Annotated in this window: 59 protein-coding genes and 2 tRNA genes (2 of these 61 only partly in view); 11 read left to right on the top strand and 50 right to left on the bottom strand. The window is 69.5% G+C overall.

Going from position 1 to position 53,901, the window contains the following annotated elements:
• The 3 genes in view from MRBLMI1x_RS05110 to MRBLMI1x_RS05100 are tightly spaced (each overlapping or abutting the next) and all read right to left on the bottom strand, a layout consistent with a single transcriptional unit that may run on beyond the window.
• Positions 1-1,531, bottom strand: the 5' portion of a protein-coding gene (locus tag MRBLMI1x_RS05110; RefSeq protein ID WP_363456771.1) for an FtsX-like permease family protein. Its footprint begins 1,334 nt before the window's first position; the window shows 1,531 of its 2,865 coding nt (coding positions 1-1,531); it begins with the start codon at positions 1,529-1,531; the stop codon falls past the left edge of the window.
• Positions 1,528-2,247, bottom strand: coding sequence for an ABC transporter ATP-binding protein (locus MRBLMI1x_RS05105; protein WP_018185530.1), 720 nt, complete (start codon positions 2,245-2,247; stop codon positions 1,528-1,530). The genes MRBLMI1x_RS05110 and MRBLMI1x_RS05105 overlap by 4 nt, the downstream gene beginning before the upstream one ends.
• Positions 2,244-2,861 carry a PadR family transcriptional regulator gene (locus tag MRBLMI1x_RS05100; protein WP_018185531.1) on the bottom strand — a complete coding sequence of 206 codons (618 nt, stop codon included), beginning with the start codon at positions 2,859-2,861 and terminating at the stop codon, positions 2,244-2,246. Before MRBLMI1x_RS05100 ends, MRBLMI1x_RS05105 begins: the two co-directional genes overlap by 4 nt.
• Positions 2,862-2,954: 93 nt before the next feature.
• Here MRBLMI1x_RS05100 and MRBLMI1x_RS05095 point away from each other — a divergent pair, with 93 nt between their 5' ends.
• Positions 2,955-3,530 (top strand): DUF1992 domain-containing protein, encoded by a 576-nt coding sequence (locus tag MRBLMI1x_RS05095; RefSeq protein WP_336125956.1) that lies wholly within the window; start codon positions 2,955-2,957, stop codon positions 3,528-3,530.
• Positions 3,531-3,533: 3 nt separating this feature from the next.
• Here MRBLMI1x_RS05095 and MRBLMI1x_RS05090 read toward each other — a convergent pair whose 3' ends face one another.
• From MRBLMI1x_RS05090 to MRBLMI1x_RS05080, 3 genes are all read right to left on the bottom strand, one after another.
• Positions 3,534-4,517, bottom strand: a complete 984-nt coding sequence (locus tag MRBLMI1x_RS05090; RefSeq protein ID WP_363456766.1) for a Gfo/Idh/MocA family protein — start codon at positions 4,515-4,517, stop codon at positions 3,534-3,536.
• A gap of 125 nt (positions 4,518-4,642) precedes the next feature.
• Positions 4,643-5,800, bottom strand: coding sequence for a cystathionine gamma-synthase (locus MRBLMI1x_RS05085; RefSeq protein WP_020097954.1), 1,158 nt, complete (start codon positions 5,798-5,800; stop codon positions 4,643-4,645).
• Positions 5,797-6,786, bottom strand: a complete 990-nt coding sequence (locus MRBLMI1x_RS05080) for a pyridoxal-phosphate dependent enzyme (protein WP_363456759.1) — start codon at positions 6,784-6,786, stop codon at positions 5,797-5,799. Before MRBLMI1x_RS05080 ends, MRBLMI1x_RS05085 begins: the two co-directional genes overlap by 4 nt.
• 222 nt (positions 6,787-7,008) lie before the next feature.
• Here MRBLMI1x_RS05080 and MRBLMI1x_RS05075 point away from each other — a divergent pair, with 222 nt between their 5' ends.
• On the top strand, positions 7,009-7,554 hold the full coding sequence (locus tag MRBLMI1x_RS05075) for a flavin reductase family protein (RefSeq protein ID WP_363456756.1): 546 nt from the start codon (positions 7,009-7,011) through the stop codon (positions 7,552-7,554).
• A gap of 19 nt (positions 7,555-7,573) precedes the next feature.
• On the opposite strand, the gene MRBLMI1x_RS05070 is transcribed toward MRBLMI1x_RS05075, so the two are convergent.
• Entirely contained in the window at positions 7,574-8,080 is a 507-nt protein-coding gene (locus MRBLMI1x_RS05070) for a MarR family winged helix-turn-helix transcriptional regulator (protein ID WP_363456753.1), read from the bottom strand.
• Between the two features lie 33 nt (positions 8,081-8,113).
• On the bottom strand, positions 8,114-8,338 hold the full coding sequence (locus MRBLMI1x_RS05065) for a hypothetical protein (RefSeq protein WP_018185538.1): 225 nt from the start codon (positions 8,336-8,338) through the stop codon (positions 8,114-8,116).
• Positions 8,339-8,636: 298 nt separating this feature from the next.
• On the opposite strand from MRBLMI1x_RS05065, the gene MRBLMI1x_RS05060 reads away from it, so the two are divergent.
• Complete coding sequence (locus tag MRBLMI1x_RS05060) at positions 8,637-8,990, top strand: hypothetical protein (protein ID WP_018185539.1); 354 nt, start codon at positions 8,637-8,639, stop codon at positions 8,988-8,990.
• Between the two features lie 199 nt (positions 8,991-9,189).
• Here MRBLMI1x_RS05060 and MRBLMI1x_RS05055 read toward each other — a convergent pair whose 3' ends face one another.
• Positions 9,190-9,513, bottom strand: coding sequence for a hypothetical protein (locus MRBLMI1x_RS05055; RefSeq protein WP_018185541.1), 324 nt, complete (start codon positions 9,511-9,513; stop codon positions 9,190-9,192).
• 61 nt (positions 9,514-9,574) lie between these two features.
• Between MRBLMI1x_RS05055 and MRBLMI1x_RS05050 the strand changes: the two genes are divergently transcribed.
• Positions 9,575-9,904 (top strand): hypothetical protein, encoded by a 330-nt coding sequence (locus tag MRBLMI1x_RS05050; protein ID WP_363456749.1) that lies wholly within the window; start codon positions 9,575-9,577, stop codon positions 9,902-9,904.
• Here MRBLMI1x_RS05050 and MRBLMI1x_RS05045 read toward each other — a convergent pair.
• The 6 genes from MRBLMI1x_RS05045 to MRBLMI1x_RS05020 all read right to left on the bottom strand — a co-directional run bounded on the left by MRBLMI1x_RS05045 (position 9,894) and on the right by MRBLMI1x_RS05020 (position 12,144).
• Positions 9,894-10,142: a hypothetical protein gene (locus tag MRBLMI1x_RS05045; protein WP_363456746.1), complete on the bottom strand. Its 249-nt coding sequence runs from the start codon at positions 10,140-10,142 to the stop codon at positions 9,894-9,896. The two genes, MRBLMI1x_RS05050 and MRBLMI1x_RS05045, sit on opposite strands and share 11 nt — an antisense overlap.
• Positions 10,136-10,459, bottom strand: a complete 324-nt coding sequence (locus MRBLMI1x_RS05040) for a hypothetical protein (RefSeq protein WP_018185544.1) — start codon at positions 10,457-10,459, stop codon at positions 10,136-10,138. Before MRBLMI1x_RS05040 ends, MRBLMI1x_RS05045 begins: the two co-directional genes overlap by 7 nt.
• 7 nt (positions 10,460-10,466) lie before the next feature.
• On the bottom strand, positions 10,467-11,015 hold the full coding sequence (locus MRBLMI1x_RS05035; protein WP_018185545.1) for a Dps family protein: 549 nt from the start codon (positions 11,013-11,015) through the stop codon (positions 10,467-10,469).
• Between the two features lie 122 nt (positions 11,016-11,137).
• Positions 11,138-11,377 carry a hypothetical protein gene (locus MRBLMI1x_RS05030; RefSeq protein ID WP_363456742.1) on the bottom strand — a complete coding sequence of 80 codons (240 nt, stop codon included), beginning with the start codon at positions 11,375-11,377 and terminating at the stop codon, positions 11,138-11,140.
• Positions 11,378-11,445: 68 nt separating this feature from the next.
• Positions 11,446-11,763 carry a hypothetical protein gene (locus MRBLMI1x_RS05025; RefSeq protein ID WP_018185547.1) on the bottom strand — a complete coding sequence of 106 codons (318 nt, stop codon included), beginning with the start codon at positions 11,761-11,763 and terminating at the stop codon, positions 11,446-11,448.
• 90 nt (positions 11,764-11,853) lie between these two features.
• The gene (locus tag MRBLMI1x_RS05020) at positions 11,854-12,144 is read right to left on the bottom strand and encodes a hypothetical protein (RefSeq protein ID WP_363456738.1); all 291 of its coding nucleotides are present in this window, start codon (positions 12,142-12,144) and stop codon (positions 11,854-11,856) included.
• 380 nt (positions 12,145-12,524) lie between these two features.
• Between MRBLMI1x_RS05020 and MRBLMI1x_RS05015 the strand changes: the two genes are divergently transcribed.
• Entirely contained in the window at positions 12,525-12,716 is a 192-nt protein-coding gene (locus MRBLMI1x_RS05015) for a hypothetical protein (RefSeq protein WP_311858893.1), read from the top strand.
• A 20-nt stretch (positions 12,717-12,736) separates the two neighbouring features.
• Here the strand turns inward: MRBLMI1x_RS05015 and MRBLMI1x_RS05010 are convergent, their stop codons facing one another.
• From MRBLMI1x_RS05010 to MRBLMI1x_RS04925, 18 genes are all read right to left on the bottom strand, one after another.
• On the bottom strand, positions 12,737-13,543 hold the full coding sequence (locus tag MRBLMI1x_RS05010) for a lytic transglycosylase domain-containing protein (RefSeq protein WP_363456735.1): 807 nt from the start codon (positions 13,541-13,543) through the stop codon (positions 12,737-12,739).
• Between the two features lie 114 nt (positions 13,544-13,657).
• A complete protein-coding gene (locus MRBLMI1x_RS05005; protein WP_363456732.1) occupies positions 13,658-14,233 on the bottom strand; it encodes a hypothetical protein in 576 nt (191 codons plus the stop codon).
• 20 nt (positions 14,234-14,253) lie between these two features.
• Positions 14,254-15,399, bottom strand: coding sequence for a zinc-dependent alcohol dehydrogenase (locus tag MRBLMI1x_RS05000; protein ID WP_363456729.1), 1,146 nt, complete (start codon positions 15,397-15,399; stop codon positions 14,254-14,256).
• A gap of 79 nt (positions 15,400-15,478) precedes the next feature.
• Positions 15,479-16,180, bottom strand: coding sequence for a response regulator transcription factor (locus MRBLMI1x_RS04995; RefSeq protein ID WP_363456726.1), 702 nt, complete (start codon positions 16,178-16,180; stop codon positions 15,479-15,481).
• Positions 16,177-18,690, bottom strand: coding sequence for a sensor histidine kinase (locus MRBLMI1x_RS04990; RefSeq protein ID WP_363456723.1), 2,514 nt, complete (start codon positions 18,688-18,690; stop codon positions 16,177-16,179). The genes MRBLMI1x_RS04995 and MRBLMI1x_RS04990 overlap by 4 nt, the downstream gene beginning before the upstream one ends.
• A gap of 2 nt (positions 18,691-18,692) precedes the next feature.
• Positions 18,693-19,307, bottom strand: coding sequence for a K(+)-transporting ATPase subunit C (gene kdpC, locus MRBLMI1x_RS04985; protein ID WP_363456720.1), 615 nt, complete (start codon positions 19,305-19,307; stop codon positions 18,693-18,695).
• A 19-nt stretch (positions 19,308-19,326) separates the two neighbouring features.
• Positions 19,327-21,492 carry a potassium-transporting ATPase subunit KdpB gene (gene kdpB, locus MRBLMI1x_RS04980; RefSeq protein WP_363456717.1) on the bottom strand — a complete coding sequence of 722 codons (2,166 nt, stop codon included), beginning with the start codon at positions 21,490-21,492 and terminating at the stop codon, positions 19,327-19,329.
• Between the two features lie 3 nt (positions 21,493-21,495).
• The gene (kdpA, locus tag MRBLMI1x_RS04975) at positions 21,496-23,169 is read right to left on the bottom strand and encodes a potassium-transporting ATPase subunit KdpA (protein WP_363456714.1); all 1,674 of its coding nucleotides are present in this window, start codon (positions 23,167-23,169) and stop codon (positions 21,496-21,498) included.
• Complete coding sequence (gene kdpF, locus MRBLMI1x_RS04970) at positions 23,169-23,258, bottom strand: K(+)-transporting ATPase subunit F (RefSeq protein WP_018185558.1); 90 nt, start codon at positions 23,256-23,258, stop codon at positions 23,169-23,171. The genes kdpA and kdpF overlap by 1 nt, the downstream gene beginning before the upstream one ends.
• Positions 23,255-23,401 carry a hypothetical protein gene (locus MRBLMI1x_RS04965; protein WP_018185559.1) on the bottom strand — a complete coding sequence of 49 codons (147 nt, stop codon included), beginning with the start codon at positions 23,399-23,401 and terminating at the stop codon, positions 23,255-23,257. The genes kdpF and MRBLMI1x_RS04965 overlap by 4 nt, the downstream gene beginning before the upstream one ends.
• A gap of 116 nt (positions 23,402-23,517) precedes the next feature.
• Positions 23,518-24,117 (bottom strand): DUF1349 domain-containing protein, encoded by a 600-nt coding sequence (locus MRBLMI1x_RS04960; protein WP_363456709.1) that lies wholly within the window; start codon positions 24,115-24,117, stop codon positions 23,518-23,520.
• Between the two features lie 46 nt (positions 24,118-24,163).
• The gene (locus tag MRBLMI1x_RS04955) at positions 24,164-25,165 is read right to left on the bottom strand and encodes an acyltransferase family protein (protein WP_363456706.1); all 1,002 of its coding nucleotides are present in this window, start codon (positions 25,163-25,165) and stop codon (positions 24,164-24,166) included.
• A 200-nt stretch (positions 25,166-25,365) separates the two neighbouring features.
• Entirely contained in the window at positions 25,366-26,343 is a 978-nt protein-coding gene (locus MRBLMI1x_RS04950; RefSeq protein ID WP_363456703.1) for a Gfo/Idh/MocA family protein, read from the bottom strand.
• Position 26,344: 1 nt separating this feature from the next.
• The gene (locus MRBLMI1x_RS04945) at positions 26,345-26,731 is read right to left on the bottom strand and encodes a DUF1304 domain-containing protein (RefSeq protein WP_018185563.1); all 387 of its coding nucleotides are present in this window, start codon (positions 26,729-26,731) and stop codon (positions 26,345-26,347) included.
• Positions 26,732-26,738: 7 nt separating this feature from the next.
• On the bottom strand, positions 26,739-27,662 hold the full coding sequence (locus tag MRBLMI1x_RS04940; protein ID WP_363456699.1) for a glycosyl hydrolase family 32: 924 nt from the start codon (positions 27,660-27,662) through the stop codon (positions 26,739-26,741).
• A 1-nt stretch (position 27,663) separates the two neighbouring features.
• A complete protein-coding gene (locus MRBLMI1x_RS04935) occupies positions 27,664-28,488 on the bottom strand; it encodes a carbohydrate ABC transporter permease (protein WP_020097932.1) in 825 nt (274 codons plus the stop codon).
• A complete protein-coding gene (locus MRBLMI1x_RS04930; protein ID WP_116228090.1) occupies positions 28,485-29,444 on the bottom strand; it encodes a carbohydrate ABC transporter permease in 960 nt (319 codons plus the stop codon). The genes MRBLMI1x_RS04935 and MRBLMI1x_RS04930 overlap by 4 nt, the downstream gene beginning before the upstream one ends.
• 3 nt (positions 29,445-29,447) lie before the next feature.
• Positions 29,448-30,812 (bottom strand): ABC transporter substrate-binding protein, encoded by a 1,365-nt coding sequence (locus tag MRBLMI1x_RS04925; protein WP_018185567.1) that lies wholly within the window; start codon positions 30,810-30,812, stop codon positions 29,448-29,450.
• 248 nt (positions 30,813-31,060) lie between these two features.
• On the opposite strand from MRBLMI1x_RS04925, the gene MRBLMI1x_RS04920 reads away from it, so the two are divergent.
• Positions 31,061-32,095 carry a LacI family DNA-binding transcriptional regulator gene (locus MRBLMI1x_RS04920; protein WP_414685567.1) on the top strand — a complete coding sequence of 345 codons (1,035 nt, stop codon included), beginning with the start codon at positions 31,061-31,063 and terminating at the stop codon, positions 32,093-32,095.
• Positions 32,096-32,179: 84 nt separating this feature from the next.
• The gene (locus tag MRBLMI1x_RS04915; protein WP_363456691.1) at positions 32,180-33,157 is read left to right on the top strand and encodes an alpha/beta hydrolase; all 978 of its coding nucleotides are present in this window, start codon (positions 32,180-32,182) and stop codon (positions 33,155-33,157) included.
• A 75-nt stretch (positions 33,158-33,232) separates the two neighbouring features.
• Here MRBLMI1x_RS04915 and MRBLMI1x_RS04910 read toward each other — a convergent pair whose 3' ends face one another.
• The 8 genes from MRBLMI1x_RS04910 to MRBLMI1x_RS04875 form a co-directional block, all read right to left on the bottom strand.
• The gene (locus tag MRBLMI1x_RS04910) at positions 33,233-33,826 is read right to left on the bottom strand and encodes a fasciclin domain-containing protein (RefSeq protein WP_363456688.1); all 594 of its coding nucleotides are present in this window, start codon (positions 33,824-33,826) and stop codon (positions 33,233-33,235) included.
• A gap of 116 nt (positions 33,827-33,942) precedes the next feature.
• Complete coding sequence (locus MRBLMI1x_RS04905; RefSeq protein WP_363456685.1) at positions 33,943-35,331, bottom strand: NtaA/DmoA family FMN-dependent monooxygenase; 1,389 nt, start codon at positions 35,329-35,331, stop codon at positions 33,943-33,945.
• A 37-nt stretch (positions 35,332-35,368) separates the two neighbouring features.
• Complete coding sequence (locus tag MRBLMI1x_RS04900; RefSeq protein WP_363456682.1) at positions 35,369-36,562, bottom strand: acyl-CoA dehydrogenase family protein; 1,194 nt, start codon at positions 36,560-36,562, stop codon at positions 35,369-35,371.
• Positions 36,559-37,740: a hypothetical protein gene (locus MRBLMI1x_RS04895; protein ID WP_363456679.1), complete on the bottom strand. Its 1,182-nt coding sequence runs from the start codon at positions 37,738-37,740 to the stop codon at positions 36,559-36,561. The genes MRBLMI1x_RS04900 and MRBLMI1x_RS04895 overlap by 4 nt, the downstream gene beginning before the upstream one ends.
• Positions 37,737-38,402, bottom strand: coding sequence for a methionine ABC transporter permease (locus tag MRBLMI1x_RS04890; RefSeq protein WP_018185574.1), 666 nt, complete (start codon positions 38,400-38,402; stop codon positions 37,737-37,739). The genes MRBLMI1x_RS04895 and MRBLMI1x_RS04890 overlap by 4 nt, the downstream gene beginning before the upstream one ends.
• Positions 38,395-39,459 (bottom strand): methionine ABC transporter ATP-binding protein, encoded by a 1,065-nt coding sequence (locus tag MRBLMI1x_RS04885; protein ID WP_336125902.1) that lies wholly within the window; start codon positions 39,457-39,459, stop codon positions 38,395-38,397. Before MRBLMI1x_RS04885 ends, MRBLMI1x_RS04890 begins: the two co-directional genes overlap by 8 nt.
• Positions 39,460-39,501: 42 nt before the next feature.
• Positions 39,502-40,488, bottom strand: a complete 987-nt coding sequence (locus tag MRBLMI1x_RS04880; protein ID WP_018185576.1) for a MetQ/NlpA family ABC transporter substrate-binding protein — start codon at positions 40,486-40,488, stop codon at positions 39,502-39,504.
• Positions 40,489-40,679: 191 nt separating this feature from the next.
• Positions 40,680-41,384 carry a TetR/AcrR family transcriptional regulator C-terminal domain-containing protein gene (locus MRBLMI1x_RS04875; RefSeq protein ID WP_363456674.1) on the bottom strand — a complete coding sequence of 235 codons (705 nt, stop codon included), beginning with the start codon at positions 41,382-41,384 and terminating at the stop codon, positions 40,680-40,682.
• Positions 41,385-41,452: 68 nt separating this feature from the next.
• Here MRBLMI1x_RS04875 and MRBLMI1x_RS04870 point away from each other — a divergent pair, with 68 nt between their 5' ends.
• Positions 41,453-41,767 (top strand): hypothetical protein, encoded by a 315-nt coding sequence (locus tag MRBLMI1x_RS04870; protein ID WP_018185578.1) that lies wholly within the window; start codon positions 41,453-41,455, stop codon positions 41,765-41,767.
• A gap of 18 nt (positions 41,768-41,785) precedes the next feature.
• Here the strand turns inward: MRBLMI1x_RS04870 and MRBLMI1x_RS04865 are convergent, their stop codons facing one another.
• On the bottom strand, positions 41,786-42,520 hold the full coding sequence (locus MRBLMI1x_RS04865) for a TetR/AcrR family transcriptional regulator (RefSeq protein ID WP_018185579.1): 735 nt from the start codon (positions 42,518-42,520) through the stop codon (positions 41,786-41,788).
• A gap of 100 nt (positions 42,521-42,620) precedes the next feature.
• Between MRBLMI1x_RS04865 and MRBLMI1x_RS04860 the strand changes: the two genes are divergently transcribed.
• Complete coding sequence (locus tag MRBLMI1x_RS04860; protein WP_363456670.1) at positions 42,621-44,084, top strand: MFS transporter; 1,464 nt, start codon at positions 42,621-42,623, stop codon at positions 44,082-44,084.
• 50 nt (positions 44,085-44,134) lie between these two features.
• Here MRBLMI1x_RS04860 and MRBLMI1x_RS04855 read toward each other — a convergent pair.
• The 5 genes from MRBLMI1x_RS04855 to serS all read right to left on the bottom strand — a co-directional run bounded on the left by MRBLMI1x_RS04855 (position 44,135) and on the right by serS (position 47,948).
• Positions 44,135-44,223, bottom strand: a tRNA-Ser gene (locus MRBLMI1x_RS04855).
• Positions 44,224-44,297: 74 nt separating this feature from the next.
• Positions 44,298-45,563, bottom strand: a complete 1,266-nt coding sequence (locus MRBLMI1x_RS04850) for an LCP family protein (RefSeq protein WP_363457821.1) — start codon at positions 45,561-45,563, stop codon at positions 44,298-44,300.
• Between the two features lie 68 nt (positions 45,564-45,631).
• A tRNA-Ser gene (locus tag MRBLMI1x_RS04845) sits at positions 45,632-45,716 on the bottom strand.
• Positions 45,717-45,816: 100 nt separating this feature from the next.
• Entirely contained in the window at positions 45,817-46,686 is an 870-nt protein-coding gene (locus MRBLMI1x_RS04840) for an HAD-IIB family hydrolase (protein ID WP_363456667.1), read from the bottom strand.
• On the bottom strand, positions 46,683-47,948 hold the full coding sequence (serS, locus tag MRBLMI1x_RS04835) for a serine--tRNA ligase (RefSeq protein ID WP_363456664.1): 1,266 nt from the start codon (positions 47,946-47,948) through the stop codon (positions 46,683-46,685). Before serS ends, MRBLMI1x_RS04840 begins: the two co-directional genes overlap by 4 nt.
• 103 nt (positions 47,949-48,051) lie before the next feature.
• Here serS and MRBLMI1x_RS04830 point away from each other — a divergent pair, with 103 nt between their 5' ends.
• Together MRBLMI1x_RS04830 and MRBLMI1x_RS04825 are read left to right on the top strand one after the other, a co-directional pair.
• Positions 48,052-49,221, top strand: a complete 1,170-nt coding sequence (locus MRBLMI1x_RS04830) for a diacylglycerol/lipid kinase family protein (RefSeq protein WP_018185584.1) — start codon at positions 48,052-48,054, stop codon at positions 49,219-49,221.
• Between the two features lie 74 nt (positions 49,222-49,295).
• The gene (locus MRBLMI1x_RS04825) at positions 49,296-50,660 is read left to right on the top strand and encodes a cryptochrome/photolyase family protein (protein ID WP_363456659.1); all 1,365 of its coding nucleotides are present in this window, start codon (positions 49,296-49,298) and stop codon (positions 50,658-50,660) included.
• Positions 50,661-50,757: 97 nt separating this feature from the next.
• On the opposite strand, the gene MRBLMI1x_RS04820 is transcribed toward MRBLMI1x_RS04825, so the two are convergent.
• From MRBLMI1x_RS04820 to MRBLMI1x_RS04810, 3 genes are all read right to left on the bottom strand, one after another.
• Positions 50,758-52,095 (bottom strand): ABC transporter substrate-binding protein, encoded by a 1,338-nt coding sequence (locus tag MRBLMI1x_RS04820; protein WP_311868985.1) that lies wholly within the window; start codon positions 52,093-52,095, stop codon positions 50,758-50,760.
• An 80-nt stretch (positions 52,096-52,175) separates the two neighbouring features.
• Positions 52,176-53,075: a carbohydrate ABC transporter permease gene (locus tag MRBLMI1x_RS04815; RefSeq protein ID WP_018185587.1), complete on the bottom strand. Its 900-nt coding sequence runs from the start codon at positions 53,073-53,075 to the stop codon at positions 52,176-52,178.
• Positions 53,072-53,901, bottom strand: the 3' portion of a protein-coding gene (locus MRBLMI1x_RS04810) for a carbohydrate ABC transporter permease (RefSeq protein ID WP_018185588.1). Its footprint extends 106 nt past the window's final position; 830 of the gene's 936 nt are visible here — the last part of the coding sequence; its start codon lies beyond the right edge, outside the window; it ends in the stop codon at positions 53,072-53,074. Before MRBLMI1x_RS04810 ends, MRBLMI1x_RS04815 begins: the two co-directional genes overlap by 4 nt.

Raw genomic sequence — 53,901 nt, 5'->3', positions numbered from 1 at the left:
ATCGACCCGAGATGATGATGCCGATCTGCGCGAGCACCGGGCCGCCGATGATCCCCACGATGGGGATCCAGCGGAGCGGCGAGTCCCAGGCGACGACCGTACTGGCGGCCACGGCGCCCGCGGCGATGCCTGAGACGACGGTCACCGCCACACCGACGACGATCAACAGCGACCCCCACAGAGGCCGCGCGGCGGTGACCGTCATGGGCCGGCGTGCTCCACGCAAGGCGGAGATGGTGTCCGATTTCCCGACCGCGCGTGCAGGCGCCCACGCCGACGCCGAGCCGACCGCGACGGCGAACAAGAGGACGCCCCCGAGAAGTACCCACGGCACGTGGAATCCCCAGAACCTGATGGCGGATCCGTCGTCGAAGAGGGGCATCAACGCTGCAGCCAGACCGACCCCCATCGCGAGGCCCGCGCCCCCGGCGACGACCCCCAGGACCGCCCCCTGGAGGAGCACGACTCGACGGAGATCGCGCGGCTCGGCGCCGACGCTCGCCGCGATCGCGAGAGCCCGCTGCTGACGCCGCGCACTGACGGCGAAAGCCGCACCGGCGAGGAGGACGACCATGTACCCCGCGGCGAGCCCGCCGGCCCCGATCGCTCCCGCAAGAGCGAAAGCCTGTTGCTGATCCCGCTCTGCCGTGGTCGGGTTGCCGAAGTCGTCTCCCACCGGCGACGTGACGGGCGGCGGGTCCAGGACGAGCTGCCGCGAGTACACGCCGAATCCCGCGGCGTTCAGCGCCTCGAGCTGCGAGATACCGATGTCGGCGTCGGGCAGGTAGGAACGCACGGGGGCGTAGCGATCGGAGTCGGCGAACGCGAGGACGACCTCATCGGCGGCGACCTCGGCATCGCGGAACGTCCCCGTGATCGTGAACTTCTGACCATCGACGAGTGACAGCGTCTCCCCGATGCCGAGGCCGGTGCGGGTCAGCGTGGCGGGCGTGACGAGCACCTGTCGGTCATCAGCCGGCGCTCGTCCCTCGACGAGAGCGAAATGCCCGGCGAAGCGTGGGTCCGTGACGTTCCCCGCCCACGCCTTCACCCGGGCGATCCCCGCGATGGTCTCGACCCGTTCCTCACCTGAGGAGACGGGCACGATCTCCGTCCCGGCAGGCAGCGCGTTCGTGGGGTCCGTCGGCAACTCCGCCGTCTCGTCATCGATCGTCCCGGAACCCCAGGTGGACTCGTTGCCGTGCGTGTACGGATCGTCCGGCACCTGCTGGAACCCGGATGCTGCCGGCCACATCGGCTCGACCCACGCCGACATGCGCCCGAGTTCGACGTTCACCCGCTCTGCAGGCGTGGAGAACGTGCTCGAGATGAACACCGCCACCCCCGCCATCCCGGCGATCGGCAGGGCGATGAGCGACATGATCAGCAGCGACGACACCCACGCGCGGCGCACCTGGCGCCGCGCGATACGCACGGCGACCCGCATCCGCGCCGTGCGCGAGGGCTTCGGCCGCTCGGCGCGACGCCGCGCCCCGGCATCCGCGCGGGGCCGGTCCCGCAAGGTCGTCATCGCGCGTCCGACAACAGCGCGTCGGCGCCGTGACGCTGGGTCTCGTCGATGATGCGGCCGTCACGGAGGAACACGATGCGGTCGGCCCACGCCGCGTGGCGCGGCTCATGCGTGACGAGGATGCCGGCGGCCCCCTGGTCGACGCGGTGGCGAATCATCTTCATCACCGCTTCACCGGTCACCGAGTCGAGCGCGCCCGTCGGTTCGTCGGCGAGGATCAGCCGGCGCCCGCCGACGACGGCACGGGCGATCGCGACGCGCTGCTGCTGACCTCCTGAGAGGTCGTCGGGGTAGGAGTCGAGCTTGTCCTCGAGTCCGACCGAGGCGAGTGCATCCCGACCCGCACGGCGCGCCACCCGGGCCCGGAAGCCGTCGAGCTCGAGCGGCAGCGTCACGTTCTCGACGGCCGTGAGGGTCGGGATGAGATTGAAGTCCTGGAAGACGAACCCCAGGGAGCGCCGCCGGAGCTGCGCGAGATCGCGACGTGTCGCCGTCGAGAGGTAGGTCCCCTCGACGACGACTTCGCCGCTGGTGGGCTTCTGCAACCCGCCCGCGATCGACAGGAGCGTGGATTTGCCCGAACCGGACGCTCCCATGATCGCGACGAGCTCACCCTTGTCGACCGTCAGATCGACGCCCGACAGTGCTGAGACGCTCGTCTCGCCCTCGCCGTACTGCTGCGTGACCCCCACCAGCTGCAGGACGGCGGCGCTCATCCGACGACCGCCTCGGTGTCGCTCGCCTCGGATTTGGCGGGCCTCCCCCGTTTGGGAGTCTCTGTGGACAGCTCGAGCCCCATCGTGCGGTGCGGATGCCGCGCGAGGCGCTGCTCGGTGTGATCGAGCCATCGGGTCTCGGCCTCTGCCGCGAAGATCATCGAATCCACGACGAGAGACCACGCGAGTTCTTCGGGACCGTCCGGGTTCGAACCGGCGTACTTCGCTCGGTTGAGCTCCTGGAGCTGGCGCAGCGACGCGGAACGCTGTCGCTGGATGACGGCGCCGAGGTCGACGCCCGGCAGGGTCGCGGCGACGGCGAGCTTGATGGCCAGCTCGTCGCGCGTCCCCTGCGTGCGCTCGACGGGAGCGTCGAGCCAGGCCTGCACCTCGGCGGATCCGGCATCCGTGATCTGCCAGTAGACGTGACCCTGCTCGTCGACGTCGCCCTTCTCGACGAGCCCGTCGCGCTCGAGCCTGTCGAGCGTGTTGTAGATCTGACCCACGTTGAGTGGCCAGGTCGATCCGGTGCGGCGGTCGAACTCCGCGCGCAGCTGATAGCCGTAGCAGGGACCCTGATCCAGGATCGCCAGCAGGCTCTGTCGTACCGACATCGGGACTCCTCGCTGCATACCGGGTATGTGTTTTCTGAGTATATGCATACCGGGCAACATCCACACAACGCCCGCCCGTCTTACGCTGGAGGAATGGCCGACGACCGAGCCGCGAACGACGACCCCCGCCTCATTGCGGCGCGCTATCGCGTCGAAAAGGCGGCGCAGGAGAACGGCGAGGAGCCGCCGGCCGAACCGGAGCGTCACGCCGGGACGCCCACCGGCACGGAGCGCGCGATGTACGTCGAGACCGCGATCCAGCAGGCCATCCGGCGCGGCGACTTCGACGACCTCCCCGGCGCCGGCAAGCCCCTCGAAGGCCTGGGTGGCTCGCACGATCCGGACTGGTGGATCAAGCGGAAGATCCGCACCGAGCAGCTCTCCGGCCTCGGCCCGCCCGCTCTGCGACTGCGGATCGAGCACGCCGAGTTCGAAGACCGCGTCGACGCCTTCCACCGCGAGGAGGACGTCCGCGAGTACACCGCCGACTTCTCGCGCCGCGTCGTCGAGGCGCGCAGGCAGCTGCAGGGCGGACCGCCCGTCGTCACCCCGACCCGCGACCCCGACGCCGAGGTCGCGGCCTGGCGGGAACGGCGCGCGGCGCGGGCCGCGGCATCCGCCCCTCCCGAAGCTCCCGCGAAGCCGCGCCGTCGCTGGTGGCGGCGGTAAGGCTCAGCCGATGGCGGCGCGCCACTCGGCCAGGAGCCGCGCGATGGTGCGGGTCTCGTCCCACGGCACCTCGGGCGCCTCGGTGCGCCCGTCGCGGAGCGCACGGATCGTGGCATCCGCCTCGGCCGCCATCGGCTGCACCGTCGGCACCTCGATCTCCTCACGCGTGCCGTCGGTGCGGATGAGGGTCGCCGCCTCGGTGCTGTCCGTCCGACTCCCCCACACGTTCGGGATCTCGAGCGTCGCATCCCGCCCGACGATGCGCGTCAGCCGAGGCAGGTCGTGCACGATCGCGGTGCGGATGTTCGCCGACGCACCGCCCAGATCGATGGATGCCGCCGCGCTCACATCGACGCCGGTCTCGCCGATCGTGCCCGCCGCCGCCTGCACGGCCAGCCCCGACAGGTCGTGGCCGGCCCAGGCCGCGACACCGACGACGAGCGACAGCGGGTAGCAGCCGACGTCGAGGATCGCGCCGCCGGCCGTCGCGGGATCGAACAGCCTGCCCGTGTGGGAGCCGGCGGCGAAGCCGAGCGACGACTCGATCTCGACGAGGTCGCCCAGCGCGCCGCCGCCGACGATCTCCCGCAGGCGGTCGGCGAAGGGACCGAAGCGGTACTTGAAGGCCTCGACGAGCGGGAGTCCCGCCTCGCGCGCGGCGCGGATCGCGGCATCCGTCTCGGCGGGAGACACCCCGAGGGGCTTCTCGCAGAGCACGGCCTTGCCGGCAGCGAGCGCCTGTTGCACGAGCTCGGTGTGCGTCGTGTGGACCGTGCCGATGTAGACCGCGTCGATGTCGTCGCGGTCGAGGATCTCGTCGTACGTGCCGACAACGGCTGCGCCGTGGGCCGCGGCGAACTCCTCCGCACGCGACACGTCGCGCGCGCCGACCGCGTGGAGGCGTCCGAGCTCCGAGTCGGGGAGCGCGTGGGCGAAGTCGCCGCTGATCGCTCCGGCACCGAGGATGGCCCAACGTGCGTGTGTCATCCGGCCACGCTATCGCCCGCGCCGCGGCCCGGATGCAGGTTCAGCAGCGCATCGGATGCCGGATGGGGCCCGATCGCACGGTTCTCCCTGCACTCGGCACGCGCAGCGCCGCGGCGCCGCCGGCGTCAGGCGTCGAGCGCCTGCTGGATGTCGGCGAGCAGGTCGTCGATGTCCTCGATGCCGACCGACAGCCGGACGACCTCGACCGGCACGGCCGCCTCGGTGCCGCGCACCGAGGCGTGCGTCATCGCGTCGGGGTAGTTCACGAGCGACTCGACGCCGCCGAGCGACTCGGCCAGCGTGAACAACCGCAGCGACTCGGCGAAGCGCCGCGCCGCCTCGCCCGATTCGAGGGCGAGCGACACGATGCCGCCGAAGCCGGACATCTGCCGCGCCGCGAGCTCGTGCCCGGGGTGCGACGCGAGTCCCGGGTAGTAGACCCGGGCGACGCGGTCGTGTCCGTCGAGGAAGGATGCCACGGCCATGCCGTTCTCACTGTGCCGCTGCATGCGCACCGCGAGCGTCTTGATCCCGCGCGTCGTGAGCCACGCGTCGAGCGGGCCCGACACGGCGCCGACGGCGAACTGGATGAAGCCGACCTTCTCGGCCAGCGCGTCGTCGTTCATGACGAGCGCACCGCCGACGACGTCGGAGTGCCCGCCGAGGTACTTGGTGGTCGAGTGCACGACGACATCGGCGCCGTGCGAGAGGGGGCGCTGCAGTGCGGGCGTCGCGAAGGTGTTGTCGACGACGACCAGCGCATCGACGGAGTGTCCGACCTCGGCGAGGCCGGCGATGTCGGTGATGCGCAGCAGCGGGTTGGACGGCGTCTCGACCCAGAGGATGCGGGGCGCCTTCTCGGCGACGGCGGCGCGGACGGCGTCGAGGTCGCTCATGTCGACGACGCGAAGGGTCACGCCCCAGTCGCCGAGCACACGGGAGATGAGGCGGAAGGTCCCGCCGTACACGTCGTTGCCGAGGAGCACCTCGTCGCCGGGGCGCAGCACCGCGCGGAGCAGCGCGTCCTCGGCCGCGAGGCCCGAGGCGAACGACAGCGCGTGCGCGCCGCCCTCGATCGCGGCGAGCTGCGTCTGCAGCGCGGTGCGGGTCGGGTTGCCGCTGCGGCCGTACTCGTACCCGCCGCGGAGCCCGCCGATGCCGTCCTGGGCGTAGGTGGTCGAGAAGTGGACGGGAGGGATGACGGCGCCGGTCGCCTCGTCGGGCTCCTGACCGGCGTGGACGGCGAGGCTCGCGAAGCCGCGAGCGGAGGACTGTGCACTCATGCGAGGCTCCCGGTGGTCTCGGTGTCGGTGACGACGGAGAAGCCGTGGGCGGTCATCCAGTCGTCGTCGTAGATCTTGCTGAGGTAGCCGCGGCCGTGGTCGGGCAGGAGCACGACCAGGACGGCGTCGGCGGGCAGGTCGCGGGCGACGCGGAGGGCCGCCACCACCGCCATGCCCGACGAACCGCCGACCATGAGCCCTTCTTCGCGGGCCAGCCGACGCGTCATCGCGAACGCCTCGGCATCGCTCACCCGCTCGTAGCCGTCGACGACGGTCGGGTCGAAGGTCGCGGGCATGAAGTCCTCGCCGACGCCTTCGACGAGATAGCCGTGGATGTCGCCGCCGGAGTAGATCGATCCCTCCGGATCGGCGCCCACGACGGTGACACGTCCCGACGACGCCTCTTTGAGGAACCGTCCGGTGCCGCTGATCGTCCCGCCCGTGCCGACACCCGCGACGAAGTGGGTGACGGTTCCGTCGGTGTCGCGCCAGATCTCGGGCCCGGTCGTCTCGTAGTGTCCGCGCGGTCCGTTGAGGTTGGCGAACTGGTTCGGCTTGAACGCGCCGGGGATGGATGCCGCGAGCCGATCCGACACGCTGTAGTAAGAGTCGGGGTGCTCGGGCGGCACGCTCGTCGCGGTCATGACGACCTCGGCGCCATAGGCCTTGAGGACCGCGACCTTCTCACCCGCGAACTTGTCGGGGACGACGAAGATCATCCGGTACCCGCGCTGCTGGGCGATGAGGGCCAGGCCGACCCCGGTGTTGCCACTGGTCGGCTCGACGATCGTGGCGCCGGGCTTGAGGTGGCCGTCGCGCTCCGCCGCGTCGATGATGTTCCGCGCGATGCGGTCCTTGGCGGAGCTGCCCGGATTGAAGTACTCGACCTTGGCGAGGACCGTGGCTTCGATGCCTTCGGTGACCTTGTTCAAGCGGACGAGCGGGGTGTTGCCGACCAGATTGGCGATGGAGGTGGCGTAACGCACGTGTTCTTCCTGACGGGATGCCGCACTCGCAGAGGTGCGGTCGCTGTGTGGGGTCGCGGATGTCGCCGGGGAACCGGCGGTCAGAGACGACAACAGCGAAGGGTCAGCACCCGACCAGAGTAGCGGACGCCCGGCATCCGCGGCGGGCGTCATCTGACGCAACAGAACGAAAGCTTCGGACACACGACCCTCGTCCCGCCCGCGCGAACGTAGGTTCGTTGTATGACGTCTCCCGCACACGCCGCATCGGACGACCGGGCCGCCTCCGGATTCACGGAATCCCTCTCGCCCGAGGAGTTCAAGGCCGTCTTCCGCGGGCATCCCGGCGGCGTCGCCGTCATCACGGCTGATGCGGGGGACGGACCGGTCGCTCTCACGGCGACCTCGGTGTCGTCCGTCAGCGCAGACCCGCCGCTGCTGATCTTCTCGGTGTCGGCGCAGTCGTCGGCGGCTCCCGTCCTGGCCGCCGCCGAGACCATCGTCGTCCACCTGCTGGACGCCGACGACCTGCGGGTCGCCGAAGTGGGTGCGACGAGTGGGATCGACCGCTTCGCGGAACTGCCCTGGTCACGCCTGGTCACCGGTGAGCCCGTGTATCACGGGGTTCGCGCGTGGGTCCGGTGCGCCGTCATCGACCGGATGGATGCCGGGGGCTCCACGATCATCGCCGCGCACGCCGTTCAGGCGAACATCGCCCGCGAATCCGAGGCGCCGCTCGTCTATCACAACCGGACCTGGCACCGGTTGGGTCCCGACACCGCTCTCTGAGAGAACGGCTCGCGCGCGATCAGGAACGTCGCGCGAGGTCGTCAAGTGCCGCAGCGATCCGGCGGATCGTCTCGGCGGTGGTCTTCGCTTCGCCTTCATCCAGGTTGTCGATGACCGACACCACGGCCGCATGGTGCGCACCGTAGACCTCGTCGACGAGGTCGTTGGCCGACTCCGTCGGCATCAGATAGTGGGCACGTCGGTCCGTGGGGTGCTGCTCGCGCGTCACATACCCTTTGCCCACCAGGCGCTCGATCACGTTCGTGACGGTCGCACTGGAGGTACCGAGCATGACGATCAGGTCCTTGGGACTGATCTCCCGCTCTTCCCGCCGCGCCTGGACGAGGTAGCGGAGTGCGGCGAGGTCTATCCCGCCGAGTCCGGAGATCCGCTGCGAGCGGTCCGCCTGAACCTGCTCGGCATGGCGGAGCTCGAGGATGGCGCTACTGAGTAGGCGTCCGGCCTCGGTGTGGGGCTGCGAGGCATACAGATGCGTGTGCTCATGTCGAACGATGGACTGAGGCATGTCAACTCCTCGGCTCGTGACGGGTGTCGAACATCATCCGATCGCCGCCCGAGCCTCAGCCGCATCCGGATACTTCCCGACGAACCCTCCGGCGTGATCTCGGGTGATCCAGCCTGCGGGGCTCTGCTCGACGGTTCCGAGGAACCGCCCGTCGGTGTTGCCGACCCAGAAGCCCGCCTCGACCTCGTGCCACGTCGCGATCTTCTCGCTGACGTCCACGGAGCCGTACGAGTCGAGCACCTCCATCGACTTCACCACCTTACATGTCTGAATCTGTGACAGTTCTTGTCCTTCTCGAAATCAATGATAGACATGAGTTGTGAAATCCACTAGATCTATTGTTTAGCTAGTAATTCAGGAACGGACAGATGACACCCTCACCCGCACACCCCATCCCGGCGCCCTTCGCCTTGATCGGTGTCGCTCTCATCCCCGAGCAGCGCACGGGCTGGTGGGTCCCTCTCATCACCTCCCTTTCACGCCCGCGAGCGCACCGCACAACGGCGCAGCCCGCACACCACTGACCGCAGCACCCCGAACCCACCAGGAGAACGTCATGGGAAGCCTCTACTACGGGAACGTCGAATCCCCCATCGTCATGCCCGACCGCATCCTCGCCCACCTCGCCGCGATCGCGACGACCAAGCTGCGGCGGAGCGAGAGCTTCGTCGTGTCCTGGAAGGGAACCGGCGACAACGGCGAGGGCCGCACGACCCTCTGGTTCCAGCCGGCGATCCCGCTGCGCTTCGTCTACGACCAGTCGGCTGCTGTCGCGCTGAACCCCGCCACGCTGCGGGAGATGGCCGACCAGGCCACGTCGAACGGCGGCCTCGTCCTCGACGCAGATCTGGACATCCCCGAGATCGGTGCCGCACGCACCGAGGCGCGTCGACCGGTGGTCGCCGCGTGAGTCACCCCGATCTCAGCGACGAGGCCGACGCCTACGAGGACGCCCTCGCCGCCGATTTCACCGAGCGCTTCGGAACCCCTCCGCTGTTGGTCTGACCGTTCTCCGAGCACACGAACTCGTGCCGCCCCTCCGCCGTTCCCCCCACGGCGTCGACGGGGCGGCATGTTTCGTTACGGGCGGCGACGCGGGGACCCTCGCGTCACGCGCTGGGGTCGCCCTCGCCCGCATCTGCAGGCTCCGGAACCAGGTGCAGACCCGCCGGCGAGTTCGCCGCGTACATGAGGGCCTCCGACCACGCGCGGTTGATGCGCGACTGTCGGCTTCCGTAGTACTTGAAGACCAGGGATGCGTGCGGGTGAAGCCACACGGAGGTCCGTCCCTCGCCGATGCTCTTGTCGTCGCGCCACGTGAAGTGGAAGGACTCGCCACGACGCAGCTTGTTGCCGATCACCTGCTGCAGGTGTGCCAGCGTGCGGTCCTCGAAGTCCACCTTGATGGAGTCCTCATAGATGAACTTGCCCACGGCAGCCCCCTCGTCGTGTCATCTCGGTATCGAAACGACGTCTCCCCATTATGGTGTCCCCATGGGCCTGATCTACTACGGCGGCTCGGCGATGCCCATCCGCATCGAGGACCGCGCACTCGCTCACCTCAAGGTGGTGGTCGCGACCAAGCTCCGCCGTTCGGAGAGCTTCACCGTGTCGTGGCAGCATCCGGACGATACCCCGCGGGGGCGGACGACGATCTGGTTGCATCCCGCGATCCCGCTCAGGTTCGTCTTCGACCACGCGGAACCGCCGACGCTGAATCGCGAATGGATCGAGGAGCTCGCGGCATCCGCCAATTCCTCGGGCGGGATTCAGCTGCCGGCGCGGATGTTCGATGAGGACAGCGGGCCCGACGTCACGGAGTGAGGTGCCCCTCGGCGGCGGCCTCGGGCTCGGACTCGTCCGGGATCGGGATGAGAGCGATGGGGACGCCGGGCGAGATGAGCAGGTGAGCCGGACGAGGAGCGCCCTCGCCGTCGTTCACCACGATCCATCCGTGGCCCGCGTCGAGCGCCGCAGCCACCTGCGCCGAGAAGGTCTCGAAGGACTCCTCGCCGATGCTGTACAGCGTCCCCCCGTAGTGCACGTCGATGCGCTTCACCATGCCACGCTCTCCTGTTCCGCCTCTGCGGGTTCCGGGACGATGTACAGACCGGACGGGGAGTTCGCGACGGCGGCGAGCGCGTCCACCCAAGCGAGGTTCAGCGGCGCACGCTGACCTCTGTAGAACTTGAAGACGAGCGTGCACCGCGGGTGCAGCCAGATGCTGGTGCGGCCGTCGCCGATCGCGGCGTCGTCCTTCCACGTGAAGTGGAAGGACTCGCCGCGACGGAGCTTCGACATGATGACCACCTGGAGGTGGGCAAGCGCACGGTCGTCGAAGTCGACCTTCAGCGTGCCGTCGTAGATGAACTTCCCCACCGGGAGGTCACCGGGGCGAACGGTTCTCGGCGCTGATCATCCACGCGAACTGCTCGAGGCTCTCGAGGATGCTGTGGAGGATGTCGGCGCTGGTCGGGTCCTCGTCGTCGACGTCGTCGTGGACGTCGCGGCAGGTGCCGATGACGGCCTCGAGACGCTCGGTGACGAGGTCGATGACGTCGGAGGTCAGGACCTCGCCGTGCGGGAACTCGGGCAGCGTCGTGGTCTCGGCCACCGTGTCGCTCCGGCCGTCGGGAACGGCGTGCAGGGCGCGCATGCGCTCCGCGATCGTGTCGCTGAACTCCCGCGCGGCGTCGATGATCTCGTCGAGCTGAAGGTGCGTGTCGCGGAAGTTCTTCCCGACGACGTTCCAGTGCGCCTGCTTGCCCTGGATCGACAGCTCGAGGAGGTCGACGAGAACGGCCTGCAGGTTGTCGCTGAGCTTTTGAGAGGCGGTGAATCCGCGCTCGGCGTTCTGCTCTTCGGTCAGCTGCGCGCCCGACTTGCCGGGGCGGCGCTTGTTGCGGGTGGCGGGCTTCGTCTGAGTGGTCGTCATGGGACGGCTCCCCTTCTGTCGCGGAACGTGGATGCCTCCCACGCTAGGACGAAGGCGATCCCGAGGTCATCGGGTTGCGCGGCCCGGGAGGCGGTGATATCCCCGGAGCTCACGCTCCCGGCTCACTCCTCGATGCGAGCGAGAGCAGCGGCCATCTCGTCGTCGGACAGTGACAGACCCGCGTCCGTGAGCCGCTGTGCGAGGACGTTCCGCGGATCGACGCTGTCGTGCCCCTGCAGATCGGCTCGGGTCTGGGCGATGATGCCGTCGAGCTTCTGCCCGGCATCCGCGGGGTTCACCGACATGGCGGGCTCTGCCTGTACGGCGTCGCCGGCGCGGCCGGCATCCTGTGCATCACTCATGGCGTCAGTGTGCTCGTCTTCGCGGGCGCGGTCATCCCCTTGACCGGGCGCGACGACCCGGATAGGTCTCAGGAATGCGGTGAGCGCTCCGGATGGATCGTGGGCCCGCGCCACTTCGGGGAGAACCCCTCGACCTCGAAATCGTCATACGCCGCCGCGACGGCTTCGGTGGGAGGGTCCCGTGGTTCGGGCACCGGGATCAGCGCGATAGGGACACCCGGCGTGATGAAGAGGTAGGCGGGGCTCGCGCTTCCGACGCCGTCATTGACGGCCAGCCAGTGCTGGCCGTCGCGGGCGCCCTCTTGGATCTCGCGATGGACGTCGTCGAGCGTCCGGTTCGCGACGCTGTACCACTGCCCGCCGTACGAGATGTCGATGCGTCCCATCGGTTCTCCTCGGCTGCGATCGGTCTCGACATCCACCATCTGTCGTGGCGTCGCGCGTGTCACGTCCTTGACATGTTCGGGTGCCGCCGTTTAGAGCGCCGCCAGGGGCGGGCGGTGCGCGATCGGCTTCGGCTTGGCGCGGCGCGGAGCGCAGGCCGCGACGTGTCGGGCTGCACCGATCAGAATCTGGTCCATGTCCGCGAACCACGCGCTCCCCGAGCCGCCGTGGACCCAGGTCACGTCGAACCCGGCGGGGTCCGCCGCCTCGACGTAGGCGATGACGCTGGCGGCGTCGGAGCTGTCGACGCGGGAGTCGCAGAGGCGCCATGCCGTCGGCGACAGCGGCTGCAGGGTCAGCTGATGGACGGGATCGGCACTCATGGCGCACCTCCGAGGTGTGGTGTCCGCGATCGTCGCTGATCGCCGGGGGGGTGAGGTCTTCACTCGCCCCCTCACCCTCACTCGCGCTCGTCGGACCGGTGAGGGGCTTGACACCGAGAGGGCCCCAAGTTAGCTGCAGCGAGTAGCAGAACGACGCCTCGCGAGTCAATGCCCCCCTTCCGGAACCGGCACCCCGATTACCGTGATCACCGCAAGGTAAGTAGGCGGATGGTCGAGACGAGAGGTGTTCGGGTCACCGATCCTTTCCCACGCTTATGAGGGGCCCCGGCGATCGGGCTTATCGCCGGGGCCCGACCTTTGCAAGGCCCCCGGTTCGATGGCATCCGCGCCCTACGTTGACACGAACGAGAGGAGCACCCATGACCGAGCACGAGGCCGCCCCCGAGTCCGATTCCTCGCTCCCCGGCGGGAGTCTGCCGGACGAGGACCCCATCGAGGCCGTATCCAAGGCTGCCCGCAACGACGAGCCGGTTCCCATCGAACAGATCGAGCCCGGGGTGGACCCCGACTCGGCCGATTCCAGTCGATCGCTCAACCGCACCGGCGACTGAGTTCGCCAGCGCCCGACGCGTCAGCCCAGCTCGACGCGTTGCGCGTACTCGTTGGCGCGGGTGGCGACGTCGTTGATATATCGCGTCAGCGGGTTGTAGGTGAAGACGGCATCCCGCCAGGCCCTCTCGGTGCCGAGCGGGCCGGACCGGCACAGATACCGGGCAGCGGCAAGAGCCGCGTCGTCGATGTTGTTGGGGTCGCGGACGCCGTCCGCGTCGCCGTCCGCGCCCCAGCGCCGCCACGTCTCGGGGATGAACTGCAGCGGGCCGACGGCACGGTCCCACTGGTCGTCGCCGTCGAGAGCGCCGCCGTCGGTGTCCTCGATCGCAGCGACGCCGTCACCAGTGAGCCGCGGCCCGAGAATACGAGGCGCGACGAGGCCGCGCTTGGTCAGCGTCGCCCCGCCGTAGGAACCGTGCCGGGACTCCACCCAGCCGATCCCCGCGAGGGTGTTCCAGGCGATGTCGCACGATGGCTGCTCGTGCGCGACGGTCAGGTCGGCCGCCGCGTAGGCGATGACCGCACGACGCGGGATGCCGGTGGCCGCCGCCACCTCGTCGGCCCACGCTCCGTCGACGAGATCGACGGCGGCAGCCCGTGAGGGGTTCGCCCCGGCCACAGCGACAGCAGGAGGGGGTGCCACCGCCCAGCGGGACGAAACGGGCGGCAGGGGCGGCTCAGCGGGCTCGGCGGCCTGCGGGGGCGTGGAGGGCAGGCAAGCGGCGAGGAGCACCACGACCGCCGCAGGGGCGACGCCCAGCCCGACGGCGAGCGCTGCGGAACGTCGTCGCGCGCGCGCAGCCGGAGCCTTGCGACGTGCCGCCATCTGCGTCCTCCCCCGGTCGACTGCCCGCACCACGCTAACCCGCGCCGGTGGAGATCCGCTGGGGCCGAAGCCGCACCCGACCCGGTGAGGGATGCCGAGGAGCGAGGCGTCGCGTCAGCGACGGCATGCCGGGACGGCCGCCGCGCGCGCGATCCGGAACACGACCACGGCCGCCGCGACCCACGGCCCCACGATCAGGACGGGGTCGAGCCAGGCGTGCTTCACGTCGACGCGGCCTCGTCCGAACCTCGACGCGATCGGATGCCGTCCGCGTTCGCCGAACACCCCCGACTGTGTCACCGGATCGTCGGGGCGCCGCGAGAACAGCGACCTCACGTGCGCGCCGGCCGACTCGACGCGGTCGCCCAGGATCAGCAGCATCCAGTGCGGAGTCTGCCCCTCGCTGTAGCGCGTATAGGCGACCCGCCGGATGAGGCCCGAGAGCCCGTGGAGGGGCTGCGCGGTACCGAACACGGGCGTGAGGCGTTCGTGCTCGAGCGATCGCTCGCGACCGGCGCCGTGCGGCTGTTGCTCGGGGACGCGCCAGTGCGCACCGGTGTCGATCCCGGGTTGCTCGCGGGGGAAAGCGGGACGATCCGCCGGGTCGAGATCTGCACCCCACCCCGGGATGCGGCGACGCAGGTCGTCGGGATCGGGGGTCTGGCCGGGCTTGTCTGCGGTGTACGGCATGATTCCTCCTCGGATGCGGGTCAGGCGCCGAACGTGATGACGGGCTTGACGATGCCGTCGAGCTTGGATGAGAACACGTGGTAGCCCTCGGCGATGTCGTCGAGGTCGAAGCGGTGGGTGATCAACTCGCGAGGAGCGATGTGTCCCGCTCGGATGTGTTCGAGCAACCGCGGCCACTGACGCTTGACCGGCGCCTGGTTGGCACGGATGGTGAGCCCCTTGTTCATGGCGTCGCCGACCTTGACGGCGCTGAACAGCGGGCCGTACGCACCCATCACCGAGATGGTGCCGCCCTTGCGGACGGCGTCGATCGCCCAGTTGAGGGCGATGGGAGAACCGCCCTGCAGTTTCAGCTTGGCGGCGGTCACGTGCTGCACGACGTGCCCGTCGGCCTCGGCGCCCACGGCATCGATGACCGAGTCGGCGCCGAGTCCGTCGGTCATCTTCTTGAGGGTCAGGACGATGTCATCGACCTGACCGAAGTGCACGGTCTCGGCGAACGCGAAGGCGCGCGCCTTCTCGAGGCGGTAGTCGAGGTGGTCGACGACGATGACGCGTCCGGCACCCATCAGCCAGCACGAGCGAGCGGCGGCGAGGCCGACGGGTCCCGCACCCAGCACCACGACGGTGTCGCCCTCGACGATGTCGGCGAGCTGCGAACCGAAGTAGCCGGTCGAGAAGGCGTCGGTCAGCAGGAGCGCATCCTCGGAGGCGATGTCGTCGGGGATCACCTGAGGGCCGACGTCGGCGAAGGGCACCCGGACGAGCTCGGCTTGACCGCCGTCGAATCCGCCGGTCGAGTGGGAGTAGCCGTAGATGCCACCGATCGCCGTGGCGTTCGCGTTGACGTTGTGGCAGTTCGAATACAGCCCGCGCGCACAGAAGAAGCACGAGCCGCAGTAGATGTTGAAAGGAACCATGACCCGGTCGCCCGGCTTCAGGTTGTGTACCGACGACCCGACCTCCTCCACCCGGCCGATGAACTCGTGCCCGAAGGTGTGCCCGATCCGCGTGTCGGGCATCATGCCGTGGTACAGGTGCAGGTCGGAACCACAGATCGACGCCAGTTCGACGCGCACGATGGCGTCGTTCGGGTGCGCGATCACGGGATCGGGCTTGCGGTCGACGCGGATCTTGTACGGTCCGCGATAGGTCATCGCCTTCATCGGTCCTCCTCAGGTTCCGGGCGAGCCTGGTCGCCGGGGACGCGAGGAGGGAGGGGGTTGCGCCGCCCGCGCCGACGTGTCAGCCCTCGGCGGACCCGCCGAGCTCGAAGCGATACCCCATGCCCGCCTCGGTGAGGATGTGACGCGGATGCGCCGGATCCTCCTCGAGCTTGCGGCGCAGCTGCGACACGTACAGGCGCAGGTACCCCGTGTCGCTCACGTGCTCGCTCCCCCAGATCGAGGTCAGGATCGTCTGGCGGGTGACGAGCTTGCCGGGGTTGCGCAGCAGGATTTCGAGCAGCTGCCATTCGGTCGGGGTGAGCCGCACGCGCTCGGTCTGACCACCGGTGGTCTTCATGACGCTGCGCGCCGCCAGGTCGACGGAGATCGATCCGAACTCCGTCACCGGATCGGGCTCCTGCTGGGGGGCGCGACGGGTCAGGGCCCGGATGCGCGCCAGGAGCTCGTCGATCGAGAACGGCTTCGTGACGTAGTCGTCCGCACCGGCGTCGAGCGCGTCGACCTTGTCGGCCGCGCCCGTGCGTCCCGACACGACGAGGATGGGCGCATCGGACCAGCCGCGGATCGCGTGGATCACCTCGATGCCGTCGAGCTGCGGCATCCCGAGGTCGAGCAGGAAGATGTCGGGGTGGTGATCGACGGCCGCCGAGATGGCCTGCGCGCCGTCGGCGGCGGTGAACACCTCGTATCCGCGCGCCGACAGGGTGATGCGGAGCGCTCGGACGATCTGCGGATCGTCATCGGCGATGAGGATCTTCATGCGGATGCCTCCTCGTCGGCGACCGGCAGCGACACGACCATCGTCAGCCCGCCGCCGGGGGTGTCCTCGGGGGTGAGAGCACCGCCCATGCCTTCGACGAATCCCTTCGACAGCGCGAGGCCGAGACCGAGACCGGTGCTGTTGTCGGTGTCGCCGAGCCGCTGGAACGGCACGAACACGTCGTCGCGGCGCTCGGCGGGGATCCCCGGTCCGTGGTCGATGATCCGGATCTCGGCGACCGCACCGAAACTGCTCGTCGCGACGCGCACCTTGCGCCCCTCGGGCGAATGGCGCAGCGCGTTCGCGAGCAGGTTGACCACCACGCGCTGCAGCAGGACGGGGTCGGCTCGGAGCTCCACATCCGGCTCGAGGTGGATGTCGACGGATGCCGGTCCGGCACCGAGCTCTTCGAGGGCAGGAAGGATGACGTCCGCCGGGTCGATCGTGAGGAGCGAGACCGCGAGGGCCCCGGCCTGCAGCCGGCTGACGTCGAGGAGGTCGGTGACGAGCGCGGCCAGCATGCCGAGCGACTCGTCGGCCGTCTGCAGCAGCTCGTTCCGATCGCCCTCGCTGTAGGTGCCGTTGCGGAGCCCGCCCACGGCCGCCGTCGCCGCGGCGAGCGGGCGGCGGAGGTCGTGACTGAGGGCCGACAGGAGTGCGCTGCGGACCCGATCGGATGCCTCGAGGGGAGCGAGCCCGCTCGCGACCTCGGCGAGGTCCTGCTGCTGCAGGGCGGCATCCATCTGGGCGACGATGGCCGACAGGAGGCGGCGCTCCGACGCCCGCAGGTCGTGACCGTGGAGCTCGAGGACGGCGCGCTCCCCCACCGGCACGGCGGTGAACCGGCCGCCGCGGAGGGGCTCACCGCTCGCCGCCAGGATCGTCTCGTCACCGGACGTCCCCCCGCTCGAGGTCGTGCCCGCGACGAGACGCACGCCCGCGAGACGGAACGCCTCACGGGTGCGTTCGACGAGGGCCTCGACGGCGCCTGCACCGCGGAGCACGCTTCCTGCCACGGTCTGGAGGAGCTCGGACTCCGCCGCCGCCCGTCGGGCCGCACGCGTCTGGCGGGCGGCGCGGTCGACGACGACGCTGACGAGGATCGCGATGACGACGTAGAGGGAGAGGGCCAACAGATGCTGCGGCTCGTGCACATGAACGGTGAACAGCGGCTCGACGAAGAAGAAGTCCAGCGTGATCCCGCTGAGCAGCGCCGCCCAGAGGGCCGGCCAGATGCCGCCGACGAGCGCGACGACGACGACCAGCAGCTGGTAGCTCAGCACGTCGCTCGTGATCGACTCGTCCGTGCGGGTGACGAACAGCAGCCACGTGAGGAGCGGCCCCCCGAGGAAGGCGACCGCGAACCCCGCGAGCCGGCGCTTCATCGAGAGCGCACCGCCCAGCCGCGGCAGCGCGAACCTGCCGCCTGCGGCGGAGTGGGTGACGATGTGGACGTCGATGTCGCCGGATTCGCGGATGACGGTGGCGCCGATGCCGGGGCCGGCGAAGACCGCGGCGAGCCTGCTGCGACGACTCACGCCGAGGACGAGCTGCGTCGCGTTCACCGACCGGGCGAACTCGACGAGCGCCGTCGGCACGTCGTCGCCGACGACCTGGTGGAACGTGCCGCCGAGCTTCTCGACGAGCGTCCGCTGCTCCGCGAGCGCTCCGGGATCTCCGCCGCGCAATCCGTCGTTGCTCGTGACGTGGACGGCGAGGAGCTGACCACCGGCCGAGCGGGCGGCGATACGGGCCCCGCGCCGCAGCAGGGTCTCACCCTCGGGCCCACCCGTCAGGGTGACGACGACCCGCTCGCGCGCCTCCCACCTGCTGTCGATGCCGTGCTCGGCGCGGTAGGACGTGAGGGCCTGATCGACCTCGTCCGCCAGCCACAGGAGGGCGAGTTCGCGCAGCGCCGTGAGGTTGCCGAGCCGGAAATAGTTCGACAGGGCGGCATCCACCCGTTCGGCCGGGTACACGAGCCCGCCGGCGAGACGGTCCCGGAGGGCCTGCGGTGCCAGGTCGATGACCTCGACCTGGTCCGCCGTGCGCAGGACCTCATCGGGGACCGTCTCGCGCTGGGGCGCCCCGGTGATCTGGTGGACGACGTCGTTGAGGGACTCGATGTGCTGGATGTTGACGGTCGAGATGACGGAGATCCCGGCATCCAGCAGCTGCCGCACATCCTGCCAGCGCTTCTCGTTCGCCGAACCCGGCGCGTTGGTGTGGGCGAGTTCATCGACGAGGGCGACACCCGGATGCCGCGCGATCACGGCCTCGAGGTCCATCTCGGTGAGCGTGACACCCCGATGGGTGATCTCTCGGCGCGGCACTTCCTCGAGCCCGTCGGTCATACGCAGGGTCGCGGCCCGGCCGTGGGTCTCTACGACCGCGATGACGACGTCCGAGCCCTCGCCTGCCAGGCGCCGGCCCTCCTCGAGCATCGCGTACGTCTTGCCCACGCCGGGAGCCGCGCCCAGCAGGACGCGCAACCGTCCGCGTCCCGCCACTGTCAGCCTCCTAGCCGGTCGAGCGCCAGATTGAGTTCCACCACGTTGACGGTCGACCCGCCGAGGTACCCGAGGTCGGGACCCTGGGTGTGCTCGGCGACGAGCGTGCGCACCTCGTCGACCGGGAGGTTCCGGGCCCGGGCGACGCGGTCGACCTGGATCGAAGCGTACGCGGGGCTGATGTGCGGGTCGAGTCCGGAGCCGGAGGCGGTCACCGCATCGGCGGGCACCTCCGACTCGGCGACGCCCTCACGCTCGGCGATCGCGGTCTTCCGCTCGGTGATCGACGAGATGAGGTCGGTGTTCTCGGGGCCGAGGTTCGAGCCCGACGAGGCGCCGCCGTCGTAGCCGTCGCCTGCGGCGGACGGGCGGGATTGGAAGTACTCGGGGAGTGCGGCACCGTCGGCACCCGTGAAGGACTGGCCGATGAGGGACGAACCGACGACCTCACCCGACGCGTCCCGGACGAGGGAGCCGTTCGCCTGGGCGGGCAGGGCGACCTGTCCGACCAGGGTGATGAGGGCGGTGTACCCGAGGCCGAGGATGAGGGTGAGGACCACCATCGCGCGGATCGAGACGAGGACGGTGCGCCCGGTGGCGCGGGACGAGCTGTTCATGACGGGGATGTCCTTCGGATCAGAAGCCGGGGATGAGGCGGACGAGCAGGTCGATCAGCCAGATCCCGATGAAGGGGGCGACGACACCGCCCAGGCCGTAGACGGCGAGGTTGCGGCCGAGGATCGTCGACGCGCCGCCGGGTCGGTAGCTCACGCCGCGGAGGGCGAGCGGGATGAGGAAAACGATGACGAGCGCATTGAACACGATGGCCGACAGGACAGCGGATGCCGGCGAGTGCAGCCCCATGATGTTCAGGGCCCCCAGCTGCGGGAACACGCCCATGAACATCGCCGGGATGATGGCGAAGTACTTGGCGATGTCGTTCGCGATCGAGAACGTCGTGAGCGCGCCGCGCGTGATGAGCAGCTGCTTGCCGATGCGGACGATGTCGATGAGCTTCGTCGGGTCGGAATCGAGGTCGACCATGTTGCCGGCCTCCTTCGCGGCCGACGTTCCCGAGTTCATCGCGACACCCACGTCGGCCTGCGCGAGGGCGGGCGCGTCGTTGGTGCCGTCACCGGTCATCGCGACGAGGTTGCCGCCCTCCTGCTCCTTGCGGATGTAGGCGAGCTTGTCCTCGGGGGTCGCCTCGGCGAGGAAGTCGTCGACGCCCGCTTCCTTGGCGATGGCGGCCGCCGTCAGCGGGTTGTCGCCCGTGATCATGACCGTCCGGATGCCCATCGAGCGGAGCTCGGCGAAGCGTTCGCTGAGGCCGTCCTTCACGACGTCCTTCAGGTGGACGACGCCGAGCACGCGACCGGTGCCGGCGGCATCCTTCGTCGCGACCACCAGCGGAGTCCCGCCGGACTGCGAGATCTCCTCGGTGCGCGCCGTGAGGTCGGTCCGTACATCAGCAGGCAGCGGCGAGCCGTCCTGCTCGAGCCACCCGATGATCGCCGAACCGGCGCCCTTGCGGATGGACGAGCCGTCGGGCAGGTCGAGACCGCTCATGCGGGTCTGCGCCGTGAAGGGCACGATGACGCCCTGGGATTCACCCGTCACGTCGACGCCGCGGCGGACCGCGAGGTCGACGATCGAGCTGCCCTCGGGGGTGGGGTCGGCCAGCGACGACAGCGCGGCGGCGCGGGTGAGCTCGGCTTGCGCCATCCCATCGAGCGGGACGAACTCGGATGCCTGGCGGTTGCCGTACGTGATGGTGCCGGTCTTGTCGAGCAGCAGCGTCGTCACGTCGCCGGCTGCCTCGACGGCACGACCCGACATCGCGAGGACGTTCCGCTGCACGAGGCGGTCCATGCCGGCGATGCCGATGGCCGACAGGAGCGCGCCGATCGTCGTCGGGATGAGGCAGACGAGGAGGGCGACGAGGACGGGGATGCTGACCGGTGCCGCCGCGTACGAGGCGACGGGGTTCAGGATGAGGGCCACCACCACGAAGATGATCGACAGGCTCGCGAGCAGGATGTTGAGCGCGATCTCGTTCGGGGTCTTCTGCCGGGCGGCGCCCTCGACGAGGGCGATCATCCGGTCGACGAAGGTCTCGCCGGGCTTGGACGTGATCCGTACGACGATCCGGTCCGACAGCACGCGGGTACCGCCCGTGACCGCGCTGCGATCACCACCGGACTCACGGATGACGGGGGCCGATTCGCCCGTGATGGCCGACTCGTCGACCGAGGCGATGCCGTGGACCACGTCGCCGTCGCCGGGGATCAGGTTGCCGGCCGCGACGACGACGACATCGCCGAGTGTGAGGTCGGCCGACGAGAGGTCATCGATCGTGACGCGCTCAGCGGCGACATCCGACTGCGCGTCGTAGCCGGCCACGCGGTGCGCCACCGTGCTCGTGCGGGTCTTGCGGAGCGTCTCGGCCTGCGCCTTGCCACGGCCTTCGGCGACCGATTCGGCGACGTTCGCGAAGAGCACCGTCAGCCACAGCCACACCGCGATGACCGCCGTGAACGGGACGGGGACGGGGGTGCCGCCGGAATCCGACGGCCCGCCCGTGAACGGCTCGGCGATGGCGAGGGCGGTGGTCAGCGCGGCGCCGAGCCACACGATGAACATGACGGGGTTGCGCCACTGGGCACGCGGGTCGAGCTTGCGGAACGCGCCGGGGAGGGCGGCCGCGATCGCGGCGCCGTCGATGCCGCGCCGGGTCGCCGACGCGGACGCGGCGGCAGGAGCGGAGGAAGCCGGGGCTTCGGAGCGGAGAGGTGTGGACATGGGTCAGATCAGTCCTTCTGCCAGGGGACCCAGCGCGAGTACGGGGAAGTAGGTGAGAGCGGTCACGATGAGGATCACGCCGACGAGGAGACCGACGAACAGCGGTCGGTGCGTCGGGAGCGTGCCGGCCGTCGCGGGGATCCTGTCCTGCGCGGCGAACGAGCCCGCGAGGGCGAGGACCAGCACGATCGGGACGAAGCGCCCGAGCAGCATCGCGACGGCGAGCGCCGTGTTGAGCCACGGTGTGTTGGCCGTGATACCCGCGAACGCGGAACCGTTGTTGTTGGCGGCCGAGGTGAACGCGTAGAGCACTTCGCTGAAGCCGTGGATGCCGGGGTTCCAGATCGACGTCGTCGTGACGTCATCGCGGACAGCCGGGATGGCGAAGCTGAGCGCCGTGCCGACGAGCACGAGGATCGGGGTCACCAGGATGTAGATGCTCGCGAGCTTGATCTCGCGGGGACCGATCTTCTTACCCAGGTACTCGGGCGTCCGCCCGACGAGCAGGCCCGCGATGAACACCGCGATGACCGCCATCACGAGGATGCCGTAGAGGCCCGATCCGACGCCGCCGGGGGCGAGCTCGCCGAGCATCATGTTGACCATCGGCATCATCCCGCCGAGCGCGGTGAACGAGTCGTGCATCGAGTCGACCGCACCGGTCGAGGTGAGCGTGCTCGTCGACCCGAAGATCGTCGAGCCGACGATGCCGAAGCGCATCTCCTTGCCCTCCATCGCCGCGCCGGCGAGAGCGGGGGCGGTGCCGCGACCGGCGAGCTCGAACGCCGTCAGGGCGAGCGTCGAGGCGAGGAACAGGACGCCCATCGCGCCGAGGATCGCATAGCCCTGTCGCTTGTCGCCGAGCATGGTGCCGAAGGTGCGCGGCAGCGAGAACGGGATGATCAGCATGAGGACGACCTCGAACAGGTTCGTCCAGCCGGTCGGGTTCTCGAAGGGGTGCGCGGAGTTGGCGTTGAAGAATCCGCCGCCGTTGGTGCCCAGGAGCTTGATCGCCTCCTGGGAGGCGACGGGGCCGCCGGGGATGTTCTGCGCCCCGCCGACGACGGTCGCGACGTCGCTGAATCCGGTGACGTTCTGGATGACGCCGCCGGCCAGCAGCACGATCGCCGCGATGACCGCGAGAGGCAGCAGGAGGCGGAACGTCCCGCGGGTCAGGTCGACCCAGAAGTTGCCGATCGTGCCGCTGCGGCGGAAGGCGAGGCCGCGGACGAGGGCGACGGCGACGGCGAGGCCGACGGCCCCCGAGACGAAGTTCTGCACGGCGAGGCCGGCGAACTGCACCGTGTAGCCGAGGGTCAGCTCGGGAGAGTACGACTGCCAGTTGGTGTTCGTCACGAACGAGACGGCCGTGTTGAACGACAGGTGCTCACTGGGCGCGGGGAGACCGAGGGACCAGGGCAGCCACTGCTGGGTGCGCTGCAGCGCGTAGACGATGAGGACGCCGACCGCCGAGAAGGCGAGGACGCTGCGGGCGTACGCCTGCCAGGTCTGGGCGGATGCCGGGTCGACGCCGATCAGCCGGTACAGACCGCGTTCGGCCCGGGCATCCTTCGGCGACGAGTAGACCCAGGCCATGTAGTCGCCGAGGGGCCGGTAGGCGACCCCGAGGATGAGGGCGAGCGTGGCGAGGGTGAGGACAGCGGGAAGCCACTCCATCAGAACTTCTCCGGCTTCACGAGTGCGACGAACAGGTAGACGACGACGGCGACGCCGAGGACGGCGGCGATCAGATCGAAGACGATCACAGTCGGTCCACCGCCTTCGCGAACAGACCGATGATCACGAACAGAGCGAGGACGCCCAGGACGTAGACGATGTCGAGCACGAGTGAGGCTCCGATTTCGAGGGATGCGGGCCCTGATCGGGCCGGCACGCCGGTGGGGCGCATCCCTGATGGAACACCTCCGCGCGGGCGCCGCCGGGCCTCCTCACGGAATCCATACGCCCGGTGGCGGCGTCCTCACGGGATCCTCACGGGGGCCCTCGTTCCCCCTGCCGACGGGCTCAGTGCAGGTCGGCGTCGGCGGCGCCGCGGCGCCAGGCCGTGAACGGCACGGTGAGCCCGGCGCGACTCGGCGCGCAGACGAACGGCCCCGCCGCGGCATCCAGGTCGGCCGCGAACGGGATGACCCGCACGAGCCGCAGCGGCTCGCCGTCGGCCGCCGCCCGGACGGTCAGCGCGGTGCCCTGTCGACTGATGCGCACGGTGATCCGCCTTGACCGCCAGTGCGGGACGGGGGCGAGGGACCAGTCCGACATGCCGTCCGTGACGACGGCGCCGAGGTTCAGCTCCCCGTCTGCGAACTCGATGCCGGCTTTGACCCACCGCGTCGCGTCGACGCGGACGAAGAGCCCCGCCTGGTCGAACTGCGCCTCGAACGGGATGTCGAACTCGACCTCCATCGCGGCGTCGTCGGGCAGCGGAGCGAGGAGCGCGTGCTCGGTGTCGTGCACGAACCCGTAGGAGGTGAGCCGCCAGGCGTCGCTGCCCTCCTCGGCGGTGACCAGCAGCATCCCCTCACGTTCTTCCGTGGCTCGCGGAGGCGTGGTCCAGGTGCCCTCGGACCAGTCGATGGATGCCACGGCTCGGACGGGTTCGCTCATGCCGCCAGGCTAGCGGCCGTCGTCAGCCCAGGCGGATGCCGGCGGATCAGCGCGTCCGCGCCGGGCCCTTCCGGGGCTCCAGCACTCGGACGAGCCACGCCGGTCGAGCGTAGACGCCCGGAATCCAGCGGGTGACACGGTGCACGGCGAGGCACCCGGCGATGGTCACCGCTGTCATCACGGGGGCAAGGAGGTCCGTCAGGGCGCCCGCTCCGTCGGCGAAGGCGAGGTTGACGACGGCATACACGACCAGCAGGACGTACCAGTGCAGCAGGTAGATCGGCAGCGTGTTCCTCCCCAGCACGGACATCCACGCGAAGACACGCAGTCCCGACATCGCTCGCGCGGCGAGGCACCCCGCCGCCACGGCCAAGACTCCCAGGGCGAGCCTGACCCCCACGACCTCCAGGAGAGCGAACTTCGCCACAAAGGCGGCAGCGGCGGCGAATGCGGCGACAGCGACCGCCGCCCACCAGATGCTCACGGACGCGATCATCGGCCGAAGCCGCGTCGATGTCTGCACCGCGAGCAGGAAGAAGATGAGGTTGTAGAGGGTCTTGTCGATCTCGATGGATCCGGTGGTCAGGAGCCCCATCCCGAACACGACACTCACCGCCACGGCGATGGCGAGCGCGGCCGCTGCCGGGATGCGGACGGCGAACCACGCGACGACGAAGTGGACGATCAGTGCCCAGATGAACCAGGTCGCCGGCGTCGGAATGACCGGGATCAGCAGGAGCGAGAACACCACCGGCCTGTCCGTGGCACCGGTCAGCGGCAGGACCAGCACGGCGACGACCGCGACGATCGACCAGAGGACGTAGACCCAGGCGAGGTGCGAGATCCGGGTACGCAAGAGGTCAACGAGAGGCAAGCGGATGGCTCTGCCGGCGAACAGGCCGGCGGTGAAGAAGAAGAGCGGCAGGCGGAACGTGTCGAGCAATCCGACGAATTGACCCCAGTGGCCGGAGACCCCGCTTCCCGCGTGGTTGAACACCGTGTGCAGGAACACGACCATGATGATCGCGATCGCCTTCGCGGCGTCCACCCAGTCGACCCGACCCTGAGGCGCGTCGACTGAGCGTGATCCGTCCACCGAAAGTCCCCGTGTCGTGCGCATCGCTCGGCTCCCCAGCCCGGTCCGCCGATCCCATTCGGCTGTGACGACTGGCGTCACTCTACCGATCACGGCGCTCGCGCGCTCGTCCGATCCGATGAGCGTACGGGCGCGGGACTGCGCGGCCGCCGTCAGCCCAGGCGGATGCCGGCGGACTCGAGCGCACGCACCGCGGTGTCGAGCACGGCGGCGCTGTGGTCGAGGCGGCGATCGCGCTCGGCGAGGTCCGCCTCGGCGATCATGCGGACGAACGCCCGGAACTCGGCCGTCATTCGGTGCGGGTCGTGGTCGAGGGCGATCCGCTCGTGAGTTCCGTCGCGCAGATGCAGCTCGACGACGGGGATCTCGTTCGGCGGGCCGTCGAACACCATCGCGCCCTCTGTTCCCTGGATCTTCGTCCGGGAGGGCCCGGGCGAGTCCTTCGCGCACACGCAGACCGCCGTGACGTCGCCGTAGCCGAGGACGGCGACACCTGACGTGTCGACACCCCGCTCCATCCGCGGCGTGTACGACACCGTCTCGGGGGCGCCCAGCAGACCGACGACGAGATGCAGGGCGTACACGCCGAGGTCCATCAGTGCCCCGCCGCCCGCGGCGGGGTCGAACGCGGGCGGGACCTCGCCGGAGCGGAAGGCGTCGTAGCGGGACGAGTACTGCGAGTACTCGCACTGCACGAGCCGCAGCTCGCCGAGGCGGTGGAGGTTGTCCCGCATCCACGCGACGTTCGCGAGGTACTGGTTGCTGATGGCCTCGACGAGGATCAGGCCTCGATCTTCCGCGAGGACGCGCAGCTCGGCGAGTTCGGCCGTGCGCAGCACGAACGGCTTCTCGCAGACGACGTGCTTTCCGGCGAGAAGGGCGCGGCGGGCGACATCCGCGTGCAGCACGTTCGGCACGGCGACCCACACGGTGTCGACGCGTGGGTCCGCGAGACAGGCGTCGAGATCGGTGTAGACGAACGGGATGCCGTGGGCCGCCGCCAGGGCGTCGGCCTTGTCACGGCTGGCCGCCCGTCCGACGATGGCCGCGATGGTGAGCCCGGGGACCTCGTGGGCGTGCGGGAGGAACTCGGCGACGATCTTGCCCGCGCCGACGACGGCGAGCTTCACCTCAGAGGGCCAGCCCGATCGCGAGCAGGATCACGCCGACGAGCGGAGCGGCGAGCTGGATGAGCGCCGCGCGCGCCTTCGAGCGGTCCGAGAGCAGCAGCACGAGCCCTGCCGCGACCATCGACCCGGCTCCGACGAACACGAGCGTCGCACCGATCGCCGTGGAGCCCGTGGCGACGAAGACGATGCCGAGGAAGACCGCGATCGCGAGGAAGAGGTTGTAGAAGCCCTGGTTGTAGGCGAAGGGCTTGGTGATCTCGACGGTCGCGTCGGTCGTCCCGAAAGTGCGCCGCGCGGCGGCCCCGGTCCACGCGATGGACTCGAGATAGAAGATGTAGACGTGGATGAGGGCGCCGAGCGCCGCGAACACCAAACCGGCGATGATCATGCCGCCATCATCCCAGACTGCGCGACGCGCGCCAGAGGGGATCGGCGGCGACCGGGTCGGTGATGCCGACGGGCGCTCCGGTCTCGTCGCGCGCGAAGGCGAGGAGGACGGGGATGCCCGCCCGGTCGGTGACGATCCTCCCCGCGTAGGCGGGCGCCGGCAGGATCAGCCGTGCGTCATCGATCCGGATGCCGGTGGGCACGGCCGCGGCGGGCACCGCCCACACGCCGTCGGCCCCGTCGGAGCGCGTGGCGCAGAAGAGGAGCACGGGGGTGCCGTCGAGCTCAGCGAGCTGCAGCACCTCGAGGTGCGGGAACGCCGGCGCCGGATCGGTGAGGGGCGGCTGCACCGTCCACGTGTCGAGATCAGGCGACCAGGCGTGCCCGACGACGCCCCCGCCGGTGGTCGACCCGCCCGCGCCGCGGGCGGTGATCAGCATGTGCCAGCCGTCGCCGGCGGGATCGCGGAACACCCACGGATCGCGCCACGCCTCGTCGGGCCACGAGGTGTCGCCGAGCTTCTCGTAGTACTCCCCCGCGGCGCGGAGGACGAACCCGTTGCGCTTGTCCCACGTGTGCAGGTCGACCGAGGTCGCCATGCCGATCGCCTCGACGTTGCGAGGCGACGATCCGTCGACGAAGGATGCCCCCGTGTAGAACATGCGCCACAGCCCGTCGTCGCCGTGGACGACGCATCCGGTCCAGGTCGCCGTCTCGTCGAACGCGCCGGCGATCCCCGGGCCGAGCACCTCGCCGTGATCGGCCCAGTCGGTCAGATCCGTTGAGGTCGCATGCCCGATCCGCGCATTCCGGTGGCGGAGGTCCGGGTCGCCGAGCGAGGTCGGCGCGTGCAGGTAGTACAGGTGGAACGTCTCGCCGTCGTCAGCGACCCAGAAGTCCCACACCCAGTGCCCGTCGAGAGCGAACGCCACGTCAGCCCTTCAGCGACCCCTGCATCAGGGCGGAGACGAAGTGACGCTGGAAGATCAGGAAGATGATCAGCGTCGGGGTGAGGATGAGCAGCGACCCGGCGCACAGCAGCGGGATGTCCGTGCCGTATTGCCCCTGGAAGGCGCCGAGAGCGCCGGCCATCGTGCGCTTCTCGGGATCGTTCACGAGCACGATCGCGAGCAGGAACTGGTTCCAGGTCCACAGGAACAGCAGGATCGCCAGAGACGACAGCGCGGGAACCGACAGCGGGATGTGGATGCGCCAGAAGAGCTGCCACGTCGTCGCGCCGTCCATGCGAGCCGCCTCCGAGAGGTCGGCCGGCATCGTGATGAAATGCGCCCGCATCCACATCACGGCGAACGGCATGAACAGCCCGATGAGCGGCAGGATGATCGCCCATCGGGTGTTCAGCAGGCCCATCTCGCGGATCTGGAAGTACAGCGGCGTGATGATCCCCTCGAACGGCAGCGTCAGACCGAGGATGAACGCGACGAACACGATGCGACCGCCGGCGGGCCGCAGGTGGCCGAGCGCGAAGCCGGCGAGGGTCGCGAACAGCACGGCCGCCGGGACGACGGCGATCTCGATGAGGAAGCTCGATCCGAGCAGCGCTGCCATGTTGGCGGATTGGAACGCCGTGACGAAGTTGTCCCACCGCGGCTCGGGCGGCCATTCCAGACCACTGGGGTAGGTGCCCGGAGCGTGGAGCGCGGTCACGAACAGGCTGATGAACGGCATGATCGTGACGAGCATCAGGACGATCAGGAGGACGCGGCCGAGCCACTTCTCGCGTGCGCGGACGATCACGATTCTTTCCCTCGGAGGATGCGCTGGAGCGGCAGGACGATGAGGAGGACGAGGGCCATGAGGACGATGGCGAAAGCTGAGGCCGTTCCGACCTCGCGCTGGTAGAACGCGAGGTAGAAGATCTGGAGGCCGGGGACGAGCGTGCTGTCGCCGGGGCCGCCCTGCGTGGCGATGTAGATGATGTCGAAGCTCGCGAGCGCGGCGATCACGGTGACCGTGACGCACACCGCGACTTCCTGGCGAACGCCCGGGAGCGTGATGCTGAAGAACTCGCGGACGGGGCCGGCGCCGTCGATGCGGGCGGCCTCGTACAGCGCGGGGTCGATCTTGGTCATGCCCGCGAGGATGAGCACGAGGCAGAGCCCGACCTGAACCCAGGCGCCGATGACGCCCACGGCCGGCAGGGCGGTCGAGAAGTCGCCGAGCCAGGCTCGGGTCACTCCGCCGAGGCCGAACAGACCGAGGAGCTGGTTGACCAGCCCGTTGGTCGACAGCTGCCAGCTCCACATGATGCCGGCGGCGACGAGCGGGATCACCTGCGGCAGGAAGAGGACGGTCCGCGAGATGGCGGCCAGTCGGCTCGCGGCGATCGCGCGGATCATGTTCGCGGCGACGAGGGCGATGCCGACGGGGATGATGCTGAAGTAGATGATCAGCTCGAACGCGTTGCCGATCGCGCCCGTCAACTTCGGGTTGCTGAAGACCTCGACGTAGTTGGCGAAGCCCACCCACGTCGCCGGACCGATGCCGTTCCACTCGTAGAACGAGTACTGCGCCGACAGGGCGATGGGACGGAGCACGAAGAAGACGTAGAAGCCCGCGGCGGGGAGTACCAGCAGGTACGCCGCGAGGCTGGCGCGGAACTTCCGCCGGCGACGGCGCTGTGCCGCCGCCGAGTCGAGCGCTGCTGCGCCGGTGGAGACCACCGGCGCAGCAGCGGGAGGAGCAGAGACCATCACTCAGTTCCCGATTTGGCTTTCGTAGTCGGACTGCACGGACGACAGCAGGCCCTCGGGGGTCTGCTCGCCGGCGACGAGTTTCTGCAGGTTGGGCGTCCAGCTCTGGGCGTAGATCGCGCCGGTCGCGTTGGCGATGAAGTCCATCGCACCGTTCGCCTCGGACAGCTGAGCACCGGCGGCGAGCGTCGCAGCCGTGGTCGAGCCCTCCTTGACGGGAGGCATGAACGCGTCCGCAGGGCCCATCGGGTGCGAGCCGCCGACCTCGACGCCGATCGTGCGGGCCTTCTCGTTCGTCGCGGTCCAGTTCAGGAAGAACGCGGCGCAGTCGGGGTGCTTCGCCGTGGCTGCGACACCGTAGGTCAGCGGAGCGGACATCGCACCGATCTGGCCGCCCTCTTCACGCGGGGGCATGAGGAAGAAGCCGGCCTCGCCGGGCATCTGGGTGTCGAGGTTGCCCGACTCCCAGTCGCCGTCGAACATGAAGAGCGAGTCGCCACCGATGAAGCGGCTCATCATCTGCGCGTAGTCGAGCGAGTTGATGTCGTCGGCGAAGAAGCCCTCGTCGATCCACTTCTTGAGGTGCTTTGCCGCCTCGAGGTTCTCGGGGGTGTCGATGGAGGCGCCGGGCTGCTGGAAGATCCAGTCGTTGATCTTGGCCGGGTCGCCATAGGACGCCATGAGCGCCTGCAGCGGGAAGGCCAGACCACCGGTCGCGCCGCCGTTGAACTGTGTGATCGGCGTGATGCCGGCATCCTTCGCCGCCTTCAAAGCGGCGTCGAACTCGTCGAGAGTCTTCGGAGCCTCGGTCATGCCGATCTTCTCGGCGAGGCTCTTGTTGTAGAAGACGCCGGTCATCGAGTAGTTGAGGCCGAGCGCGTAGAGCGGGCCGCTGCCGCGACGACCGTTCTCGTCGACCCGCAACTGCTGGAGCTGCGACTCGGGCCACGTCGTCCAGCCGAATGCTTCGGCGTAGGGGTCGAGGTCGAGGAGGAGCCCGTCGGTGGCGAGCTCGGACATCTGCGGCAGGCGCATGAGGTCCGGCGGCGAGTCCTGCAGGACGCGCGGTGCGTTCTGCGTGATGACGGCGAACTGGTCCTCACGGATGTCGAAGGTCACGTTCGGGTACTGCTTCGTGAACTCGTCGGTGAGGTCCTTCGGCAGCGGGAAGCCGGTCTCGAAGTAGCCGCTGAGGACGACGTCCTCGTCACCGCACGTGGGGCCGTTCGCCCCGAAGTCGGCGGTCGAGGATGCCTGCGGTGCCGCGGTCCCTCCGGGAGGGGCGCACGCGGTGACGGCCACGGCGAGCGAGGTGAGGACACCGGCGAGGATGAGCGGGCGGAGGGGGCGCTGTGTGAGTCGAGACATCACTGTCTCCTTTCAGAGAACCACGGTGTTCGGGAGGAAAAGCGTCGACGTGAGTCGGTGCTAAATCGCGTTAGCAAGGTCATGATGCGCCACCGATCCCCGACGTGTCAATGGGCAGGAGCCGTGTCGTGACCGAGACGTGTCCGCGCAATCCGCCGGCGGGATCCGCTTGCGGCCCCGCGCCGCGGCGCCTCCCCCACCGCCGTTAGGATCGCGGGAGACAGGAGGACTCCGTGACGAGGAATCGGGTGACACTCGCCGACGTCGCCCGCGCAGCGGGCATGTCGCGCACGACCGCGTCACTCGTCCTGTCGGGCCGAGGCGATGAGATGCGGATCGCCGAGGCGTCGCAGGAACGCGTGCGCCTCGTGGCCGCCGAACTCGGCTACCGGCCGAACATGATCTCTGCGGGACTGCGCAGCGGCACGAGCCGGACGCTCGGGTTCATCTCGGACTCCGTCGCGACGTCGCAGCTGGCCGGCGACATGATCAAGGGCGCCCTTGAGGGTGCCCGTCGCCACGGGCACATGCTGTTCATCGGCGAGTACGAGGGCGACGACACCGAACGCGAACGCCTGATCGACGCGATGCTCGACCGTCAGGTCGACGGCGTCATCCTCGCCTCGATGTTCACCCGGGAGCGTCCGGTCCCCGCCGCCCTCGCCGGACGGAACGTCGTCCTGCTCAACACGTTGCCCGAGGGGCCGGCGAAGAACGCGCACGCGATCCTCCCGGATGAGCTGGATGCCGGGCGTCGCGCCGCGCGGCTGCTGCTCGAGCGCGGACACCGGGACATCCACCTCATCGGAGCGGGGCCGACGCCGGCGGATGTGCCCCGCAGCACCATCGCCGGGCGGGAACGCCTCGAGGGGATCCTCGACGAACTGACGGGCGCGGGACTCTCCCCCGCCTCCGGCCGCAAGCTGAGCATCTGGCTGCCCGCCGACGGCTGGAAGGCGACCGCGGACCTCATCGCGTCCGGCGTGCGCTCTGGCGCCATCATCGCCTTCAACGACCGCATCGCATTCGGCGCGTACCAGGCCGTGTCCGAGGCGGGGTTGACCGTGCCCGGCGACTTCTCGATCGTCTCGTTCGACGACCACCAGCTCGCGAGCTGGGTGCACCCCGGCCTGACGACCTTCGCGATCCCGCACTTCGATCTCGGGCTGCGCGCCGTCGAGATGCTGCTCACCACGCCCGCGGAGTCCCCAGCGTCGGTCGAGCGCCTCCCGATGCCGCTCCGCAGCCGCGGCTCGGTGCGCGCGGTCGCCGACGCGCACTGAACGAGAACCGGTGCGAGGCATCCGCTACTCTCTGAGCTAACGCGATTTAGCACGTGGCTCACCCGCCGCGTGGAGAGGATCAGCATGGAGCAACGGAGCCCCAGCGCACACGGCATCCCGCACCCCCCGTTCGATCCCGACGTCCGCCGGGCGCTCGAGGAGGGCGACGACGTCGTCGTCGGTCTCGCCGCGAGCGAGATCACCGCGCTCCGCGCCGGAGCCGTCCCGCCGACGCGCGAGGCCTACACGCTCGGCGGACGCTTCGCGGACCGCGCGGCCCGGACGGTCGCCGCCGACGGCACCGAGGTGCGCCTGACCGTCCTCACCCCTCGCGACGAGCCGGGGCCCTTCCCCGTGGTGTTCCACATCCACGGCGGCGGGATGGTCGTCGGCGGTGCGCACGACGTCCTCCCCGACCTGGGACCGACGGCGCTCGACCTCGGCTGTGCGATCGTCTCGGTCGAGTACCGGCTCGCGCCCGAGAACCCTTACCCCGCCCCGCTCGACGACGTCTACGCCGGCTGGGAGTGGGTCGCACGGGAGGGGTCCGCGTGGGGGCTCGACCCCACGCGCGTCATCGTGCACGGGGTGAGCGCGGGCGGCGGGCTGGCTGCCGGCGCGGTGCTCCGCGCACGCGACCACGGGGGCCCGGCCGCCCTCGGCCAGATGCTCGTGTATCCGATGCTCGATCACCGCAACGACTCGGCATCCGCTCGTCAGATGGAGGGTCTCGGCGCATGGGACCGCCGCGCCAACGCGACCGGCTGGGCGGCATATCTCGGCGCGCTCGACGCCGACGCGGTGCCCGCCTACGCCTCCCCCGCCCTCGCCGCCGACCTGGGCGGCCTGCCCGCGACCTTCATCGAGGTCGGGTCGGCCGAGACCTTCCGCGACGAGGACGTCGACTACGCGCGCCGCATCTGGGCCGCCGGCGGTGATGCCGAACTCCACGTCTGGCCGGGCGGCGCCCACGCCTTCGACGCGCTCGCCCCCGACGCCGCGCTCTCCCGCGACGCGCGCGACGCGCGGGTGCGGTGGCTGCGGCGCGTGCTCGGGCGCTGACCCCCGGCATCCGTCGCACGCGAACGGCCCGCCACCGGTGGGTGCCACCGAGGACGGGCCGTTCGAGGAAAGCGGTCAGGCGCCGGGGACGAGGACCCGGTCGATCGTGTGGATGACGCCGTTCGACGCCTGGATGTTGATGGCGCGGAGGACGAGCTTGGGGTTCTTCAGCTCGGGCGTCTCGTCGCGCAGGATGATGCCGCGCGGCTCGATCGTGCCGCCGTTCGCCATCTCGATCGAGCGCGAGAAGAGGACCTTGAGGGGCGAGAGCTTCTTGCCCGCGACCACGTGGTACAGCAGGATGTCGCTGATCTCGTCGGTCGTGAACGTCGAGGTGATCGCCGTGAGCGCCGCCTTCTCGGAGGTGGGCGCCGTTCCCGTCAGGTCGGTCACGAGACGCTCGAACGCACGGTCGTTCGGAGCGAACACGGTGAAGGTGGCGTTCGGGTCGTCGAGGGTCTTGTCGAGACCGGTCGCGACGAGCGCCTGGACGAGGATGTCGTAGTCCGATCCGTTCGCGTCCGGGGTGCCGCCGCCGGAGGCGGCGACCGCGACGTCGACGATGGTCCCCTTCGGCGCGGTCGCCTGATGGGCCGAGGCAGGGGATGCGGTCAGGGCGAGCGCGCCCGCGACCACCGTGGCGAGGGCGATTCCGAGCTTCTTGTTCATCATGGTGCTCCTTCGATGAGAAGAGTCACGCCCGGCGGACATGTCGGGCGCTACTAGGTGTTCCGCCGGACAGGCCGCCTCGGATGCAGCACGAGAGAAGTTTTTTCAGCCGGCGCTCACCCGAACAGCGGCGCCACCGGGACGTCGAGGTTCGCGCCGCCCCGGTAGCGCGCCGCGATGTGGTTCTCGGGCAGGCGCGGTCCGCGCCCGAACAGACGCTCGCGCAGGGTCGGACCGCCCTCGAGGAGGCGACCGCGCTTGCGCAGCTCGGGCACGACGAGCTCGGCGAAATCGCGGGCGGTGTCGAAGGAGTGGTACTGCCGCAGATTGATGCCGTCGATGCCGTCCTCGTCGAGCCACCGTTCGATCTCATCGGCGACGACGGTGGGAGTCCCCGCAACGAAGAAGCGGCCCTCACGACCCGTGGCGATCCCGTCGAGGAGTTCCCCGATCGTCGCGTCGGGGCCGGTCGGCGGCGCCGCATCCGCTGCGACTCCCGCCTGCGCGAGGGCGTCGCGGACGAGGGTCTCGCGGGGGAAGGCCGTCGGGTCGAAGGGGAACCCGGCGTGGGCGAGGATGCCGTCGACGCTCGTGTTCTCGCGGTACGTCCGCCACTTGTCGGCCGCTTCGTCCTCGGTGCGACCGACGACGACGCCCGCCTGCACGATGAAGCGGAGGTCGTCTGCGCCGCGGCCGTGGCGGGCGGCCGCCGCCCGCATCTGCTCGACGTTGCGGATGAAGTCCGCCGTCGAGCGCCCTCCCGTGAAGACGAGCTCCGCGTGGCGTCCGGCGAACTCGATGCCGGCGGGCGATCCGGTCGCCTGGTAGAGGACGGGCGTGCGCTGCGGCGAGGGCTGGCTCAGGTGGGGACCCGCGACGCGGAAGTTCTCCCCCACGTGATCGACGTAGCGGACCTTGGACGGGTCCGTGTAGGTCCGGGTCGCGGCATCCGCGATGACCGCATCGTCGTCCCACGAGCCCTCCCACAGCTTGTAGACGACGTCGAGGAACTCGTCCGCGATCGTGTAGCGGCGATCATGCGGGATCTCATCGGCCAGCCCGAAGTTCCGGGCCGCGTTCGGCAGGTACGAGGTGACGATGTTCCACCCCACCCGTCCCCGGGTGAGGTGATCGAGAGTCGACATGCGGCGGGCGAACGAGAACGGCGGCTCGTAGCTGGTCGAGAACGTGACGCCGAAGCCCAGGCGCTCGGTCACGGCCGCCATGGCGGGGATGACGAGCAGCGGATCGTTCGAGGGGATCTGCAGCCCCTCGCGGATCGCGGTCTCGGGGCCGCCCCGGAACACGTCGTACGCACCGACGACGTCAGCGAGGAAGACCCCGTCGAATCCGCCGTGCTCGAGGATCTGCGCGAGCTCGATCCAGTACGAGATGTCGTTGATCCGGTGCCGGTTGTTCCCCGGCAACGACCACAGCCCGTGGGTGATGTGACTGACCGTGTTCATCTCGAACAGGTTCAGGATGAGCTTCTTGCGCTCCGCCATGCGGGTCCTTTCTGGAGGTTTCGGGCGTCGCTGCGGATCAGGCTTCGCCGGTGCTCCACCACCCGGGCACGGGGGTGTCGTTGAGCAGCAGGTCGCCGAGTGCGCGCGCCTTGAAGGCGAGGGGATTGTGGGATGCCAGGGTTCGGGCGTTACGCCAGTGTCGGTCCAGGGCGAGGTCGGTGTCGACCGCACTGGCCCCACCGACCTCGAAGAGCAGAGTGGCCGCCTCGAGCACGGCGGGGAGGACGACGAGCTGCGCGCGGGCCGTCGCCGCCTCGACGGGGGCGATCACGTCGCGCAGCGCATCACCCGAGACGCCGGCGGACTGGGCGGCGACCGACGCGTCGAGTCCCGCGACCGCGGCCGTGAGCGCGGCATCCGCCGTGAACGACAGCGCCGACAGCCGACCGACGGTCTCCTGCACGAGTGGGTCCTCACGGGCCGTCGCGGCCGAGGCATGACTGTAGGTCCGCGTGCGCTTCTGCACGAACGCGACCGCGTCGTCGACGATCGCGCGCCCGATCCCCGCGGCGGCGGCCAGGAGGACGAGCTGGACGAAGGCCCCGCCGTGCGACGGGCCGCCGACGACGCGGCGGGCGACGGCGTCCTCGTCGACGACGACCGAGCGGAAGACGGTCGTCCCGCTCCCGGTGAGACGCTGACCGAAGCCGCGCCAGTCGTCGACGACGTCGACCCCGGCCGCCGCCGTCGACACGAGTGCCGCGACGAGAGCCCCGTCGTCGTCCTGCGCGGCGACGGAGACGAGATCGGCGAACAGCGTCCCGGTGCTGTAGTACTTCGTGCCGTCGAGGCGGAGCCCGTCGGGCGACCCCGTCAACGTCGTCGACAGCGCGCCGACCTTCGCCGACGATCGCTCGTGGGTCGCGTTGCCGATGATGGCGCCGCCTGCCACCAGGGCGAGCCTGCGGGAGCGCTCCTCGGAATCGGGCGACAGGATCGTCCGATCGACGAAGGAGAAATGCGAACGGAGCAGCTGCGCGAGATTCGGATCACGACGGCCGAGCTCGGCGAGGAGGGCGAACAGCACCGATGGCGGCTCACCGCCGCCGCCGAACTCCTCGGGCACCGTCACCCGGGTGAACCCGGCGCGCCGGAGAAGAGCGACCTCGTCGTGCGGCAGTCTCCGCGCGAGTTCGCGGGCGACGGCATCCCGCCCCACCTCGTCGAAGACGGGGGCGAAGCGTTCCACCGCATCGGCGACCCGAGTCATGCGAGCGCGACCTCCGCAGGACGGGGCGCCTGCGCTCCCGGCGCCTGCCACGCCGGCAGCGTGCCGGTGAGGGCGACCTGACCGAGCGCACGCGTGCGCTGGATGACCGGATTGTGCGAGGCGATCGTGCGGACATTGCGCCAATGACGGTCGAGCGCTCGACCCGTGCCGACCGCCGATGCGCCGCCCACCTCGAACAAGCGCGTCGTCGCGTCGAGGACCAGACGAGGCACGAGCTCCTGGAGTCGGAAGACCTCGAACTGGATCTCGCGCATCTCCGTCGCGCTCGCTCCCCGATCGGATGCTGCGCCCAGGTCAGCGGCGACCGACAGCACGAGCCGACGGGTCGTCGCCGCGACGACGTCGAGCTCCCCCACCACGAGCTGCACGAGCGGGTCCTCGCGCGGAAGCGTCTCGCCCGCGAACCCGAAGGTCCGCCGCCGCGGGGTCACGAACTCGACGGTGTCGTCGAGGGCGCGCTGGGCGATGCCGGCGATGACGGCGAGGAGGGTGAGCTGGAGGATCGCCCCCAGGTGGTGTCCGCGCGCCTCAGCGCCTTCGGCGGGCGCCACGAGGATGCCGTCCTCCGCCACCGGCGCGCGATCGAACACCGTCGTCCCGCTTCCCGTGAGCAGCTGCCCGAACCCGTCCCAGTCGTCGGTCGACCGGACACCCGAGTGGTGGGCCGACACCGTGACCGCGACCCGCTCGTCCCCGTCCAGGGCCGCGAGGTGAATCCAGTCCGCGTAGATGCTGCCGGTCGTGTAGTACTTCGTCCCCGACAGCAGCGGCTCGCCGCTCGTGCGGTCGATCCGCGTCTCGAGGTGCGCCGTGTCGTGCCGTTCGGACTGCGCGTTGCCCACGAAATCCCCCGCGAGGATCCGCTCGAACCACGGCTGCGCCAGCTCGATCGGCTGCTGCCGGAGCGACTCGACGAACGCGAGGTGACCGCGCCAGACGTGGCCGAGGCTGGCATCCGCGGCGGACAGCCGGATGAGGCGGGCGAACTGCTCTTCCAGCGAGATCGGCGAACCCCCGGATACCGCAGGCACCCGCCACGTGCCGAAGCCGATCTCGCGCAGCTCGGCGAGCTCCGCGGTCAGCAGGCGCCGCTCGCGCTCGCGCTGCGGCGCGTCGACCGCGACGCGGGCGAGGAGGTCCTCGAATCGCCCGGTCACCGGTGCATCACCTTCCGCGCCACGGCGTTGCCGAGGAACTGGGCGAGCTGGACGAGCACGATGAGGGCGAGGACGACGATGCCGACCGAGATCCAGTCGAAGCGCTGGTACCCGTAGTTCATGGCGAGCGACCCGAGTCCGCCGCCGCCGAGCACTCCCGCGACCGCCGTCGCGTCGACGAGCGCGACCAGGATGTAGGTCAGCCCCAGGGTGAGCGGGCCGAGGGCCTCGGGGACGACGATGGTGAACAGCACCCGGGCGGGACTCGCGCCCATCGCAGCCCCCGCCTCGATCGACCCGGGGCTCACCGCGACGAGGTTCGATTCCGAGACGCGGGCGATGGCGACGCACGCGACGATGATGAGCGGGATCGTCTGCGGCAGAGGGCCGAGCCCGGTGCCGAAGAGGGACCTCGTGAGCGGGATGAGGGCGATCGCCACGATCAGGAACGGGATCGGACGGACCACGTTGATGACGAGGTTGAGCACCGCGAAGATCGCCCGGTTCTGCAGGAGGTTGCCGGGGCGGCTCGCGTAGAGCAGCAGCCCGAGCAGTACGCCGATGACGGCGGCTCCCGCGAAGGCGACGACCACCATGAGCCCGGTCTCGCCGACGGCGACCCAGAAGCGGGGGAAGAAGGCGTTCGGGTCGAAGTCACGCATGAACGGCCTCCTTCGCGATCACCCGGGCGTCCGGTTCCGGCAGCTCGGAGACGGTGGTCGTCTCGCGGAGACCCTCGATGGCGGCATCCACGGCGGCATCCGTTCCGAGGAGCTCCACCGTCAAGCTGCCGAACAACCGCCCCTGCAGCTCGTCGACGCCCCCGAAGACGACGTTGACGTCGACGTCGTGCGCGCGGGAGACCTGCGAGAGGAACGGGTGGTTGGTGTCACGGTCCTCGACGTGCAGCTGGACGAGGCGTCCGCGATGGACGGCGCGGATCTTCGCGAGCGCCTCGGCGGACGGGATGTGGTGCAGCACCGACGACACGAATCGTCGGGTGGTCGGATGCCGCGGCGAGGAGAAGACGTCGTAGATGCTGCCGTGCTCGACGACCGCGCCGTCCTCCATGACCGCGACCTTGTGAGCGAGCTCGCGGACCACGTCGATCTCGTGGGTGACGAGCAGGATGGTGACGCCGTACTCCTCATTCACCCGCCGGAGGAGGGCCAGGACCTCACCCGTCGTCTGCGGGTCGAGTGCGCTCGTCGCCTCATCCGAGATGAGGACGTCGGGCCGGGTGGCCAGCGCGCGAGCGATGCCCACGCGTTGCTTCTGGCCGCCCGACAGCTGCGACGGGTACGCGAGCGCCTTGTCGGTGAGCCCGACGAACCGCAGCAGCTCCTCGACGCGGTCGAGGGTCTCGGCCTCGGACAGGCCCGCCAGCCGCAGCGGGTAGGCGATGTTCTTGTAGACGTTCCGCGACTCGAGCAGATTGAACTGCTGGAACACCATGCCGATGCGCTGCCGCGCGGCGTACAGGGCACGGCCCTGGAGGGCTGAGATCTCGCGACCGTCGACGACGACCCTTCCGCTCGTCGGCCGCTCGAGCGCATTGACCGTGCGCAGCAGGGTCGATTTGCCGGCGCCCGAGAAGCCGACGATCCCGAAGATCTCGCCCTTCTCGACCGTCAGGCTGACGTCGCGGAGGGCGTCGACCGTGCGTCCCTTCGACGTGAAGGATTTGGAGACGTTCTCGAAGGCGATGGCGGTGCTCATGGATTCCTCATCTCAGCCGGGTGCGGTCGCGAGCGGCAGCCGTCAGTTCTTCGCGGCCTGCTTCTCGAGGTCGGCGAGCTTGGTCCGGAGCTGCTCGACCGGGACGTCGACGAGCACCACGGAGCCCTGGTTCTCCTTCTCGTTGGCCGCCGCGACGCGCTTGTCGGCGTAGACGTCCTTCAGGATCTTCCACGCGGGGTTGTCCTTGTTGTCCTCACGGGTGGCGATGACGTTGACGTACGGCAGGTTCTGCTCGGAGAGCGCCTTGTCGAGGAAGAGCGCATCGTCGGAGCCGATGTTCTGGCTCGGGTCGAAGTACGACGTGCCCACGACGACCGCAGCCAGGCTCGGGTCGGTGAACTGCTGAGCGATCGACGTCGCGGGGATCTCGGTGAACTGGAGCTTCTTCGGGTTCGCCGTGATGTCCTCGACGGCGGGGAAGTCGCCCTTGTCGGCCGAGAGGGTGATGAGGCCGGCGGCCTCGAGGATGTTGAGCGCGCGACCTCCGTTGGAGGGGTCGTCGGGGATGGCGATCTTCGCGCCGTCCCCGATGTCGTCGAGGGATTTCGCGGTCGCGGAGAAGATCCCCCACTGCGTGATGAGCGTCGAGAAGACGGGGGTGAGGTCTGAACCGTTCTCGGTGTTGAAGGCGCTGAGGTACAGGATGTGCTGGAAGGCGTTGGCGTCGACCGTGCCGGCGGCGAGCTCGGTGTTGGGCAGGACCCAGTCCTGGACGTTGACCCACTCGATGTTCAGGCCCTTCTCGGCGGCGACCTCCTTGACCGCATCTTGGAACGGGCTGTCCTCCGACACGGCGATCTTGACGCTGATCGGCTCAGCTGGGCTTGCACCGCCGGCCGCGGCGGCATCGGCGGGCCGGAGCGCCGGGAGCGCAAGGGCGACTCCGCCGACGATCGCGCCGACCGCGACGACGGCGATCGCGATCGCGATGCCGATCCGGGTGCGCTTCTTGTCTCCCGCGACGGCGGCGCGGAGGTCGCTCTGCGGGGTCTGGTTCTGGTCTGACATGGGATGGTCTCCTCGTGGTGCGCCGGGCGTGGATGTTCGCTGTGACTGCGACATTCCTAGCCCGCCGCGACCTCGAGGACGACTTGCGAGACGCTCCGTGACCGGTCGTTACCGTCCTTGACGTTCGCGCGCATCGCGGATCGACATCTGCCCGCAGATCGTGCTAATCGCGCGTGCGCGCACCATCGCTGCTACAGCGAGAGGTCGACCTCGAGCCGGTCGAGGAGGATCTCGAGGGCGGTGTCGAACTCCTCTTTGCTGTGGTCCTCGCTCAGCAGCGGCCGCAGGCGCCGCACTTCGGGGGCATCATCCAGGGAGGCGATCTGCGCCTCGCCGGTGGAACCCGGCCCGGTCTCCCCCTGGCCGGCGAGCGTCCCCCCGACGTCGGCACCGCGCACGGCTGCCTCCAGCAGCAGCTGACCGATGAGGAAGCTGCTGAACCCCCGGTACGCCCCGACGGCCTGCTCGTCCGTGAAGCCGTGCTGGAGCAGCACCCGGAGGAAGATGTCCACCGCCTCGATGCTCCGCAGCGGTGGCCTGAGCCAGGGCGCGGCGGGATGCCGGGTCGCGATCAGCGGGAATGCGCGGGGGTGCGCGACGGCGATGTCCCGCACCGCGTGCGCGACGTTCTGGAGGAAGGTCTGCCAATGACCCGCGGCCTCGCGCTCCATGACCACGACGAGTTCGGCCGTCAGCTCGTCGACGACGCCTTCGAGAAGATCCTCTTTGCCGTGCACATGACGGTAGAGCGACATCGCCTCGACGCCCAGCTCCGCCCCCAGAGCGCGCATCGAGAGGCCCGCAGGACCCTTGAGGTCGACGAGGCTCAGCGCTGCATCGATGATGGCGGCGCGACTCAACCTCGCACCGGACGACCGCTCGGACTGATTGCTCATGGGAGCCTCCTTCCCGATCCTCTCTCTTCTCGCACTCGTTTGTCTGCTTACGCCGTAAGCTTGGTGAAATGGGACGCTTGGCCTTCGGCAGCGAAACGGTCACATTCGATGACCGTCTCCTCGGTCATCTCGAGGTCGTGATGGTGGCGAAGCTCCGACGCCGCGAGCCGTTCATCCTCACGTGGACCGTCGACCCCAGCCTGGGCAGCGGGCGAGTCTCTCGCTGGGTCGGGGTGTCGACGAGCTGGGACATCCGCTACCACTCGCGCGCCATCGGGCCGATCAACCCGGCCTGGATCGACGCGCTGATGTCGACGGCGAACTCGCCCGGCGGGCTGCGGGTCGTCCCCGAGCCCGATCAGGACGAAGCGGTCGCCGGCTGACACCGACGCCGCCTCCGATCAGCGACCTGCGCTGAGGTGGAGTCCGTCGAGGAGAAGATCGAGCCCTGCCCGGAACTGGTCACGATCGTCGTGACCGGCGAATTCGTCCACGATGTGGTGGATGAACGGGTACTCCTCGGGATCGAGCGCCCGCCACTGGTGGACGGCTCCGGCGAGGTACTCGTCGCGGCCCACGTCGCCGGACGCGACCTCCGGAGGGAGCTGCTGCCCCATGTCGGCGGCGGTGCCGATGACGAACCCCACGATCGCCGATGTCGCATGGAAGCAGTCCCGCGGCGAGAGCCCCAGGCGCATGATCTGCTCGCCCAGCTTCTCGTACAGCTGAAGCGAATGGACCTGTCGCGCCGTGTTGCGCATGGCATACGCCCCGAGCCAGGGGCGATCGACGATGACATCGAACATCGCGACGGCGATCGTCCTCACGTTCTCGATCGGATCGCCGCTCCCCTCGCGACCCACGTCTGATACGGCGGCCAGGACGCCCCCGAGCACGGAATCGGCGGCCAGGTCGAGGAGCTCTTCCCGTCCCGAGACGTACCAGTAGATGCTCGCCGGCCCGCCGCCGAGCCGGGTCGCCAGCGCCCGCGTCGTCAGCCCCTGCGATCCCGACTCGTCGAGGATCTCGATCGCGCCGGCGATGACGGCGTCGATGGAATGCGACGTTCGAGAGCGCTCGCGCGGAGCGCGGGCGCGTCGGCGGGGTGGTTGCGCCTGCTCGGTCATGACAGCCATCACATCACACGGGAAACCGAGTGTTGTGATCTATCGAACATCGTTCTATCGTATCGAACGGCGCTCGATAGTCGAACGCTGTTCGATAGAAAGAGCTCTCATGACGGTGACCACCACCTCCCCCCGCGTCTACACCTCTCTCAGAGCCGCGTGGATTCCGCTCGCTGCGCTCTGTCTCGCCTTCTTCGTAGAGATGGTCGACAACACCCTGCTGTCCATCGCCCTCCCGACCATCGGCCGAGACCTCGGCGGGGACACGACGGGATTGCAGTGGATCACCGGGGCGTACTCGCTGACGTTCGGCGGCCTGCTGCTCACCGCCGGCTCCATCGCCGATCGCTTCGGCCGGCGGCGGGTCCTGCAGATCGGCCTCGCGACGTTCGGCGTGGTCAGCCTGGCCGTCCTCCTCGTGAACAGCATCGGCGGGCTCATCGCGGTCCGCGCCGCGCTCGGCGTCGCCGCCGCCGCGATGGCCCCGATCACGAACTCGCTCGTGTTCCGCCTCTTCGACGACGCCGCCCTGCGGATGCGGGCGATCACCCTCATGATGGTCGTCGGCATGTCGGGCTTCGTCGTGGGCCCCCTGCTCGGCGGCGCCATCCTCACGCACCTGCCCTGGCAGTGGCTGTTGCTGATCAATGCTCCGATCGCCCTCCTCGCCGGAGTCGGAGTGCGCCTGGGCGTCCCCGCCGACGACCCGCGCGGACTGACGCGAGACCGCCTCGATCTGACCGGAGCGGCGTTGAGCGTGATGGCCGTCGGGCTCTCCTGCTACGCGCTGACGAGCGGAGTCCAGTTCGGATGGTTCGCTCCGGTCACACTGCTCGTCGGGATCGGCGCCGCGGCATCCATCGTTCTCTTCATCGTGAACGAGCGCCGATCCTCGGCCCCGATGATCGACCTCTCCCTCTTCTCCGTGGGCACGATCCGCGGTGCGGCGCTCGCGCAGATCGGCACCTCCGTGGCCATGGCGAGCGTGATGTTCGCGCTCATCCTGCACTTCCAGTACGCCTGGGGATGGAGCCCGATGGCCGCGGGGCTCGCCAATCTGCCCCTCATCCTGACCATGATCCTCGCCACCCCGCTCACCGAGGCGCTGATCCGCCGATTCGGACACCGCATCGCCTGCGTCATCGGTGCCGTGCTCCTCACGATCGGCCTCGGCGCGATGGCCTGGGCCGTCGGACGGGACTATCTCGCCATCGCGGTCGCGATGGTCGTCATGACGGCAGGCCTGCGTACCGTCATGACCATCTGCGCGGTCGCACTCATCGGGGCCGTGCCCGAGAATCGCACATCGATGGGTGCGGCCCTCAACGACACCGCCCAGGAGGTCGGCTCGAGCATCGGCACCGCGTTCGTCGGGACGATGATCGCGGTGCTCGTCGCCACGACACTCCCCGACGGCCCGTGGAACGCGGCGCTGACATCGACGTTCTTCCGGGGCGAACAGATCGCCTTCATCGCGGTTGCCATCGCCGTCGGTGCGATCTCCCTCATCGGGGCTCTCACCCTGAGCAGTGCGAGGACGACAGACGAGCACGAGCGCGTCGACGCCCCGTGAGACGGACGTGCAGAAACAGAAAAGCCCCGGTATACCGGGGCTTTTCACTGCGGAGACGGAGGGATTTGAACCCTCGGTCCCCGTAAGGGGACTCCACCTTAGCAGGGTGGTGCACTAGGCCTGACTATGCGACGTCTCCAGGCATCCGACCGCGAACGGCGCGAATGCACCCCGCAAGCATAACGGTTCCGCGGACCGGTACCGAACCGGCCGTCAGCGCTGAGCGACCGTGCAGGTCACTTCGTTCGCCGACTGCCCCGTGATCTCGCCGGGCAGCTCGACGGTGCCGTCGTCGGCGCCCGGGGTGGCCTCCCCGGTTGCACCCGGAGTCGGCGTGTCGGTCGCGCCGGGCGTGCCGGTTGCGCCCGGCGTGCCGCCGTCGCCCTCAGCCTCGCCGACGACCTCGACGCCGTTGCCGCCGCTGGCCGAACCGGTCACCCTGATGGGCTTGTTCTCGGACAGCGCCGTGAACAGCACGTCCGCGGCCGACGAGACCGGCAGGACGCGCGCGCCCCCGGGCGCGTACACCGTGGGGTACTGGACGAAGACGATGTCCTTGTACGGGACGTCGGCGACGGCCATGGCGATCTGCACCATGCGCTGCGGGTTGGTGAGCGATTCGCTCAGGACGAGCTGCTTCTCGTTCACCTGACGGATCGCGGTGTTCGCGAGGTTCAGGAGTGCCGGGTAGTTCGAGAGGACCGCACCCGACTGCAGTTTGCGGACCAGCGAGCTCATGAACTGCTGCTGGTTGGAGATGCGGCCGAGGTCCGATCCGTCGCCGATGCCGTGACGGATGCGGAGGAACTGCAGCGCCTGCGCGCCGACGAGCGTCTGCTCGCCCTTCTTGAGGTTCAGTCCCGTGTGCTTGTCCTTGATGTCGTCGCTGAGGCACACGTCGACGCCGCCGATGGCGTCGGACATGTTGATGACGCCCGTCCAGCGGATCGCCGCCGCGAACTGGATGTCGACGCCCGTCAGCTCCTCGACGGTGGCGACCGAGCATCCCAGCCCGCCGTAGCTGTAGGAGACGTTGATCATCTGCGCGCTCATCGGCGGGTACGAGCCGCCCTCGGGGTTCTGGCACGAGGGGATGGGCACGATCATGTCGCGGGGGAACGAGACGACAGTCACGCGGCGGGGCGCATCGCTGATGTGCACGAGCATCGTGACGTCGTTGCGCTCACCGCCGTCGTCGTGCTTGCAGCGCGGGAACAGTTTCAGATCCTGGCCCTCGCACGAGTCGGTGCCGACGACGAGCATGTTGACGCCGCCCTCGATCTCACCGATGTGCGGCGGCAGCTCCGAACCCTCGTCGCCGATCGAGACGCCGTTGTCGCTGAGGCTGCGTGCGGCGTCCCACACGTAGAACCCGCCGATCGCCGTCGTACTCACCAGGACGACGGCGACGACGGCAGCCAGGATCGTGAAGACCTGACGGAGCGGATGCGGGGAGGTCAGCTCACCGTGACGAGCCACGGGTTGGCGGCGGAACTTCGTCGCCTTCGCATCGTGCCTAGCGCTCACGGATCACCTTTCGGACAGTGCGGAGGGTGTGGGATTCGAACCCACGGGACATTGCTGCCCACCGGTTTTCAAGACCGGATCCTTCGGCCGCTCGGACAACCCTCCCGACCCCGCCGAACGGCAGCGGTCGAACAGGCCGAGTCTAGCCGACCCCAGAACCCGTCCATTCTCGCGGGAACGCCTGGGGGACGCCTGAACGGCCAGGTCAGAGGGCCTTCAGCACCGCCGTGACGCCGCCCTCGGTGACGGATGCCGTGAGCTCCGACGCCTCGGACAGCACCTCTTCGGGGCCTTGGCCCATCGCGATCGCGCGTCCGCCATGGGCCCGCGCCCACCGGAACATGCCGATGTCGTTGCGCCCGTCGCCGATGACGACGACGTTCTGGGGCTCGATGCCCAGCCAGCCGCGGACGAGCTCGAGACCGGTCGCCTTGTCGACGCCCTGCGGGGCGATGTCGAGCCAGGCCGACCAGCCGACGGCATACGAGACCTTGTTGAGGCCGATGCGCGCGACCAACTCGACGAAGTCCTCATCGGTGTCCTGCTCCGACACGACGACGACACGCGAGACGGGGTCGGCCGAGAGCTCCTCGAAGCTCACCCGGTCGGCGTTCGCGAGGTTCCAGTCATCCATGTGGTGCGTGAACAGGCGGCGACCGCTGGGAAGCTCGACCATGTAGCGCGCCGTCGGCAGGTGGTCGCGCAGAAGCGTGAGCACCTCGGTGGCGTCGAACTGCTCGGTGTGGAACCGGTCGTACACGGGTGAGTCGGTGGACCCCGTGCGCTTCAGGATCACCGCACCGTTGGAGCAGACGACATACTCGGGCGTGATCGCCAGGCGCTCGATGATCCTGCCCGTGCTCTCCCACGACCTCCCCGTCGCGAGCATGACCTCGTGCCCGGCGCGCTGCGCATCGGCGATCGCGTCGACGACGCCGGGGCTGTAGGTCTCGTCCTCGAGCAGGATCGTGCCGTCGACGTCGAGGGCGATGAGCAACCGCTCGCGCGGGGGCTCGGCGGCATCCGTCGCGATCTCCTCGACGACCTCGGCCGCCTCGTCTGCAGACAGGGTCACGCGATCGGCTCCGCCACCTCGAGGCCGCCCAGGTACGGGCGGAGGACCTCGGGGATGACGACCGAGCCGTCTTCGCGCTGGTGCGTCTCGAGCAGCGCGACGATCCAGCGGGTCGTGGCGAGCGTGCCGTTCAGCGTCGCGACGGGAGCGGTGCGACCGCCCTCCGGACGGTGACGGATGTCGAGGCGACGGGCCTGATACGTCGTGCAGTTCGACGTCGACGTGAGCTCGCGGTACGCGCCCTGGGTCGGGACCCACGCCTCCACGTCGTACTTGCGGGCGGCGGACGAGCCCAGATCGCCGGCGGCGACGTCGATGACCCGGTACGAGAGGCCGAGGTCCTGCAGCATCCGCTCCTGCATCTCGACGAGGCGCAGGTGCTCCGCCTCGGCATCCTCGGGCGTCGTGTAGACGAACATCTCGAGCTTGTTGAACTGGTGCAGCCGGATGATGCCGCGGGTGTCCTTGCCGTACGACCCGGCCTCGCGTCGGTAGCAGGTCGACCAGCCCGCGTAGCGCTTCGCGCCGCGCTCGAGGTCGAGGATCTCGTCCATGTGGTACCCGGCGAGGGGCACCTCGCTCGTGCCGACGAGGTAGAGGTCGTCGTCATCGAGTCGATAGACCTCGTCGGCGTGCTGACCGAGGAAACCGGTGCCGCGCATGACCTCGGCGCGGACCAGGGTCGGCGGGATGACCGGGATGAAGCCGGCGTCGAGGGCCCGCTGCATCCCGAGGTTCATGATCGCGAGCTCGAGGCGCGCGCCGATGCCGGTGAGGAAGGTGAAGCGCGCACCCGAAACCTTGGCACCGCGCTCGGTGTCGATCGCGCCGAGCATCTCGCCGAGGGCGAGGTGGTCGCGCGGCTCGAAGTCGAAGGAGACCGGCTCGCCGTGCGTGCGGAGGGTGACGAAGTCGTCCTCACCACCGGCCGGGACGCCGTCGATGACGATGTTCTCGATGCGCGCGAGCGCGGCGGACGCGGCATCCTCTGCCACGGTCACGGCCTGCTGCGCGGCCTTCACCCGCTCGCTGAGGTCCTTCGCCTCGGCGACCAGTGCGGCCTTCTCGTCCTTCGGCGCCTTCGCGACACGCTTGCCGTGCGCGTTCTGCTCGGCGCGGAGCTCCTCGAAGGTGGTGATCGCCGTGCGGCGCTCCTTGTCGGCGGCGAGGGCGTCGTCGACGCTGTCGGGCGACTCGCCGCGGGCTTCCTGCGAGCGCTTCACGAGGTCAGGGGCGTCACGGAGGAGGGCGAGATCGATCACCCGACGAGTCTAGTCGCGGCCCCCGCGGGCCCAGCCCTGGTGCGGGGAACGCGCGAGCGCAAGGGGGCCCTGCCAGACGGATGCGGGGCCCTATCCTGTACGCATGGCGACCGACCCCGGCACGACGCACCGCTCCGACGACGCGCACGATCCGGCGACCGCGGCCGAACCCGACGGCGTGATCCGCGAGCCCGACGACGTCGCACCCGACACGCAGGACGGCGACACCGGAGAGGCGCGTCGCGTCGACCGGAGCGGGTCGACCGAGCCGATGCCCGATGTCGACGGCCGCCCGAGCCCCAAGGCGGCGCTGGTCTACAACCCGATCAAGGTCGACGGTGATCAGCTCCGTGAGCAGGTGGCGCAGGCGGCGAAGGATGCCGGCTGGTCCGAGCCCCTTTTCTACGAGACCACGGTCGACGACCTCGGCGATGACGTCGCACGTCAGGCTCTGTCGGAAGGAGTCGACGCGGTCCTGGTCGCCGGAGGCGACGGCACCGTCCGTGCCGTCAGCGAGGCCATGACCGGTTCGAGCGTGCCCCTCACGATCGTCCCGAGCGGTACCGGCAACCTGCTCGCCCGCAACCTGCGACTCCCCCTCACCGACCCGTCGGCCATGATCGCCGCGACCTTCGACGGCGACACCCTCGCGATCGACGTGGGTCTCGCCCAGCTGCGGCGGCCCGAGGGCGAGACCACCGAGCACGCGTTCGTCGTGATGGGCGGCATGGGGCTCGACGCCGCCATGATCGCGAACACGAACAGCGACCTCAAGAAGAAAGTCGGCTGGGTGGCCTACGTCGACGGCGCGGCCCGCTCCATCGCGCAGGCCAAGCCGTTCCCCGTCGTCTACCAGGTGCCGGGTCACCGCATCCACCGCGCGGACGTGCAGAGCGTCCTGTTCGCCAACTGCGGCTCGCTTCAGGCGGGGCTCGAGCTCATCCCCGAGGCATCCATCACCGACGGCGAGCTCGACGTCGCCATCCTGCAGCCGCGAACGGCCCTGGGGTGGCTGCTGGTCTGGCGACGCCTCGCGTGGGACAACAGCGTGCTGCGGAAGTTCCGCGCCGGACGCAAGATCCTCGCCGTCCGGACGGCCGACAACTCCGTCCGGTATTCGCGTGGCAAGGGCATCGACCTCGCCGCCGAAGAAGCGCACCCCGTGCAGCTCGACGGCGACGAATTCGGCGAGGCGACGCGGATCGCGGTGCGCGTCGTGGCCGGCGGGCTGACCCTCGCCATCCCCCGCGGGCACTCGGTCGACGCCGTCTGAGCCGGCCCCCTGAGCGATCCGGCGCCGGATTGCAAGGGGCGGCATCGCCCGGCGCCGACGGCCAGGATGAGGGGATGCCGTCCCCTTCGATCGTCTGGTTCCGCGACGACCTCCGCCTCGCCGATCACCCGGCCCTCCGTGCCGCCCTCGACAGGGGCGAGCCGGTGATCGGGCTCTACGTGCTCGATGAGGAGAGCGACGGCATCCGTCCGCTCGGCGGCGCGGCACGCTGGTGGCTGCACCATTCGCTCGCCTCCCTCGCCGAGCGTCTCGCCGAGCGCGGCTCCCGCCTCATCCTTCGCCGTGGCCCGGCTCACCGGGTCGTCCGCGCGGCGGTGGAGGATGCCGGTGCGGGGGCGGTCTTCTGGAACCGCCGCTACGGCGGACCCGAGCGCGAGATCGACGCGGCGCTCAAGTCGGACCTGCGGGACGGCGACGTGGAGGTCGCGTCGTTCGCGGCATCCGTCCTCTTCGAGCCGTGGACCATCACGACCGGAGCGGGGAAGCACTTCTCGGTCTACAGCCCGTTCTGGCGCGCGTGCCTCGCGCAGCCGGCGCCGCGCGCTCCTCTGCCCGAGCCGCGCGAGGTCCCCGGTCCGTCGCGGTATCCCGCCTCGGACGACCTGGACGACTGGGACCTGTTGCCGACCGAGCCCGACTGGGCGCAGGGCCTTCGCGACACGTGGGAGCCGGGCGAACCCGCGGCGCAGGCGCGGCTGAGGGAGTTCCTCGACGAGGACCTGGGCCACTATGACGACGCGAGGGACCGTCCCTCGGCGGGAGCGACCTCGCTGCTGTCGCCGCGGCTGCGCTGGGGCGAGCTGAGCCCGCACACGGTGTGGCACGCCGCCGTCGAGACCCCGGGCGCCTCGGGCTTCCTCTCCGAGATCGGGTGGCGCGAGTTCGCCTGGCACACGCTGTACCACTTCCCCGATCTCGCGACGAAGAACCTGCGGCCGGAGTTCGACGCCTTCCCCTGGCCGCGTCTCAAGCCGAGCGCCCTCCGTGCCTGGCAGAAGGGGCAGACGGGGTACGCGATGGTGGATGCCGGCATGCGGGAGCTCTGGGAGACCGGCTACATGCACAACCGCGTGCGGATGATCACAGCATCCTTCCTCATCAAGAACCTGATGATCGACTGGCGCCGCGGCGAGGAGTGGTTCTGGGACTGCCTCGTCGACGCCGACGGGGCGAGCAACACGTTCAACTGGCAGTGGGTCGCCGGCTCCGGCGCGGACGCCGCACCGTACTTCCGCGTCTTCAACCCCGAACTGCAGGCCGACAAGTTCGACAAGACCCGCGAGTACATCGGGCGGTGGGCCCCCGAGTACACGGATGCCGACGGCCAGCCGCCCATGCCGATGGTCGATCTGAAGGCGACGCGGCAGAACGCGCTCGCCGCCTACGAGAAGGTCAAGCAGGTCTCGCGACAGGAGTGATCCCTCGCACACACGACCGCGCCGCGGATCGGAGCCCGGAGGCCCGACCCGCGGCGCGGATGCGTGGTGTCAGTGAATGACGGGTGTCAGGGAGTGATCACTCGGAGACGGGGATGGACTGCGCCTTGAGGGCGTCGACCGTCTTGGTCTGCGCGGACTCGAGCGCCTCGAGCAGCGTTCCCTGGCCGCTGGCGGCCTTCTGGAAGCCGTCGGACACGTCGGCGTACGTCTGCGTCATGGTCGGGCCCCACACGAAGTCGGGGTTGACCTCGGAGGCAGCCTGGGCGAAGACGTCGTAGATCTTCTGTCCGCCGTAGAACTCCACACCCTCCTGCAGCGAGGGGAGCTTCAGACCCTCGGTGGTGGCGGGGTAGATGTTCGCCGACTTGTTGAGAGCCGTGAGCGCCTCTTCGGACGTGTTCAGCCACAGCGCGAACTTCGCAGCCTCGTACGGGTGCTCGGTGCCCTTGAAGACGGCGACGGACGAACCGCCCCAGTTACCGGAGGCCTTCTCGCCTGCAGCCCACTGCGGAGAGGGAGCGACCGACCACTTGCCGGCGGTGTCAGGAGCACCGGACGAGATGGAGTTGGCGCCCCACACGGCCGAGTTCCAGCTCCATACCTTGCCCGAGTTGTAGGCGTTGTTCCACTCCTCGGTCCAGGCCGGGTAGGTGGACACGAGGTCCTCGTCGATCAGGTCCTGCCAGTAGTCGGCAACCTTCTTGGACTCGTCGCCCGTCAGGTTCACCTTCCACTCCTGGCCGTCGTTGGCGAACCAGTCGCCACCGGTCTGCCAAACGAGGCCGGCGAACTGGTTGATGTCGGCGGTCGAGAAGTTGGTGATGTAACCACCGGTCTTGCGGACCTCCTTGGCGGCTTCCTTGTACTCATCCCACGTCGTCGGAACGGCGATGTTGTTCTGCTCGAACAGGTCCGAGCGGTAGAACAGCGCCATGGGGCCCGAGTCCTGTGGGATGCCGTAGACGCCGTCGGAGCCGAGGGTGACCTGGTTCCAGGTCCACGGGATGAACTCGTCCTTCGCGGCGACGACGTCCTCGCACGCGGACAGGTCCTCGAGACCGTCCTGCACGCGGAAGCTCGACAGCGCGTCGTACTCGATCTGGCCGAGGTCGGGGGCGTTGCCTGCCTCGAGCTGGCTGAAGAAGCTCGCGTACGTGCCGGAGTTGCCGTTGGGGCCCGTCTGGACCTTGACCTGGATGTCGGGGTTCTCGTCGTTCCACATCTTCGCGGCGTCCTCGATGCCCGGGATCCACGACGTGAAGTCGAGGGTCACCTTGCCGTCGGAGGGGGCGCACGCGGCGGGGTCTGCTGCCCCGTCGCCGCTGCCGCCACCGTTGCCGCCGGCGCAGCCGGCAAGGGTGAACGCAGTGAGCAGTGCGACGCCGGCGACGACTGCCTTCTTGGTGTGCTGCATGGGATTTCCAATCTGATCGTTGATCGGGTGACAGGTGGTGGTACTGCAGGGATGCCGAGGGGTCCGCCCGCGGCAGGAGCTCACTTCACGGAACCGGTGCCGAGTCCGTTGCGCCAGAAGCGCTGAAGCAAGAGGAAAGCGATGATGAGCGGCACGATCGACAGGAAGGCGCCGACCAGGACGTAGGTGCGCAGCTCGGGGATCTGGTTGAGCTGCGTGTTCCACGTGTAAAGCCCGTAGGTGACCGGGAACAGGTCCTGGCTGCGGAGCATGATCAGCGGCAGGAAGAAGTTGTTCCAGATGGACACGAACTGGAAGAGGAACACCGTCACGAGAGCCGGCGCCATGAGCCGCGTCGAAACCGTGAAGAACGTGCGGACCTCACCCGAACCGTCGAGGCGCGCGGCCTCGATGAGCTCGTCGGGCACCGACGACGAGGCGTAGATGCGCGCGAGGTAGACGCCGAAGGGACTCACGATGCTCGGCAGGAGGACCGCCCAGAACGTGTTGGTCAGATTCACCTGGCTGAACAGCAGGAACAGCGGCAGCGCGAGCGCGGTCGCCGGGACGAGGACGCCGCCGAGGACGATGTTGAAGAACGCCTCACGACCACGGAACCGGTACTTGCCGAGGGCGTATCCCGCCATGCCGGCGAACACGGTCGCCAGCAGAGCGCCGAGACCCGCGTACCCCAGGCTGTTGAGCAGCCAGCGGAAGTAGATGCCGTTGTTGTAGGAGATCAGGTCGCCGATGTTGGCGAACAGGTTCCAGTCGGCGAACCACAGGGGGTTGGTCGTCAGCAGCTGACCGCGGTCCTTCGAGGAGGCGATGAACAGCCACCAGATGGGCACGAGGAAGTAGAGCGTGAAGATGCCCATGATGAGCAGGGCCGCGCCGCGCGAGAGGATCGACTCCCGCGGACCCCGGCTCTTCGGCAGGTCGGTCGCCAGGGCGCCGTTGGTACGGGTGAGGAGGCTCATTGCTCGGCCTTCCGCTGGGTGAGCTTCAAGAACGCGAACGACAGGACGCACGTGGCGAGGGCCAGCACGACCGAGAAGGCCGCCGCGAGGTACGGGTTCGGCACCGAGCTGGTCGCGTAGATCGTCATGTTCGGCGTGAAGGTGGAGGAGACCGCCGTGCTGAACGAACGGAACACCTGAGGTTCGGCGAGCAGCTGCAGCGTTCCGATGATCGAGAACACGGCCGTGAGGATGATAGCGGGCGCCACCATGGGGATCTTGATCGACCAGGCGATGCGGACCTGCCCGGCACCGTCGAGGCGCGCGGCCTCGTAGACCTCGGCGGGGATCGCGAGCAGGGCCGAGTAGATGATGAGCATGTTGTAGCCCACGAAGACCCACGTCACGACGTTGGCGATCGACCACAGCACCATCTCGGGCGAGAGGAAGTCGACCGAGTTCGTGAGGCCGGTGAACGGCGACAGGTTCGGCGAGTACAGGAAGCCCCACATGATCGCCGCGATGACGCCGGGAACGGCGTAGGGGGCGAAGAAGGCGAGACGGAAGAACCGCTTGCCCTTGAGGACCGGCGAGTCCAGCAGCAGCGCGAACAGCAGCGCGAGGCCGAGCATGACCGGCACCTGCACGACGCCGAACAGCAGCACCCGGCCGACCGACTCCCAGAACGGCGCGTTCTGGAACACCTGGATGTACTGCGTCAGTCCGCCGAACACCTCGGTGGGCTCGCCGTAGAGACCGTCGCGCTGGACGACCAGCAGCGACTGCCAGATGGCGTAGCCGATCGGCAGCAGGTAGAAGAGGGCGAAGAGGATGCCGAACGGTCCCA

The organism is Microbacterium sp. LMI1x-1-1.1 (assembly GCF_040676205.1).
GTDB lineage: Bacteria > Actinomycetota > Actinomycetes > Actinomycetales > Microbacteriaceae > Microbacterium > Microbacterium aquilitoris.
The sequence above is the reverse complement of the archived record's forward strand: the minus strand, read 5'-3'. Positions and strand labels throughout refer to the sequence as shown.

Excerpts from the sequence above, each read along its gene's own strand:
- MRBLMI1x_RS05010 (WP_363456735.1), bottom strand. The coding sequence starts at position 13,543 with ATGGCGGCACGTCGCAAGGCTCCGGCTGCGCGCGCGCGACGACGTTCC.
- MRBLMI1x_RS04900 (WP_363456682.1), bottom strand. The coding sequence starts at position 36,562 with ATGACTCGGGTCGCCGATGCGGTGGAACGCTTCGCCCCCGTCTTCGAC.
- MRBLMI1x_RS04930 (WP_116228090.1), bottom strand. The coding sequence starts at position 29,444 with ATGGTCTCTGCTCCTCCCGCTGCTGCGCCGGTGGTCTCCACCGGCGCA.
- MRBLMI1x_RS04915 (WP_363456691.1), top strand. The coding sequence starts at position 32,180 with ATGGAGCAACGGAGCCCCAGCGCACACGGCATCCCGCACCCCCCGTTC.
- MRBLMI1x_RS04880 (WP_018185576.1), bottom strand. The coding sequence starts at position 40,488 with ATGTCAGACCAGAACCAGACCCCGCAGAGCGACCTCCGCGCCGCCGTC.
- MRBLMI1x_RS04905 (WP_363456685.1), bottom strand. The coding sequence starts at position 35,331 with ATGGCGGAGCGCAAGAAGCTCATCCTGAACCTGTTCGAGATGAACACG.
- MRBLMI1x_RS05085 (WP_020097954.1), bottom strand. The coding sequence starts at position 5,800 with ATGAGTGCACAGTCCTCCGCTCGCGGCTTCGCGAGCCTCGCCGTCCAC.
- MRBLMI1x_RS04815 (WP_018185587.1), bottom strand. The coding sequence starts at position 53,075 with ATGAGCCTCCTCACCCGTACCAACGGCGCCCTGGCGACCGACCTGCCG.
- MRBLMI1x_RS04960 (WP_363456709.1), bottom strand. The coding sequence starts at position 24,117 with ATGAGCGAACCCGTCCGAGCCGTGGCATCCATCGACTGGTCCGAGGGC.
- MRBLMI1x_RS05075 (WP_363456756.1), top strand. The coding sequence starts at position 7,009 with ATGACGTCTCCCGCACACGCCGCATCGGACGACCGGGCCGCCTCCGGA.
- MRBLMI1x_RS04965 (WP_018185559.1), bottom strand. The coding sequence starts at position 23,401 with ATGCGCCCCACCGGCGTGCCGGCCCGATCAGGGCCCGCATCCCTCGAA.
- MRBLMI1x_RS05070 (WP_363456753.1), bottom strand. The coding sequence starts at position 8,080 with ATGCCTCAGTCCATCGTTCGACATGAGCACACGCATCTGTATGCCTCG.
- kdpA (WP_363456714.1), bottom strand. The coding sequence starts at position 23,169 with ATGGAGTGGCTTCCCGCTGTCCTCACCCTCGCCACGCTCGCCCTCATC.
- MRBLMI1x_RS05025 (WP_018185547.1), bottom strand. The coding sequence starts at position 11,763 with ATGGGACGCATCGACATCTCGTACGGCGGGCAGTGGTACAGCGTCGCG.
- MRBLMI1x_RS04825 (WP_363456659.1), top strand. The coding sequence starts at position 49,296 with ATGCCGTCCCCTTCGATCGTCTGGTTCCGCGACGACCTCCGCCTCGCC.
- kdpB (WP_363456717.1), bottom strand. The coding sequence starts at position 21,492 with ATGTCCACACCTCTCCGCTCCGAAGCCCCGGCTTCCTCCGCTCCTGCC.
- MRBLMI1x_RS05095 (WP_336125956.1), top strand. The coding sequence starts at position 2,955 with ATGGCCGACGACCGAGCCGCGAACGACGACCCCCGCCTCATTGCGGCG.
- kdpC (WP_363456720.1), bottom strand. The coding sequence starts at position 19,307 with ATGAACAGCTCGTCCCGCGCCACCGGGCGCACCGTCCTCGTCTCGATC.
- MRBLMI1x_RS04860 (WP_363456670.1), top strand. The coding sequence starts at position 42,621 with ATGACGGTGACCACCACCTCCCCCCGCGTCTACACCTCTCTCAGAGCC.
- MRBLMI1x_RS04870 (WP_018185578.1), top strand. The coding sequence starts at position 41,453 with ATGGGACGCTTGGCCTTCGGCAGCGAAACGGTCACATTCGATGACCGT.
- MRBLMI1x_RS05045 (WP_363456746.1), bottom strand. The coding sequence starts at position 10,142 with ATGGTGAAGCGCATCGACGTGCACTACGGGGGGACGCTGTACAGCATC.
- MRBLMI1x_RS04820 (WP_311868985.1), bottom strand. The coding sequence starts at position 52,095 with ATGCAGCACACCAAGAAGGCAGTCGTCGCCGGCGTCGCACTGCTCACT.
- MRBLMI1x_RS05015 (WP_311858893.1), top strand. The coding sequence starts at position 12,525 with ATGACCGAGCACGAGGCCGCCCCCGAGTCCGATTCCTCGCTCCCCGGC.
- MRBLMI1x_RS04925 (WP_018185567.1), bottom strand. The coding sequence starts at position 30,812 with ATGTCTCGACTCACACAGCGCCCCCTCCGCCCGCTCATCCTCGCCGGT.
- MRBLMI1x_RS04865 (WP_018185579.1), bottom strand. The coding sequence starts at position 42,520 with ATGGCTGTCATGACCGAGCAGGCGCAACCACCCCGCCGACGCGCCCGC.
- MRBLMI1x_RS05020 (WP_363456738.1), bottom strand. The coding sequence starts at position 12,144 with ATGAGTGCCGATCCCGTCCATCAGCTGACCCTGCAGCCGCTGTCGCCG.
- MRBLMI1x_RS04995 (WP_363456726.1), bottom strand. The coding sequence starts at position 16,180 with ATGAAGATCCTCATCGCCGATGACGATCCGCAGATCGTCCGAGCGCTC.
- MRBLMI1x_RS05050 (WP_363456749.1), top strand. The coding sequence starts at position 9,575 with ATGGGCCTGATCTACTACGGCGGCTCGGCGATGCCCATCCGCATCGAG.
- MRBLMI1x_RS04945 (WP_018185563.1), bottom strand. The coding sequence starts at position 26,731 with ATGATCATCGCCGGTTTGGTGTTCGCGGCGCTCGGCGCCCTCATCCAC.
- MRBLMI1x_RS05005 (WP_363456732.1), bottom strand. The coding sequence starts at position 14,233 with ATGCCGTACACCGCAGACAAGCCCGGCCAGACCCCCGATCCCGACGAC.
- MRBLMI1x_RS05100 (WP_018185531.1), bottom strand. The coding sequence starts at position 2,861 with ATGTCGGTACGACAGAGCCTGCTGGCGATCCTGGATCAGGGTCCCTGC.
- MRBLMI1x_RS04875 (WP_363456674.1), bottom strand. The coding sequence starts at position 41,384 with ATGAGCAATCAGTCCGAGCGGTCGTCCGGTGCGAGGTTGAGTCGCGCC.
- MRBLMI1x_RS05030 (WP_363456742.1), bottom strand. The coding sequence starts at position 11,377 with ATGAGTGATGCACAGGATGCCGGCCGCGCCGGCGACGCCGTACAGGCA.
- MRBLMI1x_RS04885 (WP_336125902.1), bottom strand. The coding sequence starts at position 39,459 with ATGAGCACCGCCATCGCCTTCGAGAACGTCTCCAAATCCTTCACGTCG.
- MRBLMI1x_RS05105 (WP_018185530.1), bottom strand. The coding sequence starts at position 2,247 with ATGAGCGCCGCCGTCCTGCAGCTGGTGGGGGTCACGCAGCAGTACGGC.
- MRBLMI1x_RS05000 (WP_363456729.1), bottom strand. The coding sequence starts at position 15,399 with ATGAAGGCGATGACCTATCGCGGACCGTACAAGATCCGCGTCGACCGC.
- MRBLMI1x_RS04830 (WP_018185584.1), top strand. The coding sequence starts at position 48,052 with ATGGCGACCGACCCCGGCACGACGCACCGCTCCGACGACGCGCACGAT.
- MRBLMI1x_RS04910 (WP_363456688.1), bottom strand. The coding sequence starts at position 33,826 with ATGAACAAGAAGCTCGGAATCGCCCTCGCCACGGTGGTCGCGGGCGCG.
- MRBLMI1x_RS05090 (WP_363456766.1), bottom strand. The coding sequence starts at position 4,517 with ATGACACACGCACGTTGGGCCATCCTCGGTGCCGGAGCGATCAGCGGC.
- MRBLMI1x_RS04890 (WP_018185574.1), bottom strand. The coding sequence starts at position 38,402 with ATGCGTGACTTCGACCCGAACGCCTTCTTCCCCCGCTTCTGGGTCGCC.
- MRBLMI1x_RS05060 (WP_018185539.1), top strand. The coding sequence starts at position 8,637 with ATGGGAAGCCTCTACTACGGGAACGTCGAATCCCCCATCGTCATGCCC.
- MRBLMI1x_RS05035 (WP_018185545.1), bottom strand. The coding sequence starts at position 11,015 with ATGACGACCACTCAGACGAAGCCCGCCACCCGCAACAAGCGCCGCCCC.